We start from the raw sequence: 55,987 nt of genomic DNA, 5'->3' as shown, positions 1-55,987 counted from the left end.
CCACCCGCCGAAGCGTGAGCAGGAGCCGACGATGACCCGACAAGCCGAGTTGATCGAACGCGTCCGCACCCTGCTTGCCGAGGAACCGTCGACGCGTGAGGTGGCGATGTTCGGCGGTCGATCGTTCATGGTGAACGGCAAGATGGTCGCCAGCGCTCTCAGCGGCGGTGACCTGCTGGTCCGCGTCGCCGCCGAACGACACCACGAGCTCACCACGCGGCCCGGCGCCACGCAGGCCGAGATGGGAGCCGGACGGACCATGGGCCCGGGCTGGATCGCAGTATCCGCCCAGTCGATCGAGAGTGACGACGACTTGTCCTTCTGGCTCGACGTCGCACTGGACTACAACCGCGCGAACGCAGGGAGGCGGAAATGAGCGAGTCGGGCGCGTCTCGGTGCGACACTCGCCGTCCTGGCCGCACCGGTCACTGCGCGTCTTCGCGGGCTGTGCGGGCCAGGCGGCGGGCCTCGCGCAGCGGGGTCGGCGTGCGGTGGGTGGCCGCGGCGAGGACCGTCGCCGCTGCCTGGTCGGGGGCGGTGCGCCAGGCGGCGTGCGCGGCCAGCGGACGACGGCCGGAGCGGGTACGAACCCAGTAGCCCACGACCGTGCCGTCGAGGCGCAGCGCACTGCGGGCGCCGCGCTCGGGCGCCGGCCAGTCGCCGGTGGCCACCAGCGGTCGGTGCGTGACGCCGACCGTCGCGACGTCGAGGACGGCACCGAGGTGCACCGCGAGCCCGGCCCGCCGCGGGTGGTCGAGCCCCGTGCCGTCGACGAGCAACACGTCCGGCCACGCCGGCAGCGCACGTACCGCCTCGTCCAGCAGCGCGCCCATCCGCAGCGCGAGTAGCCCGGGCACGTACGGCCCGGCGGCGTGACCGCCTACGACCGCGGCGCCGAGACGCCGTCCCGCACGGACGCACACGGCGGCCGTCCAGGCCGGGTCACCCGCCGCACCGCTGCCGTAGTACCCGCGCGGGAAGCAGACGAAACAGCCGCCCACCACCGGCTCCGCGGGTGCCTGCCAGCGCGGCGGCCCGGCCGCGGCGAGCTGCCGCTGCACCGCGATCAGCTCGTCGGCCGTCGTCGGCCACCCCGTGTCGGCCCGCATCCCTCCATGATGGCCGGCCGTCAGCCGACGGTCACCTGGTCGCCGACGCGGAGCACCCCGCCGTCCAGCGGCACTAGGCGCACGCCGAACCACACCTGGCCGGCCCACCGCCGGTGCCTGGCCAGCGTGCGGGTGGGCTCCTTGCTCCGCCGCAGCGTGACCGGGTCGATGGTCGGCAGCACGCACCGGTCGCACGCCTCCGACACCCGGAACGGCACGTCGCCGATACACACACTGGTCCAGTCGTCCTCGGCGAACGGTGCCGCGCCGTCGACGACGACGTTGGGACGGAACCGCGCCATGGCAAGCGGCGCGACCGAAGGCTCGTCGCGTTCCGCGGCGGTCGCGTCGACCCACTCGTCCAGCCGACGCAGCGACGGCACGGTAGTCAACAGCAACGGCCCGGTGTCGGCGAGGTTCACGCTGTCGCCAGGCAGCCCGCCGTGCCGGTCCGCCACCGGCCGGCGGCGCGGGTCGTCCAGCCACACCAGGCGGACCTTCGCGTCGAGTACCTCGGACAGCCAGCCGTCGGCCGCGGGACCGGCGAGCGTCGCCTGGTCGAGCCCGCTGAAGTCCACCGCGGCCCGTGCACCGGAAACCGGGGCGGCCACGGCCAGCGGCGGCATCCCGTCTGCGGTGAGCACGAGGTCGTCACCGGCGGCCGGGGTAGCCGTCACGTGCAGCAGCCGCTCGTGGGTGCGGGCCGTGACCTTGCCGCCGCGCTCGTCGACGACCGCCCACCGCCGGTCACCCGCGAGCCCCCACGGCTGCACGGTCGCCGACTCCGACCACAGCCCACGCGTCGACTTCACCGGGTAGACCGCGAGCGCGGTGACGTGCACGTGACACCCTCCCGTCAGCGCGGCGCGGACTCGGTGAGCTGGTCGCCGTCCAGCTCGAGCCAGCGGGTCACACCGATGGTACGGAGGAACGGCAGGTCGTGGCTCGCGACCACGAGCGCACCTGCGTACGCGTGCAGGGCCTGGGTCAGCTGCCTGACGCTGGCCAGGTCGAGGTTGTTCGTCGGCTCGTCGAGCAGGAACAGCTGTGGTGCCGGTTCGGCGAGCAGCAGCGCGGCGAGCGTGGCGCGGAACCGCTCGCCGCCGGACAGCGTGCCCGCCGGCTGGTCGGCCCGCGCACCGCGGAACAGGAACCGCGCCAGCCGGGCGCGGATCTCGTTGTTCGACGCCGCCGGCGCAAACCGTGCGACGTTCGCGGCGACGCTCAGCTCGTCGTCGAGTACGTCCAGCCGCTGCGGCAGATAGCGCAGCGGCACCATCCGGCGCACGCGTCCCTCCCGCGGCTCGGCCAGCCCCGCGACGGTACGCAACAGCGTGGTCTTGCCCGCCCCGTTCGCACCGACGAGGGCGATCCGTCCCGGGCCGCGGACGTCGAGTGCCGCACGGGCGCCGGACACCAACCGCACGTCCGTCAGCCGCAGCACCTCGCGGGTGGCGGGCACCGACGTCTGCGGCAGCTCGACGCGGATCTGGTCGTCGTCGCGCACCGCCTGCTCGGCGTCGGTCAACCACTCGCGCGCCTCGTCGACCTTCGCCAGGTGCATGTTCCTGTGCTTGCCCGCGGCCACCTGGGCCTGCCGCTTGCGCTCCCCCATCACCACCTTGGGCTCACGCTTGGTGTCCCACATCTTCTGGCCGTACCGCTGCCGCCGGTCGAGCTTGATCCGGGCCTCGGCCAGCTCCCGCCGTTGCCTGCGCAGGTCCGACTCGGCCGTCTTCACCGTGCGCTCCGCGGCGTCCTGCTCGACGGCGAGGGCTTCCTCGTACGCAGTGAGGTTGCCGCCGTACCAACGCACCTCGCCGTCGCGCAGCTCGGCGATGCGGTCGACCAGCTCGAGCAGCTGCCGGTCGTGCGTCACCACGCCGAGCACTCCGCGCCACGACTCGACGGTCTCGTACACCACCTGCCGGCCGCGCAGGTCAAGGTTGTTCGTCGGCTCGTCGAGGAGCAGCACGTCCGGGTTGCGCAGCAGCTGTGCGGCGAGCCCGAGCAGCACCACCTCGCCGCCGGACAGCGTGCCGACGGTGCGGTCCAGCTCGACGTGCCCGAGCCCGAGCCGGTCGAGCGTCGCGCGGACCCGTTCCTCGGCGTCCCAGTCGTCGCCGACCGCAGCGAACGTCTCGTCGTCCACCTGGCCGTGCTCGATCGCCGCGAGCGCGGCACGCACGCCGCTGACACCGAGCACCTCCTCGGCGCGCAGGTGTCGGGCGAGGGTGAGGTCCTGGCGCAGGTAGCCGACGCGCCCGCCGACGGACACCGACCCCGCGCCCGGGCGCAGCGCGCCCGCGAACAGCCGCAGCAGGGTGGACTTCCCCGACCCGTTCAGGCCGACCAGGCCGGTGCGTCCAGGCCCTACGGCCGAGGTCGAGGTCGGTGCAGACGGGCGTGCCGTCCGGCCAGGCCGGCGGAAAGGTTGATCGAAGCGGACATGACGGCTCCCTGGGTCTGGTGGTGCGTACGGCATCTCAGACCTGCTGGAGCACTGTCCATGTCCTCTCGCCAGCGAATCGGGCACACTCACGCTATGCCGGGGGGCACCCCGCCGCAACCGGATTTCAGCCGAGCTGCTCGCGGTGGTGCGGCGCCGACCAGTCCTGCTCCGGGCCCTTCGGCACGATGCCGCTGGGGTTCAGGGTCGGGTGCGTGCTGTAGTAGTGCCGCTTGATGTGGTCGAAGTCGACGGTGTCGCCGAACCCCGGCGTCTGGAACAGGTCGCGGGCGTACGCCCACAGCACGGGCATCTCGGCGAGCTTGTTCCTGTTGCACTTGAAGTGCCCGTGGTAGACGGCGTCGAAGCGCACCAGCGTGGTGAACAGCCGGACGTCCGCCTCGGTGATGCGGTCACCGCAGAGGTAGCGCTGCCCGGTCAGTCGCTCGGCCAGCCAGTCCAGCCGCCGGAACAGCGTGTCGTACGCCTCGTCGTACGCCTGCTGTGACGCCGCGAACCCGCACCGGTAGACGCCGTTGTTCACCTCGGCGTACACGACGGCGTTGACCTCGTCGATCTCCGCGCGCAGGTGTGCCGGGTACAGGTCAGGCGCGTCCCCGCTCTGCAGGCCGCGCCACTGCTCCTCGAGGTCGAGGGTGATCTGCGGGAAGTCGTTCGTGACCACCCGCCCGGTCACCGTGTCGACGACGGCGGGCACCGTCACCCGGCCGGTGAAGTCCGGGTCGGTCGCGTGGTACGCCTCCGCAAGGAACTCGATGCCGAGCACCGGGTCGCGCCCGTCGGAGTCCAGGGTGAACCGCCAGCCCCGCTCGTCCCTGATCGGGTCGACGACGGCCAGCCCGATCGCGTCCTCCAGGCCGAGCAGCCGCCGGACGATCACCGACCGGTGCGCCCACGGGCACGCCAGCGACACCACCAACCGGTACCTGCCGGTGGTCACCGGCCAGTCGGTGGAGCCGTCGGCGGTGATCCGGTCGGTGAACCTGTTCGCCTGCCTGACCCACTCACCGCGCTTGCTCGTCTCCTGCGCGAACTGTGCCACGTCCGCCTCCTCCACGCGCCCGGTCGGTACCCGTCCACGCTAGCCCGCGGACGGCAGCACGTCCTCCCGCTGTTCGCGGAGCAGGTCGCCGGTCTCGCCGGCCTGCACGGCGCGCCTGCCCAGCGTGAACACGTACACCAGGAACGCCACCTCGACGAAGACGCCGATGGCTATCCGCGCCCAGGTGGGCAGCGGCGACGGGGTCACGAACGCCTCCACGATCCCGGACACCAGCAGCACCCCGACCAGGCCGAGCGTGATGCTGACCGCGGCGCGGCCCTCGCTGGCGAGCGCCTCCAGCCGGCGGCGCGGGCCCGGGTCGATGATCGACCAGCCGAGCTTCAACCCGGCCGCGCCGGCGAGGAACACGGCGGTCAGCTCGAGCAGGCCGTGCGGGGTGATCAGGCCGAAGAACACGTCGGCCTGCCCGTACGTGGTCATGATCGCCGCGGACACCCCGAGGCTGGCCATGTTCTGCACGAGCACGATGACCGTCGGGATCCCGAGCAGCACGCCGAACGCCAGCGCCTGCGCGGCGACCCACACGTTGTTCGTCCACACCCGGCTGGCGAAGCTGCTCGCCGGGTGCTCGCCGTAATACGCGGCGAAGTCCTTCTCCGCGTACTCCTCGAGGACGTCAGGCGGGGCGATCTCGGTGAGCAGCTGCGGGTGGCTCACCAGCCAGCCGGCGACCACCACGGAGACCAGTACTGAACCGAGGCTGGTGAACAGCAGCCACCAGCGGTAGCGGTACGTCACGGCAGGGAACACCACGAGCACGAACCTGGCGATGTCGCGCCATGCCGGCGTGTGCGCACCGGTGATCGCCGACCGGGCCCGGGCGACCAGCGTGGAGAGCCTGGTGATCAGCCCAGGGTCGGGCGCGGTCGACCTGACCACGGAGAGGTGGGTGCTCACGTGCTCGTACAGCTCGACCAGCTCGTCGGCCTCGGCGCCGGTGAGCCTGCGCCGGCGCTTCAGCAGGTCCTCCAGCCGACGCCACTCGTCGTTGTGCACCGCCACGAACACGTCCAAGTCCACGTCAGCACAGTAGCCTTTCCGCGCTGACCGATGTGGCTGCCGCCCGCCCCACCGGCCGGCGGGTTGGCAGTAGCCTCTGTCGAGTAGGCGTGCGAGGAGGTCGAGTGTCCGAGCTGGTGACCGGCGAGGCTGTCGTACTCGACATCCGGGTCGCGAAGGTGGGCAGCCGCGCGGTGGCCAAGACCATCGACATGCTCATCCAGCTGTCGGTGTTGTTCGCGATCGTCTACTGGATGCCCGAGCCGGCACTCGACGAGGCCGCGGGCCAGGCGCTGCTCATCACCCTCATGGTGGCCGTCATCGTCGGCTACCCGACCGCGAGCGAGACGCTGTGGCGCGGCAAGACCGTCGGCAAGGCGGCGCTGGGGCTGCGCACCGTACGCGACGACGGTGGCCCGATCTCGTTCCGGCAGGCGCTGTTCCGCGCGCTGACCGGCTTCCTGGAGTTCTGGGCGACAGCCGGGCTGCTCGCGGTGCTCTCCTCGTTCGTCAGCCACCGCGGCAAGCGCCTCGGCGACGCGTTCACCGGCACCATAGTGATCGCCGAGCGCGCACCCGGACGCCGCCGGCAGCTGATCGACATGCCACCGGGCACGGAGCACTGGGCCGCGACGCTGGAGCTGGCGGCACTGCCGGACGAGCTCGCGCTCGCCGCCAGGCAGTACCTGACCCGGTTCGAGGACTTCACCCCCGACCAGGCGGAGCGCCTCGGCCGGCGGATCGCCGGCCAGGTGTCCGCCCGGGTGACGCCACCACCGCCGCCGCACCTGCCGCCGTACGTCTACCTCGCCGCCGTGCTCGCCGAGCGCCGCCGGCGGGAGGCGATCAGGCTGCAGCCTGGCTGGAGCCCGGTCACGCCTCGCTGAGGTCCACGTGCCGCCGGTCCGCGGTCAACAGCGCGCCGCCGATCAGGAACAGACCGCCGATCGCCAGCAGCACCACGGGCGTGTACTCGTACGGCACGACGGTCCCAAGCCCGAGCATGTACCACGAGTAGAACGCCGGCACGATGCTCGGCAGGCTGTACGCGATGCCGTAGCCAGAAGCCCGCACGCTGGTCGGGAACAGCTCGGTGAGGAACGCGGTGATGACGGCCCAGACCGGTGTAGTGCACAGGAACGCGGCCGCACCCAACAACACCAGCAGGGCGGGCGACCCTGGCCCGTACGCGATGGCGAGCGCGAGCACCGCAGGCCCGGCGACCACGTTGACGCCACCGAGCACGACGAACAACCGGCGCCGCCCGAACCGCTGCCCCAGCATGCCCACACATGGGAACGCCGCGATGGAGCAGACGGCACCAGTGAGGATCGCCCAGTTGACCGCGCCCGCAGAGGCACCGAGCCCGGTGAAGTGCGAGCTGAACACGCCGACGACGGCGTTGAGCGTCAGCCAGGCACCCGTGCCGACGACGGCCGCGCGGGCCAGGTGGCGCAGGTTGCTGCCGGCGAACAACGTACGCAGCGGCCGCGAGGTGCCACCCTGGCTGGCCCACAACCGCGACTCGGGCACGGCACGCACGTAGTAGAGGAACAGCAGCCCGGAGAACACGAACCCGATGACGAACGGGATGCGCCAGCCCCACATGGCGTACGGCGAGTCTGCGGCACCCGCGGGGAACAACCGCAACGTCACCATGGTCACCACGGTGATGACGGCGAGCGCGGTCGGGTAGCCGATGTTCAACAGCGACCCGTACAGGCCGCGACGGGCGGTGGGTGCGTACTCCATGGCGAGCGGGTTCGCCGCCGTGTACTCGCCACCGAGGAAGACGCCGTCGAGCAGCCGGAGCAGCACCAGCAGCGCGGGAGCCAGCGCACCGATCGTCGCGTAACCGGGCAGCACGGCGATCAGGCCCGTACATATGGTGAAGCCCGCCGCGACGATGATGGTCGTACGCCGCCGGCCGATCCGGTCGCCCATCGGACCGAAGATCAACGCCCCCAGTGGCCGCCCGATCAACGAGGCGGCGAAGATGGCGTACGTCAACGTCGCCTGGGCGACCGTCGACATGCTGGTCGACGAGAAGTACGCGATCGCCGGGGCCAGCACGATCACCGGCAGGTAGACGTCGTACATGTCGACGAAGAAACCGGCCACGGCCGCGCGCAGGGCCCGCCTGCCGGCAGTGCGCTGTTCGGCGGTCGGCTCGGTGACACCCGTGGTGTTCGGCGAGGCGCTCATCGCGTGCTCTCGTCCTCGTGCAGGTGCACCGGCTCCAGCCGGGTGGTGTTCACGGAGAGCTGGAACACGTCGAACCTGTTGTACGTGCCGACGATGTCGTGGATCTGCTTCGGCACGATCGACGCGCCCAGGTCGACGTCCGCGTACAGGATGCCGGTGTCGCCGAGCAGCGGCCCGGCGAGTATCTCGCCCCGCGGCCCGACGATCAGCGACGCGGTCGGGTTGGCCCACAGCAGCTTGGCGATCTCCCCGTCGCCGCCCGCGACCTGGTCCACCCCGTCGTCGTCGAGTGCCGTGGCCGCGACCACGGTGAACACCTTGCCCTCGAACGAGTGGGCGACGCTGCGCACCTTGATCGCCTCGGTGAGGTCGTACTCCTGGCCGTGCTCGCGGCGGTCGAACGGCCACGACGGCGGGTAGCTCGCGAGGTGCAGCCGCTCGCCCTGCGCGAGCAGCGTGAACCTGGCCAGCGTGTTGGTGTTCTCGCCGCAGATGAGGGCACCGACGTTGAGCCCGTCGAGCCCGGCCACGCCGAGGTCGTGTGCGTCGCCTGCCGACCAGGTGAGCCGCTCGTACCAGGTCGCCACCAGCTTGCGCCTGTGGTTGACCGGCCGGCCGTTGCGGTCGAAGAGCAGGTTGCTGTTCCACAGCGTGCCCATGCTGTGCGCGGGTTTCTCCGTGATCCCCACCGACAGCACGACACCGTGCCTGGCCGCGATGTCGCCCAGCCGCTGCACGTCCGGGCCTGGCACGAGCACCGCGTTACGGAACAGCCGCTCGTGCAGGTCGTGCTGGTCGACGGGCGGCAACACACCGTTCCAGATGGGGAAGGCGGGCACGAAGCTCTCGCCGAACACCACGAGTTCCGCACCGCCGGCCACCGCCTCCGCGGTGAGCTCATCGACCTTGTCGATCGTCGCTTCTCTGTCCAGGAACACCGGTGCTGCCTGTACGGCGGCCACCCGGAGCTTCGGATACTCGTCACCACGTGTCATGCGCAGATCCCTCTGTCGAGACGTTTCGACAAGCAACGCCCATGTCCTCGTCGACAGCAAGCGTTCTCCTAGAGTGCAGTTGCTGTCAATATGCGCGACCGATACGCTAATGTGTCGTCTGTTTTCGACACAGGAGCCGGGCATGTGGGAGCAGCTCGTACAGCTCGGTATCGAGCCGAAGGACGCCCGCTTCTACCTCGCGGTACTCGAGCGGGGCAAGCCGACCGTCGCCGAGGCCGCCGAGCACGCGGGCGTCAGCCGCACCAACGCGTACGACATCGCGAAGCGACTCGCCCACCGCGGCCTGCTCTCGTTCGCCGAGACCCGCAGCTCCGGCAGGCACGTGTTGCTGGCCACCGACCCGCAGCGGCTGGTCGACGAGTGGCGCGAGCACGGCCGGATGCTCGACGCCGTCGTCCCGCAGCTGCAGGCGATCCACGACAAGGCGGGAGTACGCCCGCGGGTGCGCTACTTCGAGGGTGCCGACGGCATCAGGTCCGTGCTGTTCGAGACGCTGAACTGGCCGTCGCCGCTGCGCGGGATCCTCTCCATGGTCGACCTGCTCAACGTGCCGGGCGAGGCGGCGATGAACGAGTACATCGAGGGCCGCAGGCAGCGCGGGCTGTGGCTGCACGTGATCAGGTCACGGGAGAAGGAGTCGGACTTCGGCTGGCCCACCGACCCGAGCCGCTTCCGGGTCGCGCGGTACGCGCCCGCAGGTCGCGTGTTCACCATGACCACCATCGTCAGCGGCGGCTCGGTCGCGCTGATCTCGTCCAGGCAGGAGAGCTTCGGCCTGATCATCGACAGCGAGGAGTTCGCCGCTCTGCACGGCAACATGTTCGACGTGCTGTGGGAAGCGAGCACACCGTCCGACGCCCCCGTCGACGGCAGCTGACCCTCAGGAGCCGTGCTCCCAGGAGTTCAGGTAGGCACGCTGCCCGTCGGAGAGCGCGTCGATACGTACGCCGAGCGCGTCGAGCGCGAGCGCGGCGACGTCCTTGCCGATCTCGTCCGGCACGTCGTACACGCCGGCGTCGAGGTCGTCGACGTGCTCCGCGAGCCACGCGGTAGCCAGCGCCTGGTCGGCGAACGACAGGTCCATCACCGACGCCGGGTGGCCCTCGGCCGCGCCGAGGTTGGCCAGCCGACCCTCGGTGAGCAGCAGCAGCCGGCGGCCGTCGTCGAGGACGTACTCGTCCACGTTCGGGCGCACCTCCGACACCACGTCGACGGCGTCCTCGCGCAGGCCCTTGACGTCGATCTCCACGTCGAAGTGCCCGCAGTTGGCCAGCACCGCGCCGTCCTTCATGGCGGCGAAGTGGTTCCTCGTGACGACGTCCCTGTTGCCGGTGACCGTGACGAAGACGTCGCCCTTGGCCGCGGCTTCCTGCATCGGCTCCACGGCGAAGCCCTGCATGGCGGCGTCGAGCGCTTGCACCGGGTCGATCTCCGTGACGATGACGTGCGCGCCGAGCCCTCTGGCGCGCTCGGCGACGCCGCGACCGCAGTACCCGAAGCCGGCGACGACGACCGTGCGGCCGGCGAACAGCATGTTGGTCGCACGCATGATCGCGTCGACGGTGGACTGGCCGGTGCCGTACCTGTTGTCGAACATTCGCTTGGTGCGGGTGTCGTTGACGGCGAGCATGGGGATGCGCAACGCGCCGGCCGCCGCCATCCGCCGCAACCGCACCACTCCCGTGGTGGTGCCCTCGCACCCGCCGCGCACCTGGCCGAGCAGCTCGGGCCGATGGGCGTGCAGGGTGCTCGTCAGGTCGCAGCCGTCGTCGAGCACCAGGTCGGGCTTGCCGTCGAGCACCGCGCTGATGTGCTCGTAGTACTGCTCACGGTCCACGCCGGCTTCCGCGTACACGTCGAGCCCGTAGTCGTGCACGAGCGCGGCCGCGGTGTCGTCCTGCGTGGACAGCGGGTTGGCCGCGCACAGCGCGACGTCGGCACCGCCGGCGGCCAGCGACCGCAGCAGGTTGGCCGTCTCCGCCGTCACGTGCAGGCAGGCGGCAATACGAACCCCGTCGAGCGGGCGCTCGGCGGTGAACCGCGCGCGCACCTGGCCGAGCACCGGCATGGCCCGGGCCGCCCACTCGATCCTGCGCACGCCGAACGGCGCCAGATCGAGATCGGCGACCTGGTACGCGGGAGTGCGTCGCTTGGCCATGCCCACCGTCCTTGCCGTCGAGCTGGCGCGGGGCCGCGCCGGAGCTCTCGCTCCGACGCGGCCCCGGCACCGGTCATCTGCTCAGTAGCGGTAGTGGTCCGGCTTGTACGGACCACTGACCGGCACGCCGAGGTAGTCGGCCTGCACCTTGCTCAGCTCGGTGAGCCCGACGCCGAGCGCGTCCAGGTGCAGCCGGGCGACCTGCTCGTCGAGGTGCTTCGGCAGCACGTACACGCCGATCGGGTACTCGTCGGTCTTCGCGAACAGCTCGATCTGGGCGAGCACCTGGTTGGTGAACGAGTTCGACATCACGAAGCTCGGGTGGCCCGTCGCGTTGCCGAGGTTCAGCAGCCGGCCCTCGGACAGCACGATGATCGACTTGCCGTCGGGGAACGTCCACTGGTCGACCTGCGGCTTGACGACCTCGCGCTTGATGCCGGGCACGCGCGCGAGACCGGCCATGTCGATCTCGTTGTCGAAGTGGCCGATGTTGCCGAGGATCGCGAGGTGCTTCATCCGCGACATCTGCTCGGCGGTCACCACGTCGAAGCAGCCGGTCGCGGTGATGATGATGTCGGCGTCGCCGATGACGTCGACGAGGGTCTTGACCTGGTAGCCCTCCATCGCGGCCTGTAGCGCGCAGATCGGGTCGACCTCGGTGACGATGACCCTGGCGCCCTGGCCGCGCAGCGAGTCCGCGCAGCCCTTGCCCACGTCACCGAACCCGCAGACCACGGCGACCTTGCCGCCGATGAGCACGTCGGTGGCGCGGTTGATGCCGTCGATGAGCGAGTGCCGGCAGCCGTACTTGTTGTCGAACTTGCTCTTGGTGACCGAGTCGTTGACGTTGATCGCGGGGAAGAGCAACGTCTCGCTCTTGGCCATCTCGTAAAGACGGTGTACGCCGGTGGTGGTCTCCTCGGTGACACCCTTGACCGACTTGGCGATCTCACCCCACTTGCCCGGGCTGCCCGCAACCGACTTGGTGAGCAGCTCGAGGACGACCTGGAACTCCTCGTTGTCGGCCGACTTCGGGTCCGGCACCTCGCCGGCCTGCTCGTACTCCGCGCCCTTGTGCACGAGCAGGGTCGCGTCGCCACCGTCGTCGAGGATCATGTTCGGCGGACCGTCCGGCCAGGTCAGCGCCAGCTCGGTGCAGTCCCAGTACTCCGGCAGCGTCTCGCCCTTCCACGCGAACACCGGGGTACCGGCCGGCGCCTCCGGCGTGCCGTTCGGCCCCACCACGACGGCCGCCGCGGCCTCGTCCTGGGTGGAGAAGATGTTGCAGCTCGCCCACCGCACCTCCGCACCGAGCGCGGTCAGCGTCTCGATGAGCACAGCGGTCTGCACGGTCATGTGCAGCGAGCCGGTGATTCTAGCGCCCGCCAGCGGCTTGTTCTCCCCGTACTCGGCACGCATGGCCATCAGGCCAGGCATCTCCTGCTCGGCCAGCTCGATCTGTTTGCGACCGGCGGCGGCCAGGGAGAGGTCTTTGACCTTGTGTTCGATGGTCATCGGCTGTGCTCCTCCTCTGTGGCCGTCGAAGCGGCCAGCAGTCTCTCGTGTTTGTCCTGTTCCCAGCGCAGCCAGTCGGCCGCGTCGACGTGCACCGGCCGGCGCGGGCGGGCGGACAACCACTCGTCCACCGCCGCACGCAGCTTGGGCTCACCGCGCAGCCGCCTGGCAAAGCTCATCTCGGACAACCCGATGTCAAACTCGTGCAGCAGCTCGCGCAGGGTGCGCAGGCGCTGCAGCTGTTCGGGCCCGTAGAGCCGGTAGCCCGACGCCGATCGACGCGGCGCAACCAGCCCCGCGTCCTCGATGTACCGCAGCATGCGGGCCGACCACCCGGTGGTCGATGCCGCCTCCGCAATCGTCAGGCCATCCATCGCGGAAACCTTACCACGGAACTGTCAAGGTTTCCGCGGGCTCCGCGCGAGCCCCCTAGCCGGACTGGGTGCGGACGTCGTTGACGGTCTTCTGGATCTCCTTGGCGAACTTGCCCACCGGCGCCTCGCCGACCACGCCGACGTGCTTGGCCTCGTTGCCGTCCTCGTACACGTGGCTGAGGAAGAACTTGAAGTAGCGCTCGCCGTTCATCGGGTTGACGTACCTGGTGACGAAGTACCTGGTGGTCTTGTCCTTGCGCTTCCACTCCACGTGCTCGTTGCCCTCGAGCAGTGCCTCGAACAGCCGCACCTGGGAGCGTTCGCACCTGTTGCCCATACAGTCGCGGTTGGTGAGCGTCAGGTTGCGCATCTTCTTCTCCGACGCGAGCAGCTTCAGGCACCGTACGTGGGTCGCCTCCGAGGTGGTGCCGGCGAGGAAGCAGTCGTAGTCGTTCGCGACGCGGAACGCGTAGTCGAGCCCGGCGAGGTCCACCGTGAGCGTGCTGTCGGTGCGCTTCCAGGTGGGGCCGTACACCGACTTCGGCTCGACCTTCCGCAGCGTCGGCCTGCTCGTCGCCGTCGGCCGGCTCGAGCCGGTAGGGCCGTCGGTGTCGGTGGCGGTCGGCATGCTCGGCGAAGTGTACGAGGGTGCGGGACTCGAGGACTGTCCCGCCGTCGGGCCCGCGGTGGGCTGGTCGCGGGTGACGAACCCGGTGATGCCCAACGCCAGCACGAGCACGGCGACGCCGGCGACCGTGCCGACGAGCAGCGGCAGCCGGCGCTGCAGCCCGGACGGGCCTTCGGTGCGACCCAACGTCGCGAGCACCGGCTCGGGGGCGGTCTCGGCGGCCGGCTGCACGACCGGCTGCGGCAGCGCGGACTGCGGGTCGAGCAGCGCGCCGATCATCTCGGCGCCGCGGTGGTGCGGGTCGTCGTAGGTCGCGGCCCACGGCGAGAGCGTCGCCGTGTCCCACCAGGCGATGCGCGGATCGGTGGGGCCGATGCACCGACTGGCCTCCTCGACCGCGTCGTGGAACCGCCGGTGCATCTCCGGGTCGGTAGCCGCGGACGGCGCCAGCCGGGTGATGGTCACCGGGGCACCGTCGGGCGCCGTGCCCTCGAGTACGAGCAGGTCACCGCGCCGGTCGGCGGTGCGTACGTCGGTGAACGGCCACAGGTCGTCCGCAGACACGCCCCCTCCTCTCCCGCGGCCTGGGCTGACCCGGCCCAGGGCGCGCCAGCCGGCTCTGCCCGACCTGCGCGACGCCCGCGGCGGCCACTAGCGCGTGTCCAGTCTCTCAGCACATACCGGCGATTGCGCACCACAGGTCGGCCAACGCGCGTCGTCGCCACGCACCGTATCGACCCGCCCGCCAGCTCAGCCGGCTTGGGTGCGGATGTCGTTGATCGTCTTCTGGATCTGGGTCGCGAAGTCACCCTTCGGCGAGTCGCCGTAGACGAGGACGTGACGGTTCCTGTTGCCTTCGTCGTCCTTGTAGTAGTACCCCATGTACTCGTAGAACAGCCGCTGCTTGGTCTTCTTGTTCCTGCCGGTGCCGTACGTGTACTTGGTGTGCTTGTCCTTGTTGCGCATCTTGTCGGACAGCTTGGTGCCCCAGATGTCGGTCTCGCACGTCCTCCGCTCGGCGGCGCTGCACGAGCTGCCGGTGCACTTGCGGTCCACGATCAGCAACCTGCGCTCCTCCCGCTTCTTCGCCCCGAGCTTCAGGCAGTTGATCCGCAGCTTGCGCGCCTTGTCCTCGACGACCAGGCAGTCGTAGTCGCCCGGGGCGCGGAACGACCAACCGAGCTGGCCGAACGACATGGTGAACGTCTTGTCGCCCTTCTTCCAGGTCGGTCCGTAGACGGAGACCGGCTGGCGGGACTTCAACGTCGGCTTCGTCGTCGTCGGGCTGGCGCTGGGCGTAGCCGACGAGGTCGACGGTCCGGGCGAGAACTGCACCGTGTGCGTACCGGTGCTGGACGAGGCCGGCGGCTTCGTGCCCGGCTCGCTGAGCGGGTCGCGTTCCCGGGTGAGGCCGAGCGAGATACCGGTGCCGAGCAGCAGCACGAGCACCAGCCCGCCGACGCCGAGTGCGATGAACAACGGCGCCCGGGAGCCCCGCTTCGCGGGGCCGTCCCCCGGCGGGCCAGGCGGCTGGCCGCCCGGCGGCGGTGGCGGCGGGAACGGGGGCGCGCCTGGCCCCTGCGGCATGGCGTGCGCGGTCGGTGGCACCCCTGCACCAGGATACGGCCCGGCCGCCTCCGGCCCGTCGAGCGCGGGGATGCTCTTCTCCCCCGACGGGCCCGCCGGCGGCCCACCGGACGCGACCCCCAGGCTCGGCGCAGCGGCGGCACCCGCACCACCCGCACCGGACGCGCCGGACGCGCCGGACGCGAAGATGCCGCCGATCAGGTCGGCGCCGCGCTGCATCCGGTCGTCGTAGGTGGCCGCCCACGGCACGAGGGTGGCCGTGTCGGCCCAGAGGATCGGTGGATCGTCGGCACCGGCCTGCCTCGTCGCCGCCTCGACGGCGTCCTTGAAGCGACGCCGCAAGCCGGCGTCACTGGCCGCCTCTGGCGCCACCCGGACGATGGTCACCGGCGGCCCGTCCGGCGCGGTACCGACCAGGATCTCGAGCTCGCCGCGTCGACCAACCGAACGCACGTCCTCGAACGGCCACAGATCGAAACTGCTCATCTCCGCATTTCCTCCCCGGCGGTACGGTACCGGCCCGGCCGCGCGTTGTGCCCCTCGTTGCCACCTCGTGACCTACGCACGCCGCCGTGCGCTGCGACGACCACCCGGATACGGTCAGGTCAGCGGCGTGCAGGCGCGGAACAGCCGGCCGCGGCCCTCGACGTCCAGTGCAGGCGTCTCCGCGCCGACGAACGCAGCGCAACCCCGGGTTAACGTCATGTGCCCGTCCGCGGCCCGCAACGACACCTGGCCCGCCGTGCAGAGCAGGATCTGCGGGACGCCGCCGCCGACCGTCGCCTGCGCCCCGTCGAGCTCGACGCGGGACAGCTGGAAGTGCCGGGCGCCGGTCGGGTACACCCACTCGGCGCCGTGCCGCTCGCCGCTGATCGTGCCGGCGTGCCAGCTGCTGGCGTCCAGCACCTGCAGCAGCTCGGGGACGTCGACGTGCTTCGCGGTGAGCCCGCCGCGGATGACGTTGTCGGAGCTGGCCATCAGCTCCACGCTCGCGCCCCGCAGGTACGCGTGCATGTTCCCCGCGGGCAGGTAGAGCGCCTCGCCGGGCGCCAGCCGTACGTAGTTCAGCAGCAGGGCGACGACGACACCGGCGTCCGCCGGGTACTGCGCGGCGAGCCTGGTCGTCCAGCCGAACTCGGGCCGCGGCCGCGCGGCCACGCTCGCCGCGGCCACCTCCGTCACAAGCGCGCCGGCGTCCGCCCGGCTCAGCCGGAGCAGCCGGCCGATCACCGCGCCGACGTCGGTGGCGTCGCGCAACGCCTCGACGTACGGGCGCAGCCCGGCCGCACCTGCGGCCACCAGCTCCTCGAACAGCTCCCGCGCCTGCGCCACGTCGCGGCAGCCGCACAGCGCGTCGAACTCGGTCAGCGCACAGATCAGCTCCGGCTTGGGCCAGTCGTCGGCGTAGTTGCGGTACGGTGCGTCCCTCGGCACGCCGCGCGCCTCCTCGGCCGCGAACCCGGCCCGCGCCTGCTCGGCCGACGGGTGCACCTGGATGGACAGCGGGTGTTCGGCGGCGAGCACCTTCAGCAGGAACGGCAGCCGGCCGCCGAACTCGGCCACCACCTGCCCGCCGAGCGTCGCGCCAGGCTCCGCCGCGATGACGTCCGCGAGGGACCGGTCGCCGACCAGGGACGGCCCCCGCGGATGCGCACCGAGCCACAGCTCCGCCTGCGGATCGGCGGAAGGGCTCGGTTCGCCGAGCAACTCAGGGATGACCGTGTGCGAGCCCCACGCGTACGGCTGGACCTGGTTGGTCAGCGCGAGGATCACCGCACGCCCTCACCCGCAGACCCGGCGACGGACTCCCGGTAGAGGTCGGGCTCGATGTAGATGATCGTGTGCAACGGCACGACTTCGCGGATCCTCCGCTCGGCGCTGTCGATCGCGTGCGCGATGTCGTCGGCGGTGTCGCGAGACGACACGGCGATCTTTATGGCGACCAGCAGCTCGTCCGGGCCGAGGTGCAGCGTGCGCAGGTGGATCACCCGCTCGACCGGCTCCTCGGCCTCGACCGCCTGCCGGATCGCCCGCACCTGGTCGCTGCGCGCCGACTCGCCGAGCAACAGGCTCTTCGTCTCGATCGCCAGCACCACGGCGATCACCACCAACAGCACGCCGATGCACAGGGTGCCGATGCCGTCGTAGATCGGGTTGCCGGTGACCACCGCGAGCCCCACGCCGAGCAGCGCGAGGACCAGACCGACGAGCGCGCCGAGGTCCTCCAACAGCACCACGGGCAGCTCCGGCGCCTTCGCTCGCCTGATGTACTCGACCCAACTCGCACCGCCGCGCTCCTTGTTCGCCTCGACGATGGCGGTGCGGAAGGAGAACCCCTCCAGCACGATACCGATGACGAGGACACCGACCGCCCAGTACCAGTGCGAGAGCCCTTCCTCCGGGTGCTCCAGCGCCTCGTGGATCTTGTGGTACCCCTCGTAGAGCGCGAACAGCCCGCCGACGGAGAACAGCACGATGGACACCACGAACGCGTAGATGTACCGCTCCCGGCCGTAGCCGAACGGGTGCTGCTCGCTCGCATCGCGCTTCGCCCGCTTGCCGCCGAGCAGCAGCAGTGCCTGGTTCCCCGAGTCGGCGCACGAGTGGATTCCCTCGGCCAGCATCGATGCCGAACCGGTGACCCCCGCCGCGATGAACTTCGCGATCGCGATCCCCAGGTTCGCCCCCAGCGCCGCGAGGATCGCCTTAGTGCCGCCGCCAGCTGCCACCTGTCTCTGCTCCTTGCGTCTAACCAGAACTCCGACGACCGCACGACATCACTGCCGTACGCGGTCCTTCAACTCCAGCACTGCACGGGTGGGCGTCGGGTCGACACCCAGACACAGCGCGAGGTACACGGACGCGAAGTCGGTGTGCCCGACGAGGCTGGCGAGCCGTTCCAACGGGTGCAGGCCCTCGGCCGCCACCTCGTGCACCGGTACGCCGCGAGCGTCGGCGAGCACGCCAGCGGCGGCGCGGCGCTGCCGGTCGTCTTCCGGCTCGGCGTCGTCGCGCAGCAACACCAACCTGATCCGCGGCTGCTCGCTGCCGTCCGCGTCGTCGACGCGGTCGCGGAACAGCTCGGTCTCGGGACGTCGCGCGAACGGGCCGTCGAGCAGCGCGATGCCGCCGTGCGCCACCTCACGCAGCCGCGCCTGCACGCCCGGGTACTTGGCGTTCGAGGAGAGCTGCCGTACGAACCGTTCCGCGGCGAACGCACCGACCTCGCCGCTGCCCCACACAACCGGGAGGTCGCCGGCGAGGGCCAGGGCGAGCTCCTTGGCCGGGTTGACGAACGACTCACAGGTGGGCCGGCACGCCTCCGCCACCCGGTCCAGGATGTCCGCGGTGGTCGCGATGATCTCGCCGGGCACGCTGGTGACACCGAGCCGGTCGGCCGCCATCAGCAGCGGCACAGAAAGGTGCCACAGGCTCGCGCGGGTGTGCCGCGGCGTACGGTCGGCCGGCACGAACAGGCCGCGGAACCGCCTGGCCAGCTCCTCCAGCGGCGACTCCGGCCGCGCGACGACGACCAGCCCGCAGCCCCTGCGCCCGGCGTCCTCGACCGCCTCGAGCGTCTCGACCGCGGTGCCGGAACGGGAAACGGCGAAGACCGTGTCGAGCGGGCCGACCCAGCGCGGCAGCCGGCCACCGGGATGGGTGACGAGCGGCAGCGGCGAGTCGACGCCGACGACCGCACGTACCAGTCCCACCGGCGTCGCCGAGCTACCGATCCCGGTGAGCACGCAGCTGCGCGACGGCGCCTCGTTCGCCAGCTTGTCGACGCCGGCCTCGAGCGTCAGCGTGGACGCCTCCCGGATCTGCGCACCGGCCCCGGCCACCACCCGCAGCATCTCGCCGGTGTCGGCTTCGGTGAGCCGGTCCTGGTCGTCGAGCACGTCCTCGTCGATCTGCATCATGCCCACCGAGCGCTCACGGCTTGCGTGCCTCCTCGACCAACAGCACCGGCACGTCGTCCCTGATCGGGTAGACCAGCCCGCAGGCGTCGCTCGTGCAGGCCAGCTCGTCGGCGTCGGACACCGGCCGCAGGGACGCCTTGCACGCCGGGCACGCGAGTACCTCGAGCAGCCACGGGTCGAGCGTCACGATGATGTCCTTTCCGCCTCGTCGCGCACACGTTACCGCCCTCACGGGTCGTGGCGGATCACGGCCAGCACCTCGTCGCGCAGCCGGCTCAGCCGCGCCCCGTCGGCGGCCTCCACGTTGAGCCGCACGAGCGGTTCCGTGTTCGACGGCCGGACGTTGAACCACCAGTCCGCACTGGACACCGTCACGCCGTCGAGGTGGTCGATGGTGACGTCCGGCTGGCCGGCGTACGCCCGCTCCACCCGCTCCAGCGCCGCCGCCGGGTCGGCGACCTCGCTGTTCACCTCACCGGAGCCGGCGTACCTGGCGTACTCGGCGAGCAGCTGCGCGAGCCCGCCGGACGACCGGCCGAGCGCGGCGAGCAGGTGCAGGGCCGCGAGCATCCCGGAGTCGGCGTACCAGAAGTCGCGGAAGTAGTAGTGCGCGGAGTGCTCGCCGCCGAACACCGCCTGCGTCTTCGCCATCTCGGCCTTGATGAACGAGTGCCCGACCCGGGTGCGTACCGGCTCGCCGCCGTGTGCACGTACGAGCTCGGGCACCGCCTTGCTGGTGATCAGGTTGTGGATCACCCTGGCGCCGGGCTCGCGGGCGAGCTCCCGCACGGCGATGAGGGCGGTGAGCGCGGACGGCGACACCGACTCGCCGTGCTCGTCGACGACGAAACACCGGTCGGCGTCACCGTCGAAGGCGAGCCCGCAGTCGGCCCCGGTCTCGCGCACGAACGCCTGCAGGTCGCGCAGGTTCGCCGGTTCCAGCGGGTTCGCCTCGTGGTTGGGGAACGTGCCGTCCAGCTCGAAGTACAGCGGGAGGACCTCGACCGGGGTGCCCGCGAACACCGCGGGTGCGGTGTGGCCGGCCATCCCGTTGGCGGCGTCGACGGCGACCCGCAGCGGCCGCACATCGTGCAGCGGCACCAGGCTGCGCAGGAACTCGGCGTACGCCGTCAGCTGGTCGTCGGTGGCCACGGTGCCCGCGCGGGGTGCCGGCGCAGGGCCGCCGCCCTCGGCGAGCTCCCTGATCTCCGTCAGTCCGGTCGCCTGGCTGATCGGTCTCGCCCCCGACCGGCAGAACTTGATGCCGTTGTAGCGCGCCGGGTTGTGGCTCGCGGTGAACATCGCGCCCGGCAGGTCGAGCCGCCCGCTGGCGAAGTACAGCATGTCCGTGGAGGCCAGCCCGATCGACGTCACGTCCGCACCGGCCGCGGCCGCGCCCTCGGCGAACGCGGCGGCCAGCTCGGGCGACGACGGCCGCATGTCGTGGCCGACGACCACGCCCGCCGCCTCGACGACAGTCGCGAACGCGGCGCCGATCCGCCTGGCGGCGGTGGCGTCCCACTGGTCGGGTACGACGCCGCGGACGTCGTACGCCTTGAAGATCTCGGCAAGCTGGCCACTCGACACCGGCAACCCCTCCTGCCCCGGGAGGCTAGCCGGACCGGGTCGACCGGACCACGCGGAGGTGGCCCTTCCTGCCCACCTCGACGCCCTGGCCGACCGGCTCGGCCACGCCGGGCGTGGGCGGCCTGGCCGCCTCCCTGACCGCCTCGGCGAGCGCGACCAGGTCGTCGTTGCTCGGCTGCAGCGACGACGGGTCGGGCGCGAGCCGCACCAGCTCCCAGCCCTTGGGCGCGGTCAACCGGTCCGCGTGGTCGGCGCAGAGGTCGTAGCAGTGCGGTTCTGCATACGTAGCAAGCGGACCGACCACAGCGGTCTGGTCCGCGTATACGTAGGTCAGTGTGGCAATCGCCGGGTTCTGGCAGGCGTTGCGGGAGCACTGACGGCGTACAGAGCTCACGGCCGAACCGTACCGTGATCGGTCGGCATTCTCCGCGGCGCCACGCTGACACCCGGTAGCCTCACCCGGTGACGACGTTTCGACCCCGCCCGCACCGCAGGCGGCCGCGGCGCAGGGACCGGCACGGCCGCGGGCTGCGCGGCCCGCTCGTGCCGGTCGACGTGCCGTTGCACCGCAGCAGGGCACAGCAGTTCGACGACTACGTACTGGACGCGGTCGAGCGGCTGGAGCGCCGCTGGCCGCAGGAGATCGCGCAGCTCGACTTCGCGGTCGAGGAGGTGCCGCCCCCGCCCGGCGGCGACACCTCGGGCGAGTGGCTGGACGAGCCGATCCCGTTGGCCCGGATGGTCACCGGCGGCCGGCTGCGGCGCACCCGCATCGTCCTCTACCGCCGACCGATCGAGGCGCGATGCGCCCCTGAGGAGCTCGCGACCGTCGTCCACAACATCTGCGTGGAGGAGGTCGCCCAGGTGCTCGGCCTGGCCCCGGAGGAGGTCGACCCCCGCTACGACGAGAGCTGAGCGGCCGGCTACTCGGCCTCGTGCGTGGGCGTACCCGTGGTCCAGCGCTCCTCCACCCGGCCGAGCTTCCAGACGGCCAGGGCGACCAACCAGGTGACGACGAACAACCCGACGATGACGTACCCCACGTGGTCCAGGTTCAGGCCCCCGACCGCGGCGATCGGCCCGGACTCGATGCCGAGCTTCTCCACGAGGATGGAGACGATCTCGATCCCGCCGATGCCGATCGCGACGGCGACGGACAGCCCGGTGACGGTCAGGTTGTAGTAGACCTTCCGCACCGGTTTGGCCAGCGCCCACCCGTATGCGAAGTTCATGAAGCAGCCGTCCGCGGTGTCGAGCAGGCTCATCCCCGCGGCGAACAGCACCGGCAGGGTCAGCAGCGCGTACCACGGCAGGTCGAACGCCGCCGCGCCGCCGGCGAGCACGAGCAGGCTGATCTCCGTCGCGGTGTCGAAGCCGAGGCCGAACAGGAACCCGGTCGGGTACATGTGCCACGGCCTGCGGATCGCCTTCGTCAGGCCACCGAGCAGCCGGTTCACGAAGCCGCGGTTGTTGAGCTGGTGCTCCAGCGCGGCCTCGTCGTACGAGCCGCTGCGCATGTCGCGGAACACGGCCAGGATGTTGCGCAGCACGAACAGGTTGATCACACCGATGACCAGGAGGAAGACCCCGGACACGGCGGTGCCGACCACGCCGGTGACCTGCTGCAGCGTGGACGCGTCGTTCGCCACCTGGCCGACCAGCGCCTTGACGCCGAAGGCCAGCAGCAGGCACAGCCCGAAGACCACCGAGGAGTGGCCGAGCGAGAACCAGAAGCCGACGGAGACCGGCCGCCGACCCTCGGCCATCAGCTTCCTCGTGGTGTTGTCGATCGCCGCGATGTGGTCGGCGTCGAACGCGTGCCGCATCCCGAGCACGTACGCGGTGACGCCGAGGCCGACCCCGAACACCTGCGACGAGCCCACCTGGTACTGCTCCGGCACCACGAGGCCGAGCAGCGTGCCCCAACCGACCACGTGCAGCAGCAGGATGAACGCCGCCATCCCGGCCAGCGACGCCCACCCGCGGCGCCCCAACGCGGCAGCGGAAGGCGCCGGCGGGCGTTCCTGGTCACTGACGGCACTCATGGCGCTCCTGGGGCACTGGGACAATCGAGTCGAGACTACTCTATTGCAAATATCTCGCAACAACTTCAGAGGGGAATTCGTGACCGTCCGCCCGATCAGGATGCTCGGTGACCCAGTGCTACGTGACCACGCCCAGCCGGTCGTCGACTTCGACAAGGCCCTGCGGAAGCTGGTCAAGGACATGATGCAGACCATGCGCAAGGCACCGGGGGTCGGTCTCGCCGCGCCCCAGATCGGCGTGCCGCTGCGGCTGTTCGTCTACGACATGTACGACGGCACCAAGGGCTGCGTGGCGAACCCGGAACTCACCGTGCTCGACGAAACCCCGGTCACCACGGAAGAGGGCTGCCTGTCGCTGCCCGGCCACCAGTACCCGCTCGCCCGCGCGGCCGCCGTCGAGGTCCGTGGCCACGATGTGAACGGCGACCTGATCGCCGTCCGGCCCACCGGCGAGGAGGACGACCCCGCGTACTTCGCCCGTTGCCTGCAGCACGAGGTCGACCACCTCGACGGCACGGTCTACGTCGACCTGCTGCCCCGCCGGCTGCGCGCGAAGGCGCTGCGAGCCGGTCCGATCCTCGACCGGGAGCGGAGGTGAGCCGCGCGGTGGAGGAGACCAACAGGCGGATGCTGCGCGCCCGCGACGCGATGGACCGCGCCTACGCCCAGCCGCTGGACATCCCCGCGCTCGCCGCGATCGCCCACACCTCGCCGGCGCACTTCATCCGCACCTTCCGCGCCACGTTCGGCGAGACGCCGCACCGGTACCTACAGCGCCGCCGGGTGGAGCGGTCGATGGCCATGCTCAGGGAGACCGACACGAGCGTGACGGACATCTGCCTCGCCGTCGGGTTCACCAGCGTCGGCACGTTCAGCCGGACGTTCCGCGAGATCGTCGGCGAGTCACCTTCGGCGTACCGGGCGAAGTACCGCGAGACGGCGGTGCCGCCGGCGAGCGCACCCACCTGCTTCGTCAAGGCGTGGAACCGGCCACGGCAGAAGCGCGCAGTTTCGGATAAGCCCTGAGCTGTGCACCGGCGTAGCGTGGCGAGCATGCTGAAGACCATCAACATCTCCCACATCTTCGTACTCGACCAGGACGAGGCGCTCGACTTCTACGTCAACAAGCTCGGCCTGGAAGTCAGCGCCGACCAGGACCTCGGGGACATGCGCTGGCTCACCGTCAGCGTGCCGGGCGAGCCCGGCCGTCAGATCCTGCTGGAGAAGCCGGGCCCGCCCTCGACCGACGAGAACGCGGCCGAGCAGATCAGGGAGCTGATCACGAAGGGCGCGAGCGGCTTCAACGTCGGGTTCACCACCGACGACTGCAGGAAGACCTACCAGACGCTCAAGGAGCGCGGCGTGGAGTTCACCGACGAGCCCACGGAGCGCCCGTACGGCATCGACTGCGGGGGCCGCGACCCGTTCGGCAACCATTTCAGGATCGTGCAGTTCCCGCGGTGACATGCGAAACGCCGGCGTGAGCATCGCTCACGCCGGCGTTTGCCGTCCCCCGGTGCCCCCGGGTCCTGGACCGGACGAACAGCCCCCTGTGCCGTCCTAGCCCAGTGCGCCAATCAGGTACGCGATCATCGCTGGGAACATGTCCAGCATCGCCTGCGGCAGCACGTACGCGAGTGCCGCAACCACCGCGACGAACAGCCAGACGCCCACCCCGACCTTCGCGAGCCGCATTCTGGTACCCATCGTCACGCCTCCATCACTACCTGACGTTCATGTCGTATGCCGGATGTGACGGACCCCAAGGCGGATCGGTTCGGTGCTAAGGGAATTTTTTTTCTGGCCGGTTTTCTGCGGCGGCGATCAGCGCGGTACGCCGGCTCCGATCTCCGGCACCACCGGTGGCAGCGTCACCTCACGGACGCCGGGCCGCAGCGCCAGCGAGGTCAGCAGCGGCCCCTCGTCGGGCGACGCGGTGAGCAGCCGCGCCCCGTACACCGGACCACTGCCCTCCTGCGGGCTGACGAGCACGCCGTAGTTCTCCGCACCCTTCGGTGCCCGGAGCTTGACCGCCTCGGTCTTGCCGGCGCCTATGCGCACCCGCTTCGGGTCCGACGGGCCGTCGTCGGTGAGCGTGCGCACCTCAACCTCGGCGTCCCTTGTCGGTGCGGTCAGCGCCATGGCGGCGTTGAGGTTCCCTGCCGGCACCATGGCGGCGATGCCGCCCGAGCCGAGCGACGGCGAAGTGGCGGAGTAGGCGAGGTCGCCGTCCTCGCCCGAGCCGCCCTCCGCCGCGACGACCGCACCGACCAGCGGCACCTGTGCATTGACCTGTAGGGCGGTCACCGACTTGGTCATCATCTCGCTGAGGTCGACGGAGATGGCCTGCTGCGCGGGCAGGTCCACCCGGTCCTTGCCGGCCGGCGCGAACGAGCCGTCCGACGTGGACAGCCGCAGGTGCACGGTCGAGTCTTCGCCGCTTGGCGTGAACAGCACCAGCTTCCGGTCGCCGGCGCCCGGGGGGAGCGCCGGCACGATCAGGTTGCCGGACTTCGGCGTGGCGGGCGGCACCCACGAGGCGCCGTACGAGGTGCCGCCGTCCTTCACCTCGCTGCGGACGGAGGCGGCGACGCGGCCGGTCTTGGCGACCACGCGCACTGCGCTGACCGGCAGCTCTGGGGCGAGCTCGGTGACACTAACCACCCGCTGCTCCCCCGGGTCGACGCTGATGCCGCGCCCGACGTTCGGGTCGACCGGGCCGTCGGGGCCGTAGACGAGCACGTCCACGGTCGCGGCCGCGCTGTCGATGTTGCTCAGGTACAGCTCGGAGGACGCGCCGCCGGTCGTCGGCGGGCCGGCGAACCACCAGTTGTTCGACGGCGTGGCGCAGCGGACGTCGGCCATGCCGCGGTCCTTGCCGTCGTCCTTCCTGCGGTACTGCTCCGCCTCGAACCCGGGCGCGGTCGCGCCCTTCGCGCCGACCACCACCCCGCCGTCGTTCTCCGGCTGCAGCACGGCGCGACCGGGCGCCGTGCCCAGCGACTCCACGGGGGTGGACGTGGACGAGTCGATCTCGCCGACCGCCACCTCGCCCTTGCCCCGGTCCGGCGCGACGGCCGCCACGTCGCCGCCGGTCGCGTCGGGGCAGACCACCCGGGCCGCGGAGACCGCCGCGTGCGCGGGCTTCAGGCCGGTGACCTGGGACCGCTCGTCGGGCAGGGTGAGCTCGCCGACGCCGACCACCACGGCGAGCAGGGCCACCGTGACGAGGAGCGGGATGGGCACGAAGAGCCGCAGCCGGCCGCCGCCCTGCTGGCGCTGCCGCCGGTTGGACCGTGCCACGGTACGGCCACCCGCCGAGGGTGCGGCCGGTCGCTCGGGCGGTGGCGGCTGCTCCGCGCCGCCCGGCGGCTGTTGCGGTGGCGGCCCGCCCGGCGGCTGCTGCGGGGGAGGTGTCGCCGGCGCACCGCCGGCGCGACGGCGACCGCTGCGGCGGCGGCCGCGTCCATGCGATTTCACCAGTCGTTCCTCGTTCCGCGATAGTGCTCGGAGCCCGGCGGCTGCGGCCACTGCTGCGGTTGCTGCGGTTGTTGTGCCGGCGGGTACGCCTGCTGCTGCCCGTAGCCTTGCTGCGGTGGCTGCGGTTGCTGCACAGGCGGGTACGCCTGCTGCTGCCCGTAGCCCTGCTGCGGTGGCTGCGGTTGCTGCACAGGCGGGTACGCCTGCTGCTGCCCGTAGCCCTGCTGCGGTGGCTGCGGTTGCTGCACAGGCGGGTACGCCTGCTGCTGCCCGTAGCCCTGCTGCGGTGGCTGCTGCCCGTAGCGCCAGTCGGGCGCCGGGTGGGCCCCCTGGTGCTCGGCGACGGGCTGGTCCTGGCGGACCCCGGCCTGCGGGCCGGTGTCGTGGTCGACGGGGATCTCCAGGGCCGCCCTGGGCAGCCGCGGCCGCAGCTCGGCCGCGTCCTCGCGCCGGGCGGCCGCACGGCGCTCCAGCTCGGCGTCGGCTTCCTCCCGGCGCGCCGCGGGTAGGGCTAGCACGAACACGACGAGCACCGCGAGGCCCTGCACGGCCAGCTGCAGCCGCCGTGCCGTGTCGGAGAACGTCAGCTCCAGCTGGCCACCGGTACTCGGCACGACGAACGCCTGCGCCCAGCCGTCCACCTTGCGGGGCTGCAGCTCCTGCCCGTCGATGCTCGCCCGCCAGCCGGACGACGCCGCGTCGGTCAGCACCAGCAGCCGGCCTTCGGCGCCGGACGGGACGCGGACCTTCGTCGCCACCTGGCTGGACGCCCCGAGCGGCGTGACCGTGCCGTCCCGGTCGAGCAGCCGCAACCTGGCCGGCGTGGTGGTGGCCTGCCACAGCGCGAACTCGTTCGTGGCGGACTGCCGCACCAGGCCCTTCTCGCCGTCGAGGCGCAGGGCCAGCTGGTTGTCCACCGGACCGGCGACGAGCACGTTCCTGATGCCGTACGGCTGCAGCCGGGTCGCGACGTCCGCGGAGCGACCGGACACCAGGTCCTCGACGAGCCGGTTGAGCCGCTGCCTGGTGGCCTTCGGCGGCTGCAGCAGCTCGTCGCCGAGGCGCGGTGCGCGTCCGCGGACCACCGTGTACTCGACCCGGCCGTGGGTCTCCCTGAGGATCAGCGTGCGGGGCCGGCTGGGCACGTCGCTCTGCGCGGCCAGGTACTTCGGCATGACCTCGTTGCGGACGACGTGCAGCGGGCCGTCCACCCCGTTGGCCACCCACCAGGTGGCGGCGAACAACGGCACGACACCGGTGATCACCACGAGCGCGACGAGGCCCAGCTGCCGCCAGCCGAAGCCGAACTTGAACAGCCGCTCGGGCGCGTCCTGCGCGGCCGCGCCGATCGCCACCAGCATGCCGACGCCGATCACGGCGATGGCGATACCCGGCCAGGCGACCACGCCGAACGCGCTCTCCGGCTCGGTGATGGCCACCCGGCTCAGCACGAACCCGAAGGCGAGACCGACGAACGCGACCACCCAGCCGGCGATCACCACAGGCGACGTACGGCGCCGTAGAAGCGCCGCGAGCGCGCCGAGCAGCAGGCCGCCGGAGATCCACACCGGATACTGGCCGGGACCGCCGGGGTGCAGCAGCAGCATGGCCAGCGGCTGCAACCGGGTCGAGGCGAGCGACGCCGGGTGGTAGCCGGTGTCGAGCAGCAGCATGCTCGGACTGCTGACGACCGTGAACGACCACGGGAACAGCAGCACGAACGGCAGCAGGACGGTGAGGATCAGGCCGGAGAGCACCGCGCGCTTGCGCCACATCAGCCCACCGGCGACTGCGGCGAGGACGAGCGCGATCGGCCACAGCAGCGGCGCGAACGCGATACCGACGGACAGCAGCAGCGCGCACGCCCACGCGGGGCGCAGCGCGCCGCGGCTGGGCGGCGAGAGCACCCGGGAGCCGAAGTACGCGATCAGCGGGAGCACGACGAACGCGACGGCCGTACCCAGCCGGCCGGCGGCGATCGACCCGGTCGCTACCGGCAGCAGGGCGTACGCGGCCGCGACCCACACCCGCACCGCGCGGTCGGTGCCGAGCCGGCCGGCGGCGAGGTACGCGGCCCAACCGGCCAGCGGCACGCAGCCGATCAGCAGCACGTTCACGGCGAGCCACGGCTGGCCGAAGAACAGCGTGGACAGCAGGGCGAGCACCGCGAGGTACGGCGGCGCCGTGGTGGTGCCGCCGAGGCCGATCGGGTGCCAGGCCTCGAAGTAGGCGCGCCACAGGTCGACCGCACTGTCCGGCGCCGGCAGCAGCGCGCCGCCGCCGAGGGTGACGCCGAGCACGTCCCTTGCGGCGATCACCGCCACCACCGTCAGCGCCACGACCAGGAGCAGCCCAGGGTGCGAGAGCGCGCGCTTGGTGAGGCTCGGTGCCTCGATGGCGTGGAAGTCCTCGTCGTCGTCCGCCGGGTCGGTGATGGCGCTGCTGTGCCTGCCGGTGTCGGACACCGCGCCTGCGGTGAACGCGGAGATCCGTTCGCCGACGCGGCGGATCGCCGCGCCGCGCGGCGGCATGAGCGTCCTTATCTGCCGCCACGGCCGCTTCAGCTTGCGGCGCTTGGCCCGGCCGCGCAGCACCATGTCGGGGCGCAGGCTGACGAGGATCACCGCGGCGAGCTCGTCCAGCGCGTTCCCGACCTGTTTGGCCAGCAGCCAGCCGACGGCACGCAGCACGGACGTCACCACGTTGCGCAGCAGCGCGACCGCCGCCAGGCCGAGCGGGAGGTTCACCGCAAGCGAGTACATGCCGTGCCTGCGGTCCGCCAGCCGCGCGTGGCTGGCCGTCGCCTGCACCGTGCGGCGGTGCCGCGACGCGGCCTCCGCGTGGTGGACGACCGCGCTCGGCACGACGGACACCGGGATGCCCGCCCTGGTGGCCCGCCAGCAGAAGTCGACGTCGTCGCGGTAGAGCGGGATCAGCGGGTCGAAGCCGCCGAGGTACTCCCAGACGTCGCGCCGCACCAGCATGCCGGCCGAGTCGACGGCCAGCACCTCGTTCTTCTCGTCGTACTGCCCCTGGTCGTACTCACCCCGGTCGATGCCCGTCTCCCTGCGCCCGCCGAGGTCGGTGGTGACCCCGACGTTGAGCAGGACCTTGTGGTCGTACCAGTCGCGTTGCTTGCAGCCGAGCACGCCGGGCATGCCTGCGCGGGGGTTGGCCGGCGAGTCGGCGGTGGCGAGCAGGTTCGCGAGCGCGTCCGGCGCGGGCGCGGAGTCGTCGTGCAGCAACCAGATCCACGAGACCGCGTCGTCGGGGCGGGGCATCGCGCGCCGACCGCGGCGGACGACCTCGGGCCGCGCGAGCGCGGCGGCGACGGCCTCACCGAAGCCGGCCTTGCGCGGCAGCTGGATGACCTGGTCGGCGCCGACGGCCTCGGCCAGGATCTCACCGCTCGCGTCGGTACTGCCGGTGTCGACCACGCGGATGACGTCCGGCACCCGGGTCTGGGCGGCCAGCGCCGCGATGGTCTCCGGCAGCCATCGAGCACCGTCGTGCACGACGAGCACGGCGGTGACGAAGTGAGTTGGCTTCGCCTGTGTGGTCACTGGGCGTAAGAGCTGCTTCCCGGGGCGGCCAGCGGACAAGTTCGGCGCCTTGCGACACCAAACGACGACGGGCGAAAGACTAGTCGACGCCCGGTGGACCTAACCAAGCCAGGGCGCCGCCCCGCGGGAAGTCCGTTCCACAACGACCAGGGAACGTGGGGGTCCGGGGGCTCGGCCCCCGGGTCAATACCGCGGTATTCGGCGAAGGTGAGCAACGCTCACCGAGCAGGGGGCGCCTACACGGCGCGGCGGCGCAGCTTCCTGCGCTCCCGCTCGGACATCCCGCCCCAGATGCCGAACCGCTCATCGTGCTGCAACGCGTATTCCAGGCACTCCTGCCTGACCTCGCAAACGAGGCAGACCTTCTTCGCCTCCCGGGTGGAGCCCCCCTTCTCGGGGAAGAACGCTTCCGGGTCGGTCTGCGCGCACAGCGCGCGCTCCTGCCATTCGAGCTCCTCGCCACTGTCCCCTGATAGCCAGTTCCGCTCGGACACAACAGACCCTCCTCGACCCGGTCGTACGCCCGCCGCACCCCCCGGCACGGGAACGACACTCATGTAATTACACGCGCGTCGGTACCGATACGTCAAGCTGAGGCGTGCTATAGGACCCATCTCGCCACTCGTAATGTGCCCGTGGTAATGCCGCGAATCCGGCATCTGTCAGGCTTCGCACATGCGCATCGTCGTTCTCGCGGGAGGCGTGGGAGGAGCTCGTTTCCTCCGCGGCCTCCGGCACGCCGCCCCCCAGGCGGACATTACGGTCATCGGTAATACCGGCGATGACATTACGCTCTTCGGCCTCCGGGTCTGCCCCGACCTCGACACGGTGATGTACACCCTCGGCGGTGGCATCGACGAGGAGCAGGGCTGGGGACGCACGGCGGAGACGTTCGCGGTGCAGGAGGACCTCGCCGCGTACGGCGCACAGCCGCAGTGGTTCGGCCTCGGCGACCGCGACTTCGCCACCCACATCAGGCGTAGCCAGCTGCTGGCCGAGGGGCAGCCGCTGTCCGCGGTCACCGCGACGCTGTGCGCACGCTGGCAGCTCGACGTCCGGCTGCTGCCGATGACCGACGACCCGGTCGAGACGCACGTCGTGATCGCCGACCCGGAGGCGGAGTCCGGACGGCGCGCGGTGCACTTCCAGGAGTACTGGGTGCGGATGCACGCGGAGCCGGAGGCGCTCGGCCTCGTGCCGGTGGGCGCCGAGCACGCCGCGCCCGCACCAGGCGTGCGTGAGGCGGTCGAGAGCTGCGACGTCGTGCTGCTGCCGCCGAGCAACCCGGTCGTGTCGATCGGCACCATCCTGGCCGTACCCGGCATCCGGCCGGCGATCGCGGAGGCAGGCGTCCCCGTCGTCGGCCTGTCCCCGGTGATCGGCGGCCGGCCGCTGCGCGGCATGGCCGACAAGGTGCTCGCCGCGGTCGGCGCGACGTCCACCGCCGCGGGGGTGGCGGAGTTCTACGGCCCCGGCCTGCTCGACGGCTGGCTGGTGGACGAGACCGACAAGGACGCCGTCGAGCAGGTGGAGGCGGCCGGCATCAGGTGCCACGCCGTGCCGCTGGTCATGCGCGACGTGCCGGCGGCCGGCCGGATGGCCGCGGACGCTCTCGCGCTCGCAGAGGAGATCGGATGAGTCGCGAACGAGCTGAGGAGCTGGCCGGAGGTAGGGGCCGCATTGCGGCCTCGGGCATAGGTCGCGCCGCCGCGGCACCTGCCGGAGGACGGCGCTCGAAGCGGTCGCGGAGGAACGGATGAGCAGTAGGCAGAGCAGGCTCGAGGTGTGGGGCCTTGCCGGGTTCCCCGACATCCAGCCGGGTGACGACCTCGCCGCGCACATCGCTGCGGCCGAGCCCGGCCTGCGCGACGGTGACGTGGTCGTGGTGACCAGCAAGGTGGTGAGCAAGGCAGCCGGCCGGGTGCTGCACGCCGGCCCCGGCTACGACCCCGAGCAGCTGCGCGCCGAGGCGATCGAGGCGGAGACCGTGCGCGTGGTCGCCCGCCGCGGGGAGACGAAGATCGTCCAGACCACCCAGGGCTTCGTGCTCGCCGCGGCCGGCATCGACGAGTCGAACACACCCGAGGGCACCCTGGTGCTGCTCCCCCGCGACCCGGACGCGTCGGCGCGCGAGCTCCGCGCCGAGCTGCGCGCCCGGCTGGGGGTGGTCGTCGCTGTGGTGATCTCGGATACCTTCGGCCGGCCGTGGCGGGTGGGCCAGACCGACGTCGCCGTAGGCGCGGCCGGTCTCACCGTGGTGGACGACCACCGCGGCCGCACGGACATGTACGGGCGCGAGCTGAAGGTCACGGAGATCGCCGTCGCCGACGAGGTCGCGGCCGCCGGCGACCTGGTGAAGGCGAAGGCCGCGGGCGTGCCCGTCGCGGTGGTACGCGGGTTGTCCGCGCACGTCACGCTCGCTGACGGCCCCGGTGTGGCGGCGCTGGTACGGCCCGCGGACATGGACATGTTCTCCCTCGGCGCCCGCGACGTGCTGCCCGCAAGGCGCACCGTCCGCGACCTCACCGGCGATCCCGTGGACCGCGCCACGGTGCTGCGGGCGGTCGCCGCGGCGGTCACCGCACCGGCGCCTCACGGGCAGACGCCGTGGCAGTTCGTGCTGGTCGAGACCGAGGAGGCGCGGAAGCGGCTGATCCGCGCGCTCGAGGACCACTGGGTGGACCCGCAGGGCAGCACGCAGCGCGCGGACAGCATCGAGGTGCTCCGCAACGCACCGACGCTGCTCGTGCCGTGCCTCACCGGCCGCGACGAGCTGCCGCAGGAGGAGCGCGAGCTGCTCACCCTCGCCGGCGGCGCGGCCGTGCAGAACCTGCTGGTCGCACTGACGGTGGAACGGCTCGGCTCGGCGTGGATCGCCAGCACGCTCTACTGCCCGGACGCGACCAGGACGGCGTTGGAGCTGCCGCCGGCCTGGCACCCGGTCGGCGCCGTCGCCGTCGGCCAGCCGTTGGCGACGCTGCCGCCGCGCGACCGCGACCCTGACGACTTCCTCGCCACCCGCTGAGAGGCGCTCACAGCGCCCGGTAGTCCCGCGGCGCGAACCGCGGGGCACGTCGGGGCGGCCCGACGCCGGGTGTCTCCAGCAGCCGCTGTACGCGGTACCTGTGGCCCGCGTACGGCTCGAGCAGGGCGAGCATCCCGTCGTCGTCGACGACCTCGCCGGCGAGCGCCCAGCCGATGATCCCCGGCACGTGCAGGTCGCCGACGGAGACCGCGTCGGCGTCGCCGTGGGCACGCTGCCGTACCTCCGCGACCGTCCACTGCCCCACCCCGGGCAGCGACCGCAACCGGCGAGCCGCGACCTCGCCGCCGAGCGCCACCGTCTCCTCCAGCCGGTTCGCCGCGGACGCCGCGACCCTGATCGTCCTGGCGCGGCGCGGGTCGACGCCGGCGCGGTGCCACTCCCAGCTCGGCAGCTCGACCCAAGCCGACGGCTGCGGCGGCACCCGCATCCACTGCACGGTCTCCGCCGGCCCTGGCGCCGGCGTACCGAACCTGCGCAACAGCTCCCGCCACGACCGGTGCGCCTCCATGCCGGTCACCTTCTGCTCGAGGATCGCAGGCACGAGCGCCTCGAGCACCCGTTCCGTGCGGCCGACCCGGAACCCGGACCGGCGCAGTGCGGCGTCGCGCACCGGCGGGTGCACCGGTGTGAAGCCGGCCAGGTCGTCGTCCGCGCCCAGCATCGCGGGCAGCCGGTCGAGCAGCCACTGCGCACCCGCGCCCCACGCCTGCGCCGTCACCTCCGCCGTGCTCGGCGCCGCGCAGACGCGCAGGGTGCCGGGGCCGGCCGGGGTTCGTACCGCGCGCCACACGGCGCCGTCCGGCGTACGGCGGTACGCCGGGTCGCCGCGCCCCCTGCGGTGCACCGAGAGCGAGAACGCGACGTCCACCGGCGCCGCGGGCCGCCAGCGGCGGCTCTCACAGGTGCGCAGTGTCACCACGGCGGGTCAGCTCCTCCACCAACCGCCGCACCTCCTGCGCCCGGCTCCTCGGCGCCACGAGCACGGCGTCCGGGGTGTCCACGACGACCAGGTCGGTCAGGCCCAACGTGGCCACCAGCCGGCCACCGGCCGCGGCGACCACGGTGCCGCTGTCGTCGACAGAGAGCCGCTCGCCGGTGCCGAGCCCGACGTTGCCGGCCGCGTCGCCTGGCAGCAGGTCGGCCAGCCCGTTCCAGTCGCCGATGTCGTGCCACTCGAAGTCGCCGGGCACCACCGCCACCCGGCCGCGCTGCGCGGCACCGACGAGCACGCCGTCGTCCACGGCCTCCGCGGCGAGGGTGGGCCACACCTCGCCGAGCACTTCGCTGCGCTGTGGTGTGTCCCAGGCCTTCGCGATCCGGCGCAGCCCGTCGTGCAGCTCGGGCAGCTGCGTACACAGCTCGTCGAGGAACGTCGCGACCGACCAGACGAACATGGACGCGTTCCACAGGCTGCGGCCGCTCGCGAGGTACCGCTCGGCGACCTCCGCAGGCGGCTTCTCGGTGAACTCGGCGACGTGCTCGCCGAGTCCGCCGGGCAGCTCCGCACCGCGCTGGATCCAGCCGAAGCCGGTCGCGGCGTAGGTCGGCGCGATGCCGACGGTCACCAGGTAGCCCTGCTCGGCGACGGCGATCGCGTCACGCACGGCCGACACGAACGCCTCCGGCCGCGGCACCACGTGGTCCGCGGCGAACGAACCCATCACGGCAGCCGGGTCGCGCTGTGCGATGACCGCAGCGGCCAGCCCGATCGCGGGAGCGGAGTTCTTCGGCGCAGGCTCCACGAGCACGTTGCCCGGCGGCAGCTCGGGCAGCTGCGCGACCACCTTGGGTTGGTGCGCGGCGCCGGTGACCACGAACATCCGCTCGCCGGCCGTCACCGGTGCGAGCCGGTCCATGGTGGCCTGCAGCAGCGACCTGTCGCCGCCGGCCAACGCGTGCAGGTACTTCGGCTCGTCCTTGCGGCTCAGCGGCCAGAGCCTGGTGCCAGAGCCGCCCGCCGGCACGACCGCGTAGAACGCGCGCTGCTCACCGGACATGGGCTCAGTCGCTCACGGCCCTGCGGTAGCTCTCCAGGTGCGTCTCCGCGGACGTCTGCCAGGTGAACTCCTGCGACCGCTCGTAGCCGGCGTCGGCCAGCGCCTGCCGCCGGTCGCCGTCGTCGAGGAGCTCGGTCAGGCCGGCGGCGATGCTGTCGGCGTCCGGCTCGGTGTACGCCACGGCGCCGCCGCCCACCTCGGGCAGCGACGTGCGGTGGGTGGTGAGCACCGGCGCGGCGCACGCCATCGCCTCGAGCACCGGGAGGCCGAAACCCTCGCCGTGGCTTGGGAACGCGACCACGACCGCGCCGCCGAGGTACGCCGGCAGGTCGACGTACCTGAGGAACCCGGGACGCACCAGCCGCAGGTGCTCGGGCACCTCGGCCACGGCGTCGTCGACCGCGTCATCGTTGCCGCGGCTGCCGGCGAGCACCAGGGCCGGCGGGTCGTCGCGGTCGGCGACCGCACGCACCCAGCCCCGGATCAGGTCGGGCACGTTCTTCCGCGGCTCGAACCCGCCGAGGAACGCGATGTACGGCTGGCCGTGCAGGCCGAGCCGGTTCGACACCCGCTCGCACTCGTGCGGTTCCGGCCGGCGGAACAGGTCGTGGTCGACCCCGTGATACGCGACGTCGATCTGGGTGGGGTCGGCGGACAGGTGCTCGACGAGCTCGTCGCGGGTTGCCTTGGACGGCACGATGATCCGTCTCGCGCGGCGCACGGCGGTGCGGACCGCAGACCGCAGGAACGTCGCCTTCACCGGCGTGATCAGGTCGGGGGACGTGAACACCGTGACGTCGTGCACGGTGACGACGACGGGCCGCCCGGCTCGTACGGGCATCGTGTAGAACGGCGCGTGGATGATCTCGGCGCCGAACGTGTCCGCGAGCACCGGCAGGCCGGTCTGCTCCCACGCCAGCCGCGCTGGCCGGTGCGCGATCGCCGTCGGCCCCATCATGATCGCCGCCGAGGGCGCCATCCGCCCGTACCGGTCCGCGTCGGAGCGCTGACACGCTACTCCGATGTCCGCGCCCGCTCGGTCGAGCGCTCGAACCAAACCGTCTACGTACCGATTGACGCCCCCGCGATCAGTACCGTCGATCAGTACACGAGGTGACACCTGCGCCTCGCCTCCGCCGCTCGCTCGGGCACCAACAGTTCTTCGCCGAAGACTACGCCCCATAGATAGAGAACGTGTCACGGGACACTACCGTCTCCCGGTTACCTCATTCGCACGGCGGCGCGTCGAAGGAATGAAGGGGCGGCGGTCAGGAGCTGGCGCCGAGGCCGAGCAGGCCCATGCCACCGAAGGCGAGGATGAGGACGATGGCTCCGACGACCTGGATGCCGAGGATGATGGCGGCGATCACGATCCCCGCGGTCGCCATCCCGTTGCCACCCTCGCCGGTCTCCTTGATCCGCTTCTTTGCGACGAGACCGAGGATCAGCGCGACGATCTGCGCGATCCATGCGAAGTAGACCAGGATGAGGCCGACGAGCGCGATCACCATGGACGCGACGGCCAGGCCGTTCGTCTTCGGCTTGACCTGCGCCATCATCGGCTGCATCACGACCGGCGGGCCGACCTGCTGGTGCGGGACGACCTGCCCGTAAGGCTGCTGCGGATAGCCGTACGGCACCGGCTGTTGGCCGTACGGAGCCTGCTGCTGGCCGTACGGCACCTGCTCGTAACCCGGCCCGCCGTACTCCGGGTCGCCCATCCCTGGCTGCTGTGTCATCTCCCTGCTCCCACCCGAATGCGCTGCCTACTGTACGCGCTCGCCGGTCCTCGATGTGTGGGAGTGACTTCCCGTGACCGCGCAGGGCTACGACAGGCCTACGCTGGCGAACATCACGATCATCATCACCACGTAGAACAGGATGTACAGCGCGAACAGGCCGGTGACGACCGCGCCGATGATCAGGCCGGCAAGCGCCATCCCGTCGCCTTCCTCGCCGGTCTCGCGGATCTGCTTCCTGGCGATGAAGCCGCAGATGATGCCGCCTGGCGCGATGGTCAGCGCGAGTACCAGCGCGACGATCGCCATGGTGTTCGTGCCCCGCGACGGCGGGTACATGTACATCGGCTGCCCGTAGGCCGGCTGCTGGCCGTACGCCGGCTGGCCGTAGGCGGGCTGCCCGTACTGGGGCTGGCCGTAGCCGTACCCCTGCCCGGCCGGGTCGTAGGGCTGGCCGGGCTGCTGCTGTGCGGGCTGGCCCTGCGGGCTGGCCCACCCGGGCTGTTGGGTCATTGTCGAGCTCCCCCTCGCGGCTGTGCAGTCACTTGGCTGAGACGTCGGTACGGCGGGATTCGTTGGCACCGATCATCCGGTCGTCTGGACGTGCCATGGAATCACCACGTTCCACCCGCGCCACTGGCGCGGGTGGAACGCAGCCTGGGGGTCACACCACGGGTGGTCGGCCGAGCTTAGCCATCCGCCAGGCCGTACGCCAGCGCATCGGCCGGCGCCGGCCGGCCGGGGTGCGCAGCCCCTCGGCGAAGCCCCTGAACCACGGCCGCAGCGCGGTCATCGACCGCTCCCGCACCACGGTCAGCGCCAGCCAGTCGCCGACGTAGGCCACGGCAAGCGGCACCGGCAGGTTCCGCTTCGCCAGCCAGACCCGGTTGCGCGCGTTCATCCGGTAGTAGTTCGCGTGTCGTGCGGGGCTGGTGCGGGGGTGCGCCATCACCGCCCTGGCGTCGTACTCGATGCCGTAGCCGGCGTCCAGGGCACGCCAGGCGAAGTCGGTCTCCTCGTGCGCCCAGAAGAAGTCGCCGGGCAGCCCGCCGATGCGGTCGATGGTCTCGCGCCGGATCGCGCTCGCACCGCCGAGGAACGTGGTGACCGCCCCGGACCGCAGCGGGTCGCCGGCGCGCAGCCGCGGCACGTGCCGCCGAGCGCTGTTGCCGTCCTCGTCGACGATGCGGAACGACAGCACCCCGAGGCGCGGGTCGGTCGCGAACCGCGCGCGCACCCACTCGGCCAGGTCGTCGGTCGGGTACCAGCCGTCGTCGTCGAGGAACAGCACGACGTCGCCGGTCGTCTTGTCCGCGCCGCGGTTGCGGCCCTCGGGGAGGCCGACGTTCTCCGGCAGCCGCAGGTACGTGACGTCGTCGTCCAGGTCCGGCACGTCCGCGCCGTTGCCGACCACCACGATCTCGATCGGCTCCCCGCGCTGTGCCCGTACGCTGTCGAGCGCGCGGCGCAGCTCCTCCGGGCGGTTGCCCATGGTGAGGACGACACAGGACAGCTTCACCGCAGCCTCCGACTCAACAGCACACTCGCCAGGTGCAGCACGACGAACATGCCCGCGACCACGGCACACGCGACCACGAGCACCCGGGAGCCGGTGAGCCCGCCGGTGATGGCGTCGTACGCGGCGGCGAGCACGGCCACGAGCGACAGCTCCGCGCCCTGGATCAGCCGATGCAGAAGGAACGCCGACGCGATCTTCCTGAGCTTGCCGACGGTGCTGCTGCGCATCTCCGCGGCCGCCTCGGTGGTGGCCGGCTGCCCGGCGCGGGCGCGGGCGACGTCGACCAGGTCGGTCTCCGACTTGATGAGGATGGCGCCGAGCGCACCGAGCACGCCGAGCTGCGCCCACCCGCCGGCGAACCCGTCCTGGGCGCGGATGCCGAGCCCGACGAGCAGCGCCGCCTCGGCGAGGTAGTGGCCGACGCGGTCGAGGTAGACGCCCACGATGCTGGTGCGGCCGGTGAGCCTCGCCAGCTCGCCGTCGGCGCAGTCGAGCAGCAGGTAGATCTGGATCAGCACCGCCGCGAGCACCGCCGACCACAGGCCGGGGATCGCGAGCACCGCGCCGCCGCCGACGCCGGTGACGATCATCAGACCGGTCGCCTGGTTCGGGGTGATCGGCGTCCGCACCAGCACCCACGTCAGGTACGGCGAGAGTTTGCGCATGTACAGCCGGCCGACCCAGTGTTCGCCGCTGCGCCGATCGAGCAGCCCAGGTGGCTGGGCGATCTTGCGGATCTCGGCAGGCGACGCCTCGCGCACGCTGATGGCGATCCCTTTCGTCCTCAGTCGGAAGTCCCCGGGTGCGAAGAGGTTAGTCGCCCCCGTCTTCGGCGAGGTCGGCGGACTCCTCGACGCCGGTGTCGTTGCCGTACGCCTCGATCACGTCCTCGATCGGGCCGTCCTTCACCAGCTCGCCGTGCCTGAGGTAGAGGCCGCGGTCGCAGTACTTGCGCAGTTGGTTCTCGTTGTGCGAGACGAAGAACAGGGTCTTGCCGCCGGACAGCATCTCCTGCATCCGGCCGAAGCACTTCCGCCTGAACTGGCGGTCGCCGACGGCGAGCACCTCGTCGACCAGCACGATCGGCTCGTCCACGCTGGTCACGACCGAGAACGCCAGCCGCACCTTCATCCCGCTGGAGAAGTGCCTGAACGGCGTGTCGAGGAACTTGCCCACCTCGGCGAAATCGACGATCTCGTCGAACCTGCGGTCGACGGCCTTCTTGGACAGGCCGTGCAGGCCACCGACCAGGTACACGTTCTCCCTGGCGGTGAGGTCGCCGACGAAGCCGCCGGTAATCTCGATCAGCGGTGCCACGCCCTGCCGGACCGTCACCTTGCCCTCGTCCGGCAGCATCACGCCGGCGATCAGCCGGAGCAGGGTGCTCTTGCCGTGCCCGTTGGCGCCGACCAGGCCGACGGCCTCGCCCTCCTCCACGTCGAAGGTGACGTGCCGCAGCGCCCAGAACTCCTCCCTGGAGATCTGGGTCGACTTCCCCCGGAACAGCAGGTCCCTGATCCTGGCATTCCGCCGCCGGTTGCGGTTGAACCGAATGCCGAGATCACGTGCGGAGATCACGTTGGCCATTCGCGCCCCCGCACTCCTCGCGTCGCTGATCGCACGTCCTAGATCTCCTTCAGCACCGTACCCTCGAGCCTGCGGAAGACCCACATGCCGATGCCGAGAAACACGATCGCGACCCCGGCCGAGATCAGCACCGGCTGCCAGCCTAGGAACGCGTCGGGGAAGATCGGCCTGCGGTAAAGCTCGAAGATGCCGACGAACGGGTTGTACGCGAAGAACTCGTAGAGGCCCTTCATCCGGTCCTGGATGATGCTCGCGCTGTAGATGATCGGCGAGAAGTAGAACAGCAGCCGCGTCACCACCCGCACGATCCGGATCATGTCCCGGTAGAGCACCGAAAGCGGCGCCAGCGCGAGCGCGATACCGAGGATCAGCGTCGCCTGGATGAGGATGGCCAGCGGATAGTCGATGATGACGTGCCAGCTGACGTGGCGGGCGTCCGGCATCACGATGATGAACGCGGCAAGGATCGGCAGCGCGAACATGTACTCGAGGAACTTCGAGCCGACCACCCGCAGCACCCAGATCTGCCGGGGTAAGCCGGCAGACCGCACCAGCTTCGCCTCCCCCGTCAGCGCCTTGGACGCCTCGTGGATCACGCCGTTCGCCCACTGCCAGGGCAGCATGGCGGCCAACAGGAACACGATGTACGGCTCCTCGCCGACGTCGCGCCCGATGATGATCTGGAAGACGACGAAGTAGACTCCGGCCATCATCAGCGGCTCGAGGACCGTCCACAGGTACCCCAGTACCGAGCCGACATACCGGACCTTGAGGTCGCGGATAACCAACAGTCCGAGGACGCGCCCGCGTAGGGCCAACGTCTCGACCCGTCCGGTCATCAACTAACTCCTTCCCAGGTCGCCGCGCGACGGCGCACCTGGAACTACGGGAGGCGGCCCGACACGGGCGTGGACCGTCCCATTATCGACGGCCTAGGCCACACTCCTCGACGCGCCCCCACATCGGCGAGTCGCCTCGCCGATGTGTTGCACACCATTCACTGGCTCGTTACCAGCATCACCGCGAGGATAGCCCTACCACCAGCCACTTCTCAGGGACGCGAGTACGGTGGACCGACCAGCAGCGGACGAGAGGATCTCGACGACGATGCCCGGCAGGTTCACGGCAGCCGACGTCCGTGGCACGTTGAAGACGCGCGACTCGTGGTGGACGGTGTTCTTCGTCGACCCGCTCGCGGCGCCGCTGGTCAAGCTGCTGGCGAACAGGACGAACGTCACACCGAACCAGCTCAGCCTGGTGGCGTTCGTCCTCGGCCTCGGCTCGGCCGCCGCCTTCCTCACCGGGAACAGGTGGCTGCTCGCGCTCGGCGGTGTGCTGTTCCACCTGGCCTTCCTGGTGGACTGCCTGGACGGCAAGATCGCCCGGCTGAAGGGCACCGGCACCACCTGGGGCAAGTGGCTCGACTTCGTCGTCGACCGGGTGCGCATCTTCCTCTGCATGATCACCCTGGTGGTCGGGCAGTACCTGCACACCGGCGAGGCCTTTTACCTGATCTTGGGGTTGGGCGCCATCGCGGTCGAGGGCTTCAGGTACATCAACGCGGCGCAGGCCCAGGACCTTCGCCGCGAGATGCGCGCCAAGACCGTCGAGCTGCAGCAGGCGGCCGGCGACAGCCCGAAGTTCGTCGAGGACATGATGCTCGCCGACCCCCAGCTCGACCCGGACCGGCTGGTCGAGCAGGGCGACGCCATCGACCTGCAGCAGGGGTTCAGGAAGAAGTTCGGTTTCTACGACCGGGTGCGCCGTACGCTGCGCCGACACCGGATCCGCACCCACCTGTGGAGCGGCGTCGAGTACGAGATGTTCGTCTGCATCGTCGGGCCGCTGACCGGGTTCGTGGCCTCGGTGATCATCGGCTCGGCCGTGCTGTTGCTGCTGTTCGAGGGGCTGCTGGTCTACCAGCTGTGGCTGCAGGTGCGCGAGTTCGACCGGATGGTGGCCGCGCAGACTCCCCCGCCGCCCACCGACGACACAGCGGACGACCGCGTCTCGTAGCGGCTCAGGCCTCGGGACGCGCGCCGCGGACCCGGCCCGCGACCGACTTCGCCACGCCCTTGAGGAAGCCGGCTCCCCAGGCGTGGTGCATGGTGGCGTAGACGGCCGGCAGCATCGCCCGCGCCCGCGGCGTCAGGCCGCTCCCGGTCACCGCGGCACCCGCGGTGACGGCGGCGAGGTACCCGCCGGGCAGCACCAGCGCCCACCGCTTGCCGGCGACCGCGAGCCCGAAGGCGAGCGCGGTGCCGGCGACGGCGGCCGGCGGGGCGAGGTAGCGCAGCGACACCGTCTCCGGGTGGCGCACCATCACCCGCCAGCGCCAGGCGCCGGTGTCGAAGTACTGCTTCGCGAGCGCACGGAAGGTGGACCGCGGGCGGTAGCCGACCTGCAGCCGGGAGGTGAACCACACCAGACCGCCGGTCTCCCTGATCCGGTGGTTCATCTCCCAGTCCTGGGCGCGGTGGAAGTACTCGTCGTAGCCGCCCACCCGGTCGAGCGCGGCGCGGCGGAACACGCCGAGGTAGACGGTCTCCGCCGGGCCGTCCTCGCCGCCGGTGTGGAACTGGGTCGCGCCGACGCCGATCCTCGACGTCATAGCGCTGGCCACCGCGCGCTGGAAGTCCGTCGTGCCCTCCGCGGCCATCAGGCCGCCGACGTTGTCCGCGCCGGTCTCGGTCAGCACGTCGACGGCCACGCGTACGTAGTCCGTCGGGAGTACGGAGTGGCCGTCGACCCGCACGATGATGTCGTGCTTCGCCGCCTTGATCGCGGCGTTCAGCCCGTGCGGGGTGAACCCTGGCGGGTTGTCGACGGCGGTGATCCGCGGGTTCTCCGCGGCGAGCTCCTGGGCCACCTCGTCGGTACGGTCCTTCGACGGGCCGAGAGCGAGCACCAGCTCGAGCTCACCGGGGTAGTCCTGGGCGAGGATGCCCGCGACCGCCTCCCGGAGGTGCCGTTCCTCGTTGAGTACGGGCATGACGACGGAAACCTCTGGCCACAGCTGAGCTGTCGTGTGTTCGTCCATGGCGCCGCTCACCATACACGCAGCGGCGGAACGCCGATGACTAGGAGCTGGTGGAGAGGATCTCGGACCGCTCGGCCGGCTGGCTGCCGCCCTCGACGATCAACCGCGGGTCGTCGGCCTGGTAGCTGGCACCACACTTGGGGCACCAGACCCGCGCCGGGCCGCCGCAACACACCTCGCGATGACAGGGGCTTCGCCGCATCGCCATCACAACCGTCATCTCCCTATGCCGATATGCAGAGGATTCACCGTTCACCGGTCGGACGTCAGCGCGACACGCGACGAGTCGTACGTACTGCCAGCAGCCGTTGACTGCCAGTAGATGTCAGCCGCCTGCGTCATGCTCGCCTCCCGACCGGACCGCGCCTGTCGGGACGCGGTTTCCGACACCGACGTGACGAGCAGCAGGCGGGTTCCGTTTACCGGCAGGCAGAATCCACCGAGACCGCACCTGTGGGTGACGCGGTCGGCGCCGCACCCGTGGTGCGTTTGCTCGAGACCTTCGACGCCTGGCCGCGGGGTTTCTTCCTGTTCTTCATCGAGGCCTTGATGGTGGCTTCGGTCTTGCGCTCGATCAGGTCCCAGTCGGGGTCGCCGGTGTCGATCAGCGGCGGCGTGAAGGTGACGCTCTTCAGCCGGTGCCTCTTCGTCTTCTCCGCCACCCCGCTCAGCTCGCTGAGCACGTTCTGCGGGATGTCGGTCTCGAACAGCTGTTTGCTCGCCGCGGCGAGCTGTTGATATCGCGCGAGCACCGTCGCCGGGTCGGCCTGCTCGGTGAGCGCACCCAACAGGCAGCGCTGTCTGGTCATCCGGTCGTAGTCGCTGGACGCCGCCCGCGAGCGCGCGTACCACAGCGCCTTCTCGCCGGTCAGCTTCTGCCTGCCAGGCTCGATGTAGCCGGTGATGGGATGCGTGCCGCCACCGATCGGCAGCCGGTCCCGCACGGTGACCGTGACGCCGCCGAGCGCGTCGATGATCTTCGTGAATCCTTTGAGATTCACCATGAGGTAGTAATGGATGGGCAAATCGAGGACGTCGCCGATGGTCTTCTTGAGCAGTTCCGGCCCCGGCCGGTCGTTGCCCGGCACGGCGTCCGGGTGCGCTTCCCCGTATCCGTATACCGCGTTCAGTAGGTCGTTGAAGCCGTTCGGGAAGCGCTTCTGCAGCTTCCCCGGCATCGGCACCTGCTCCAGGTTGCGCGGCAGGCTGATGAGCGCCGTCCGTCCGGTGGCGAGGTCGATGCTGGCGACGATCATCGTGTCTGTGCGGGTGCCGACCCGGTCGGCGCCCGCGTCGCCGCCGGCGAGCAGGACGTTGATCCGGCCCTTCGGGCCGTGTTTCTCCGAGTCGGGGAACATGCTCGTCACCAGGTCGCGCTGCACGGCCGCGTAGCGCGATGCGACACCGAACGGCGCGAAGATGCCGAGGCACAGCACGAGCGCCAGCACCATGGCGATGCTGCGCCGCGGCGAGGTGATCTGGCGCGGCCGGGTCAGCCAGAAGGCGTGCATCACCACGCCCGCCCACAACGCGCCGACGATCACGGCGAGCCCCTGCACGAACGCCAGCAACCACGGCTTGAACGCCATCGCGAGCCAGGCCGACCGCGGCACGAAGAGGGCCGCGAGCACGGCGAGCACGACGAGCACGAGGTAGGTGCGCAACGCCACGCGCCCGACGCGATGGTGCCGTAGGGCGAGATGTCCACTGCCCGGAGCGACAACGGAAAGAAGCGTCACCACGAGCGCACGCCGGAACGCGACGTCTCCGCGCTTCGGTGCGGCCGAGCGTGGCCTGCCGTACGTACGGCCAGGCGCTGCGCCCGTTCTGCTCGTCCGCCGCTTCTCGAATTGCCCCCCGGATCCCCCAGTCCGATCCGACATGATCACCCGAGTATCCCGGTCGCGGGCGGGATACACCGAATGCCAGGCGCGGCCGGCGTGTCGGCCCGGGCGACGCGGAAAACCGGGTGCGCCGAAGCGCGCTCGGCGCCTACCGTGGCTGCCGTCCACCCGAGGAGGAGCACACATGGGCAGCGTCATGATCCGGGTCTTCCGTGTCCGGGGAACGCCGTGCATGCAACCCCGACGGGCTGCATCTCCTCGTGCCGGAGATCGCCGCTGAGATTGTTCGCACGTCCGGGACCGGGCCCGGCGACCTGGTGCTCGACCTCGGTGCCGGCACCGGCGCGCTGACCGCACCGCTGGCGCGTACCGGCGCCCGGGTACTGGCGATCGAACGGTCGCCGCGGCTGGCGCGGCGGCTGGAACGCCGGTACGCCGACGCCGCGCACGTGCGGGTCGTCGAAGGCGACATCCGCACGGTGCCACTGCCGCGCCGCCCGTACCGGGTGGTGGCGAACCTGCCGTTCAGCATCGCGATGACCATGCTCGGCCGGCTGCTCGACGACCGCGACAGCCCGTTGCGCCGCGCGGACCTGGTCGTGCCGTGGCACCTGGCAGTGCGGCTCGGCGAGGCGACCGACGGCCGCCCGCGCGTACGGCGCTGGCGGCGGCGCTACCGGTTCCACGTCGAGCGGCGGCTGCCGCGCCGCGCGTTCCGGCCGCCGCCTTCCGTCGCTACCGGCGTGCTCGCGGTCGTCCGGCGGTAGCGGCGGTCACCTGCCGAGTACCTGCTCGACGTCGCCGAGGTGGTGCTCGCCCTCGTGCACCGCGTGCCGGCCGAGCCAGGCCACGTCGTGCTCGGCCGGCTCCGGGTAGTTGTAGACCAACAGCCGCGCGAACTGCTCCGCCGTCAACCCGCGGAACACCCGGGCGATCAGCTGCCCGGCCATGGCGAGCTGGCCCAGCACGTCACCCGGTGTCTCGTCGGCGTACCCCGCGAGCAGTACCCGCTCGTCGCGGTGCATGCGCGGGAAGTCCGGCCGGTCCTCGACGAGCGCGCACAGCGCGCGGTCGCGCTGCACGAGCAGCACGTCGCGGACGTGGCAGGCGTACTCGAGCGCCGACCACACCTGCGGCGCGGGACGCCGGCGCAGGTGTGACTCGTCGACGCCGGACAGCCGTTCCGCGTAGCGCGCACCGAACGACCCCATGACGTCGGCGATCCGCGCGACCGGCAGGTCGGCGTAACGGAACCCGCACTCCGCACACTCATCCATCGGCCCATGGTCTCAGCTAGGGTCGGGGCTGTGGCTGGCGAAATTCATACCGCGTACGAAGGCCTACTCAGGCACGTCCTCGAGCACGGCGCCCCGAAGGCGGACCGCACCGGCACCGGCACCCGTAGCGTGTTCGGCCACCAGATGCGGTTTCCGCTCGACCGCGGGTTCCCGCTGATCACCACCAAGCGGGTGCACTTCAAGTCGGTGGCCTACGAGCTGCTGTGGTTCCTGCGCGGCGACGACAACGCCCGCTGGCTGCAGGAGCACGGCGTCACCATCTGGGACGAGTGGGCGGGCCAGAACGGCGAGCTCGGCCCGATCTACGGCGTGCAGTGGCGCTCCTGGCCGACCCCGTCAGGTGACCACGTCGACCAGATCACCGAGCTGCTGCACACGCTGCGCACCAACCCGGACTCGCGCCGGATGGTCGTGTCGGCGTGGAACGTCGCCGAGCTGTCGAAGATGGCGCTGCCCCCGTGCCACCTGCTGTTCCAGTTCTACGTCGCCGACGGCCGGCTGTCGTGCCAGCTGTACCAGCGCAGCGCGGACATCTTCCTCGGCGTGCCGTTCAACATCGCCAGCTACTCGCTGCTCACCCACATGGTCGCCGCCCAGGTGGGCCTGGACGTAGGCGACTTCGTCTGGACCGGCGGCGACTGCCACCTCTACGACAACCACGTCGCCCAGGCGAAGGAGCAGCTGTCGCGCGAGCCGTACCCGTTCCCACAGCTGCGCCTGCGCCCGGCGGCATCCCTGTTCGACTACACGTACGAGGACATGGAGATCGTCGACTACCAACACCACCCGAAGATCACCGCGCCGGTCGCCGTCTGACTCAGCCGACGGTGCGCCCGCGGGGCGTGCAGCCGTCGGATTCGAGACCCCAGGAGATGATCCTGGTCGGCGCGATCCTGATCAGCTCCTCACCGCCGGCCACCACCGCCGTCGCGTGGCCGCGGATCTCCACGCCGCGCGGCGTGAACTCGGCGCCGGCACCGACGTCGTCCACCACGAGCGCCACCCGGCCGTCGGCCTCGACGTTGCGCCATTTCCTCGTACTGGACAGCCGGATACCACCGACGTCCACCGTGCCCAGCTCGTCGTTGACCCGGTAGCCGACGGGCCGCACCTGCGGCCCGGACGGCGCGACGGTCGCGAGCCGGCCGAGGTGTTCACCGGCCAGGTACGCGCGTTCGGCACTGGTCCACATCGCTTCACTCCTGTCCTGTTCTACGGCCACGCCCACGGCGGTCAGCTCGGCGACCGCGGCCGCGTCCCCATCCGGGTGCGCGTGTGCGAACCTGCTCAGCGGCAGCGGCATGCTGACCTGGTAGCCGAGCCGCCGGGCGTCGAGCGCCGTCTGCTTGACGCACACGTCCGCGGCGAGACCGGTGACGACGAGGCTGCGCACTCCCGCATCGCGCAGCACGCGGTCGAGCCGGCTGCTGCCGGTCTCCGGGTCCTGGTCGAGGACGAAGTCGGAGAAGCCGCCGGTCGCGCCCGGACCCTTCACGACCACCTCGCCGGCCTGCCGCAGCCCCGGGTAGAGCTGCACCTGCCACTCGGCGCGGGCGGCGCCGTCGATCGGCCGGTAGTCCTGGGTGTAGACGACCGGCGCGCCCGCCGACGTGGCGGCCGCGATCTCGGCGTTGAGCGCCGACACCAGCTCGGCGGCGCCGGCCACGTACAGCGCGCCTTGCGGGTGCACGAAGGCGTTCTGCATGTCCACGACGACCAACGCAACGGACGGGTCGTAGGTATGCATGGCGGGACTCCTATGCGACCAGCGCGCGCGAGCCGGCCGTCGCGGCGTCGGTCAGCTCGGCCAGCACCGCGGTCAGGCCGCTGGCCAGCCACCCGGCAACCGGCGCGCCGAGCACGTCGTAGGCGTGCGGCACCCGCAGGCCTTCGCCCACCGGTCGGGCACCGCTCCTGGTCAACACGACCCGCGCGTGCTCCTGCGCGCTCGCCGTGCCGCCCGGGCTCGGGCTGGCGCCGATGACGGTGACCGGCTTGCCGTCGAGCGCCGCTGCACCGCGCGGCCGGGACGCCCAGTCGAGCGCGTTCTTCAGCTGCCCGGGCAGCGACCCGTTGTACTCCGGCGTGGCGATGAGCACGGCGTCGGCGGCGGCGATGACGTCCCGCAACTCGAACACGGCGTGGCCGGGGTCGGCCTCGTCGTCCTCGCTGAACGGCGGCAGGTCTCGCAGCCCCGCCCAGCGCGTGAACCTGGTGCCGTCCGGCGCGTAGCCGGCGGCGAGGTCGAGCAGCCGGCCGTTCACGGACTGGCGGCGCAGGCTGCCGAGCAGCGTCAGGATCGTCGTCTCTGCGGCCATGGCTCCTCCAAGTAGTTGTTGCGAGGAATTTCCTTGTGCCAAGAACTAGTCTTACATGAGGATGTTCCGCGCGTCAACTATCGGCTAGACTGCCCGCATGCACAGCGGCTTCGACGACCCCCGCCTCACCGCCGTCGGCCTGCTCGTCGAGACGCACGGCGGGCTGACGGCGCGGCTGAACGAGGTGCACTTCCGGCACGGGCTGACGGGCATCGACTTCGACGCCCTGATCCGGATCGCCAGGTCGCCCGACCAGCAGCTGCGGCTGGGCGACCTCGCCGCCCAGACCGGACTGTCGACAAGCGGCATCACCCGCATCGTCGACCGGCTCGAGCGCGGGGAGCTGGTCCGCCGCACCCGCAGCCCCGGCGACCGGCGTGGCTGGGCGGCCGTCCTCACCGACACCGGCCTCGCCCGCCTCGAGCAGCTCCTGCCCGACCTACTCGCCGCGATCGAGCGCTACCTCACCGGCCAACTGACCCCCGACCAACTCGACGCACTCCTCGACGCCCTGCACCGCATCCGCCGCGCCGTCCGCCCCGACGCCACCGCAGGCGCCACCCCCGCAGCGGAATGACTGCCGACACATCGAGCTCGGTGCGCATGAAAGGCGCAACCACCGAACCGGACCACAGCACCAGCGACCGACATGGGCGACGAAGACGTAGCTGCCGGCGCGGACGACCGTAGCCCGGGGATGTGCGCGCGGCCGCGCACCGCGACGACTCCGCTCCTTGGACAGGCATGACTAGGGACTTTGGTCATGACTTCCATCCAGAGCTATTGACGGGCTACATAGGTATAGCTAATTCCTCATATGAACCATCCGATTCCCCAGTGGACGTTCGGGGACCGCGTCCGCAAAGCTCGCCGTGAGCTGCACATGTCGCAGGCTGAGCTCGCGCACCAGCTGAGCGACCATCTCGGCGTCTCGATGTCCCCGCAGACCATCGGGTCGTGGGAGTCGGCGTACAGCAACCCGTCCGACGTCGTCGAGACGGCGCGCGCGCTACAACACGTCACCGGCATCCCTGCCGAGTGGTTCCTCGGCCTGCACACGCAGGAGTGATCCGAGGTCAAAAAACGGGGCGCACCCGACCGAATGCCGTCCAAAGCCTAGGTCGGACACGCCCCCTACTGCAGAAGAAAGCGTAGCAATGACCGCAACACCACCTCAGCAGGTTCCGCCCACCATGCCGCCGGTTCCGTCGCATCCGCAGCCGAAGAACGGCCTGGGCACCACCAGCCTCGTGATGGGCATCCTGTCCCTGGTCGGCGCCTGGATCCCGTTCGTGGGCTTCGGCGCGTACATCACGTCGGTCCTCGGCATCGTGACCGGCGTCCTGGGTCGCGGCCGCGCCAAGCGAGGTGTCGCTACCAACGGTGGTGCCGCCATGGGCGGCCTCGTGACATCGATCCTCGGCCTCGCGTCCGTCATCCTCGCCACCGTCGTCTACAGCTCCGTCATGTACGCGGTTGCCACCACCGACCCCAGCGACCTGCCGACGTCGGTGCCGAGCAAGAGCGCGGCCAAGGACGACGCCAAGCCCGCGGCCGGCATCGGCGACACCGTCAAGGACGGCGACTTCGCCTTCACCGTCACGGACGTGACGACCGCCGCCAGCATCGGCGGCGCGTACGGCGAGGACGCGCAGGGCAGGTTCGTCATCGTCCACGTCACGGCGAAGAACAACGGCAACAAGGCCGAGATGTTCGACGCGTCCAACCAGACCCTGTTCGACGGCAAGGGGCGCGAGTTCAGCACCGCCGAGGCCCAGATGTACCTGGAGTCCGACGCGTTCCTGCAGGACATCAACCCCGGCAACTCAGTGAAGGGCAAGCTCGTCTTCGACATGCCGAAGAACGCCAAGGCCGACCGCATCGAGCTGCATGCGGGAGTGTTCGGGCTCTCCGAGGGCACCACCGTCAGCCTCCGCTGACCGGAACGGCTGACGCTCTCACGACAGCAGTACGTCAGGTGTGAGCGGCGGTCACCGCCGCCCACACCTTGTGCGACGCCCTACTTGAGTAGTTGTCTGGCGATCACCAGGCGTTGGACCTGGTTGGTGCCCTCGTAGATCTGGTGATCTTTTACGTACACATTCGCCTACGCCCTCTGACGGAACCGAGACGGAACACGACGGCACCTAACCGCGGCTGGAACCGTCCGGCCAGATGACCTGCACGTTGACGCCGAGGTCGCGGGCGAGTGCGACGACGTCGGCGGTGCCGCCATAGCCACGGGCGGGCTTGCCGTCCCACACCGCGTAGAGCTTATCGGCGCCTTCGAGCATGGTCCGGCTGGCGTCCATGTGCGACTGCTCGGTCGATTCGACGTGGTCAAGCTCGCGGACGCGCGCCGCCTGGGCGAGCAGCTCGTCGTAGGTCGCCCAGCACTCGGCGGGGAGGCCGTCGCGGTACTGCTCGGCGGGGCACGATCACCTCCAGGGTGCCGCGGACGTCGAGCACGGCGCGCGCGAAGAGCTGGTCGGCGCCATCGGCGAGGCACGACAGGCCGACCAGTTCGTGCACCGGTTCACTGGCAAGCCGGTCACGGATCTCGGCGTCGACGAGCCGCTCGGTATCAGCGGGAAGCCCCGATGTCCACTGATGGCGGCTCTCACGCCTGCCCCCGATAGGTCGCGTGCAACCGCTCGTCGAGCGCGGTCGTGACGCGGTTGGATGGTAGCTCGGCGCGGAGGTCGCGGACGGCCTGCCGCACACGTTCAGAGCCGTACCGCTGACCCGTGTCGTACGCGGTCTCGGCGAGCCGGCATGCCTCGGCGACGGCTCCGCCAGCGGCGAGCGCCCGGGGCATGCTCGACGGTCACTACCGCAGCTTGTTTCGGACTGCGCACGGGTGCCGCCTCGGCGAACGACGACGCTGCCAGCGTCGGGATGCCGAGCCTGGCAGCGGCAACAGCGCGAGACGCGGGAGCCGCTACCGGCTCCCGCGACTCCGTGCTCCTTGGCTGCGGACTCGCACAGTTCCGGCCTGACCTGCGAAAACACCTACTTCAGCAGCTGCCGGGCGATCACCAGGCGTTGGACCTGGTTGGTGCCCTCGTAGATCTGGGTGATCTTTGCGTCGCGCATCATGCGTTCCACTGGGTAGTCCTTGACGTAGCCGTAGCCGCCCAGGAGTTGGACGGCGTCGGTGGTGACGTCCATTGCTATGTCGGCGGCGTAGCACTTCGCGGTTGCGCCGGCGAGGGTGAGGTCGGCGTCGCCGCGTTCGCTCTTTGCGGCTGCGCTGTAGGTCAGCTCCCGCGCTGCGGACACCTTCATCGCCATGTCGGCCACCATGAACTGCACGCCCTGGAACTCCGCGACGGCCTGGCCGAACTGCTTGCGTTCCTTGATGTAGCCGATCGCGTAGTCGAGTGCGCCCTGCGCAATGCCGAGTGCCTGCGCGGCGATGGTGATCCGCGTGTGGTCGAGCGTACGCAGCGCGATCTTGAAGCCCTCGCCCTCCGCGCCCACCATCCGCGACGACGGGAGGCGGACGTTGTCGAAGTACACCTCGCGCGTCGGTGAGCCCCTGATGCCGAGCTTCTTCTCCGGTGCGCCGAAACTCACCCCCTCGTCGCCCTTCTCCGCGACGAACGCGGTGATGCCGCGCGCGCCCTTGTCGGGGTCGGTGACGGCAAGCACCGTGTAGTACTCGGAGACGCCGGCGTTGGTGATCCACCGCTTGGTGCCGTTCAGCACCCAGTCGTCGCCGTCGCGTACTGCGCGGGTGCGCATGTTCGCCGCGTCGCTGCCGGCCTCCGACTCGGACAGGCAGTACGAGAACATCGCGTCGCCGGCGGCGACCGGCGGCAGGTACCGCTGCTTCACCTCGTCCGACGCGGCGAGCAGCAGCGGCAACGTGCCCAGCTTGTTCACAGCAGGGATCAGCGACGACGTCGCGCACGCACGCGCGACCTCCTCGATCACCAGGCACGTCGCGAGGGCGTCCGCGCCGGTGCCGCCGTACTCCTCGGGGATGTGCGGTGCGTGGAAACCGGACTGCACGAGCGCCCCGTACACGTCCTGCGGGAACTCCGCCGACTCGTCGACCTCGGCGGCGCGCGGCGCGATCTTGTCGTCGGCCAGTTGGCGCAGCGCCGACCGGAGCATCTGGTGCTCCTCCGGCAGCTGGAACAGATCGAACTCAGTGCTCACGAGGTACCCTCTCATAACGGCTTGTTACTCGATGGTAGGCAATGGCGCCTGGCGTGTGACGCGGGCCACGGGGAGTACCCCGGGGATATCGGTAGGATGACCGCTCCCTCGATGAGGAAGGACTTTCGGGGTGTCCACACGACTTACCGTGCTCGGTTGCGGCTATCTCGGCGCTACCCACGCGGCATGTATGGCGGAACTCGGCTTCGAAGTACTCGGTTTCGACGTCGACGAGGAACGGGTCGCCCAGCTGTCCGCGGGGCACCTGCCGTTCTACGAAGATCAGCTTCCCGAGCTGCTCGAGAAGCATGTTGCCAGCGGCAGACTGCGGTTCACCACCTCCTACGAGGAGGTCGCCGAGTTCGGCGACGTGCATTTCCTGTGTACCGGGACGCCCCAGCGTCCCGGTAGGTACGACGCCGACCTGAGCCAGGTCTGGAGCGCCATCACCGGCCTCGCCCCCCTGCTACGACGACACTGCGTGATCGTGGGGAAGTCCACCGTCCCGGTGGGGACGGCGGCGCAGCTGGCCGAGGCCATCCGCGAGACCGCGCCCGCCGGCGACGAGGTCGACCTGGTGTGGAACCCGGAGTTCCTCAGGGAGAGCTTCGCGGTGCACGACACGCTGCACCCGGACCGGATCGTGGTGGGGGTCGCCGACGAGCGCCCGATCGGGATCGTCCGCGAGGTCTACGCGCAGCTGCTCACCGAGGACACCCCGTTCCTCGTCATGGACTACCCCACGGCCGAGCTGGTGAAGGGTGCCGCGAACTCGTTCCTCGCGACGAAGATCTCGTTCATCAACGCGATGGCTGAGATCTGCGAGATCACCGGCGCCGACGTCACCCGGCTCTCCGAGGCGCTGACGCACGACGACCGGATCGGGCGCAAGTTCCTGCGCTCCGGCCTCGGTTTCGGCGGCGGCTGTCTGCCCAAGGACATCCGCGCGTTCACCGCGCGCGCCGAGGAGCTCGGCGCCGGGGAGTCGGTGAGCTTCCTCAAGGAGGTCGACGCGGTCAACCTGCGGCGCCGCACCCGCGCCGTCAAGCTCGCCAAGGAGCTGCTCGGCGGCGTAGCGCGCGGCAAGCACATCGCGGTGCTCGGCGCAGCGTTCAAGCCGGACTCCGACGACGTACGCGACTCGCCCGCGCTCGACGTGGCGTCCAGCCTGTCGCGGGAGAACGCGCACGTGTCCGTGTACGACCCTGAGGCGATGGCCAACGCCAAGCGCATCCACCCGGAGCTGCACTACTGCGACACGTTCGACGACGCGCTGGCCGGCGCGGACGTCGTGCTGCTGCTCACCGAGTGGCACGAGTTCCGCGACGTCGACCCGGCGAAGCTCTCCGCGCTCGTCCGGCACCGCCGCATCCTCGACGGTCGCAACGTGCTCGACCCGACGGCCTGGCGGGCGGCCGGCTGGGAGTACCGCGCACTCGGCCGCCCGTGATGCACACGAGACACGACACGGACACCACGATCCGGCGGCTGCTCGCGGACACCCACACCTGGGCGGTCGTCGGGCTGTCCACGTCGCCGAACCGGGCCGCGTACGGGGTCGCGCGGTTCCTGCAGCAGCAGGGCAAGCGCATCGTGCCTGTGCATCCCAAGGCGGAGACCGTGCACGGCGAGCCCGGGTACCGCAGCGTCGACGAGATCCCGTTCGCCGTCGACGTGGTGGACGTCTTCGTCAACTCCGGGCAGGCCGGCGTGGTCGCCGACGCTGCCGTCGCGGTCGGCGCGTGTGCGGTGTGGTTCCAGCTCGGCGTCGTCGACCACGACGCCTACGAGCGCGTACGGGCGGCCGGGCTGGACATGGTGATGGACCGCTGCCCGGCGGTCGAGTGGCCCCGGCTCGGCCCCCGGCCTGCGGAAGGGTAGCCAGTGCCAAGCGCCGTGACCCTCATCCGGTCTCCCCGACTGGCCGACACCGAGTACGCCTACGCGGCGACGGTGCCCGCCGGCTACCGGCTCATCTTCCTGGCCGGCTCGTGTCCGCTGAACGAGGACGGGTCGACCGCGGCCGTCGGCGACTACGCCGGCCAGGCCGCGAAGGCCATGGAGAACCTGGAGGTCGCGCTCGCCGACGCGGGCGCGTCACTCGGCGACGTCGTCAAGACCACCGTCCTCGTCGCCACCACGCGCCAGGACGACCTGGTCACGGCGTGGCAGGTCGTCAGGGACGCCTTCGGCGAGCACGACGTCCCGAGCACGCTGACCGGCGTGACGGTACTCGGTTACCGGGACCAGCTCGTGGAGGTCGAAGCCGTCGCCGCCGTCCTCGACGCCCCCGAACAGCCCACGGAACGCGACCACGGCTCAGCCCCGTCGACATAGGCCGCCTTGTCAGGCGGTTGTCAGGGGAGCGTACCGGCGCTGTCGGTGGTCCGCCGCCTTCGCGTGGACGAGGCTGGAGGCAGTCGCCGCTACCAGGATGGTGATCCAGTGAGGCGCGCTGAGCTGCACGATCGCCACGCTACGCCGATGCCGGCTTGGACCGTGGCCACCATCGCCGCACCGTCGCTCGTTCGAGGGCGTGCCGCGCTGGCCGCGGGGCGCTGGGAAGAAGCGGTGCACGATCTGACGGAAGCGTTGGGCCGTGCGAGCTCGGCGCCGGATCAGGCTGACGCTGCCGTGGGACTGAGCGACGCGCTGTGGTGGCTCGGCCAGGTGGACGAGGCGTTGGCCGCTCGCGAACACGCCTATGCGGCTTGGCGAAGGCTCGGCGACGATATCGCCGCAGCCCACGCCGCCGTCTGGTTGGCCAGAGAGTACGCCGAGGCGATCGGCAATCAGGTGGCGTCGGCGGGCTGGCTCGCCCGCACCGAGACACTGGTGGCCGGACCGTCGGGTTCGAATGCGGTGGGTTGGGTCGCGCTGACCCGGGCCGCCCTCGCCCCCGATCCCGCCGTGCAGGAGCCGGCTGCGCGGGAAGCGGTCGCGTATGCGCGTGCCGGCCGGGACGGTGACCTCGAGGTGTTGGCACTGGCCAGGCTCGGGCTCGCGACGGTCAGCGTCGGCCGGATCGACGACGGTCTGCAGTGTTTCGACGAGGCCATGGCGGCAGCGACAGGTGGCGGCGGACCGGCGCACGCTCGGGCAGCTGTGCTGCGACCTCGTCCTGGCCACTGAGCTGTCCGGCGAGGTCGAACGGTTCGCACGCTGGAACGACGTGGTGCAGCGGTCCGCGGCCGAGAGCGACCATCCGCAACTGACCGCCTTCTGCGCGGTCTGCTGCGCCGAGGTCTTCTGCGCCCGGGGCGACTGGTCGCTGGCCGAGCGCGAGTTGCGCTCAGCGATATCCGTGCTGCGGCGCACCGGCCATCGGGCCCGGTGCGTGCCGCCTGCCGCGAAGCTGGCCGAGCTCTACCTCTTGCAGGGCCGTATCGAGGAAGCCGCGCAGCTGATCGGCAGGGACGACAGCGACGCGAGCCTGCTCGTCCGCGCGCGGCTGGCCCTAGAGCGCTGCGACCCCGCCCTGGCCGTGACCCTGCTGAACCGCCACTGTCGACGTTCCGGCGGCGACTCGCTGCTGACGGCTCCCGCCATCGCGCTGCTCATCGACGCTCAGGTCGCTAGATGAGTGATTCCTTGAAGGGTGTGGTCGGCGCGGCTGCGGAGACGTGGGGCGGAGGGTGTTCAAGATCGATGTGTGACCAAAGAACTGAACACCCTCCTGACAGCACTGTATGTGGTGGTCGACGATCACGTGG

Annotated in this window: 59 protein-coding genes and 1 pseudogene (1 of these 60 cut by a window edge); 21 read left to right on the top strand and 39 right to left on the bottom strand. The window is 71.0% G+C overall.

All coding sequences use genetic code 11. From position 1 onward, the window contains the following. Together GEV07_13510 and GEV07_13505 are read left to right on the top strand one after the other, a co-directional pair. Window positions 1-18: the end of a nuclear transport factor 2 family protein gene (locus GEV07_13510; GenBank protein ID MQA03686.1), read on the top strand. 354 nt of this gene lie to the left of the window's left edge; 18 of the gene's 372 nt are visible here — the last part of the coding sequence; its start codon lies beyond the left edge, outside the window; the stop codon is at window positions 16-18. A 13-nt stretch (window positions 19-31) separates the two neighbouring features. After that, window positions 32-376 carry a hypothetical protein gene (locus GEV07_13505; protein ID MQA03685.1) on the top strand — a complete coding sequence of 115 codons (345 nt, stop codon included), beginning with the start codon at window positions 32-34 and terminating at the stop codon, window positions 374-376. A 49-nt stretch (window positions 377-425) separates the two neighbouring features. Here the strand turns inward: GEV07_13505 and GEV07_13500 are convergent, their stop codons facing one another. The 5 genes from GEV07_13500 to GEV07_13480 form a co-directional block, all read right to left on the bottom strand. Next, entirely contained in the window at window positions 426-1,109 is a 684-nt protein-coding gene (locus tag GEV07_13500; protein ID MQA03684.1) for an endonuclease V, read from the bottom strand. 20 nt (window positions 1,110-1,129) lie between these two features. Then, entirely contained in the window at window positions 1,130-1,951 is an 822-nt protein-coding gene (locus GEV07_13495; GenBank protein ID MQA03683.1) for an MOSC domain-containing protein, read from the bottom strand. Window positions 1,952-1,965: 14 nt separating this feature from the next. Continuing rightward, complete coding sequence (locus GEV07_13490; protein ID MQA03682.1) at window positions 1,966-3,465, bottom strand: ATP-binding cassette domain-containing protein; 1,500 nt, start codon at window positions 3,463-3,465, stop codon at window positions 1,966-1,968. Window positions 3,466-3,685: 220 nt separating this feature from the next. Continuing rightward, complete coding sequence (locus tag GEV07_13485; GenBank protein MQA03681.1) at window positions 3,686-4,621, bottom strand: glutathione S-transferase family protein; 936 nt, start codon at window positions 4,619-4,621, stop codon at window positions 3,686-3,688. Between the two features lie 39 nt (window positions 4,622-4,660). Continuing rightward, window positions 4,661-5,662, bottom strand: coding sequence for a stage II sporulation protein M (locus tag GEV07_13480; GenBank protein MQA03680.1), 1,002 nt, complete (start codon window positions 5,660-5,662; stop codon window positions 4,661-4,663). 104 nt (window positions 5,663-5,766) lie between these two features. On the opposite strand from GEV07_13480, the gene GEV07_13475 reads away from it, so the two are divergent. After that, window positions 5,767-6,528 (top strand): RDD family protein, encoded by a 762-nt coding sequence (locus GEV07_13475; protein ID MQA03679.1) that lies wholly within the window; start codon window positions 5,767-5,769, stop codon window positions 6,526-6,528. Here the strand turns inward: GEV07_13475 and GEV07_13470 are convergent. Both GEV07_13470 and GEV07_13465 read right to left on the bottom strand, forming a co-directional pair. Further along, complete coding sequence (locus GEV07_13470; GenBank protein MQA03678.1) at window positions 6,515-7,846, bottom strand: MFS transporter; 1,332 nt, start codon at window positions 7,844-7,846, stop codon at window positions 6,515-6,517. The two genes, GEV07_13475 and GEV07_13470, sit on opposite strands and share 14 nt — an antisense overlap. Continuing rightward, window positions 7,843-8,841: a carbon-nitrogen hydrolase family protein gene (locus GEV07_13465; protein ID MQA03677.1), complete on the bottom strand. Its 999-nt coding sequence runs from the start codon at window positions 8,839-8,841 to the stop codon at window positions 7,843-7,845. Before GEV07_13465 ends, GEV07_13470 begins: the two co-directional genes overlap by 4 nt. A 142-nt stretch (window positions 8,842-8,983) precedes the next feature. Here GEV07_13465 and GEV07_13460 point away from each other — a divergent pair, with 142 nt between their 5' ends. Beyond that, on the top strand, window positions 8,984-9,739 hold the full coding sequence (locus GEV07_13460) for a transcriptional regulator (GenBank protein ID MQA03676.1): 756 nt from the start codon (window positions 8,984-8,986) through the stop codon (window positions 9,737-9,739). Window positions 9,740-9,742: 3 nt separating this feature from the next. Here GEV07_13460 and GEV07_13455 read toward each other — a convergent pair whose 3' ends face one another. The 11 genes from GEV07_13455 to GEV07_13405 form a co-directional block, all read right to left on the bottom strand. Beyond that, window positions 9,743-11,020, bottom strand: coding sequence for an adenosylhomocysteinase (locus GEV07_13455; protein MQA03675.1), 1,278 nt, complete (start codon window positions 11,018-11,020; stop codon window positions 9,743-9,745). A gap of 81 nt (window positions 11,021-11,101) precedes the next feature. Next, complete coding sequence (locus tag GEV07_13450; protein MQA03674.1) at window positions 11,102-12,535, bottom strand: adenosylhomocysteinase; 1,434 nt, start codon at window positions 12,533-12,535, stop codon at window positions 11,102-11,104. After that, window positions 12,532-12,909 (bottom strand): MerR family transcriptional regulator, encoded by a 378-nt coding sequence (locus tag GEV07_13445; GenBank protein ID MQA03673.1) that lies wholly within the window; start codon window positions 12,907-12,909, stop codon window positions 12,532-12,534. The genes GEV07_13450 and GEV07_13445 overlap by 4 nt, the downstream gene beginning before the upstream one ends. Before the next feature lie 55 nt (window positions 12,910-12,964). Next, window positions 12,965-14,101, bottom strand: a complete 1,137-nt coding sequence (locus tag GEV07_13440; protein MQA03672.1) for a hypothetical protein — start codon at window positions 14,099-14,101, stop codon at window positions 12,965-12,967. 186 nt (window positions 14,102-14,287) lie between these two features. Beyond that, the gene (locus GEV07_13435; protein MQA03671.1) at window positions 14,288-15,610 is read right to left on the bottom strand and encodes a hypothetical protein; all 1,323 of its coding nucleotides are present in this window, start codon (window positions 15,608-15,610) and stop codon (window positions 14,288-14,290) included. Between the two features lie 114 nt (window positions 15,611-15,724). Next, window positions 15,725-16,894 (bottom strand): mannose-6-phosphate isomerase, class I, encoded by a 1,170-nt coding sequence (gene manA, locus GEV07_13430; protein MQA03670.1) that lies wholly within the window; start codon window positions 16,892-16,894, stop codon window positions 15,725-15,727. Then, entirely contained in the window at window positions 16,894-17,853 is a 960-nt protein-coding gene (locus GEV07_13425) for a cation diffusion facilitator family transporter (GenBank protein MQA03669.1), read from the bottom strand. Before GEV07_13425 ends, manA begins: the two co-directional genes overlap by 1 nt. 48 nt (window positions 17,854-17,901) lie before the next feature. Then, window positions 17,902-19,044 carry a mannose-6-phosphate isomerase gene (locus GEV07_13420; protein MQA03668.1) on the bottom strand — a complete coding sequence of 381 codons (1,143 nt, stop codon included), beginning with the start codon at window positions 19,042-19,044 and terminating at the stop codon, window positions 17,902-17,904. A 13-nt stretch (window positions 19,045-19,057) separates the two neighbouring features. Next, window positions 19,058-19,231 carry a Trm112 family protein gene (locus tag GEV07_13415; protein ID MQA03667.1) on the bottom strand — a complete coding sequence of 58 codons (174 nt, stop codon included), beginning with the start codon at window positions 19,229-19,231 and terminating at the stop codon, window positions 19,058-19,060. 41 nt (window positions 19,232-19,272) lie between these two features. Further along, window positions 19,273-20,631, bottom strand: coding sequence for a phosphomannomutase/phosphoglucomutase (locus GEV07_13410; GenBank protein MQA03666.1), 1,359 nt, complete (start codon window positions 20,629-20,631; stop codon window positions 19,273-19,275). A 25-nt stretch (window positions 20,632-20,656) separates the two neighbouring features. Then, complete coding sequence (locus GEV07_13405; GenBank protein ID MQA03665.1) at window positions 20,657-21,025, bottom strand: DUF3499 family protein; 369 nt, start codon at window positions 21,023-21,025, stop codon at window positions 20,657-20,659. A gap of 68 nt (window positions 21,026-21,093) precedes the next feature. Between GEV07_13405 and GEV07_13400 the strand changes: the two genes are divergently transcribed. Then, entirely contained in the window at window positions 21,094-21,546 is a 453-nt protein-coding gene (locus GEV07_13400) for a hypothetical protein (GenBank protein MQA03664.1), read from the top strand. Window positions 21,547-21,554: 8 nt separating this feature from the next. On the opposite strand, the gene GEV07_13395 is transcribed toward GEV07_13400, so the two are convergent. After that, a complete protein-coding gene (locus GEV07_13395) occupies window positions 21,555-22,676 on the bottom strand; it encodes a HoxN/HupN/NixA family nickel/cobalt transporter (GenBank protein MQA03663.1) in 1,122 nt (373 codons plus the stop codon). On the opposite strand from GEV07_13395, the gene def reads away from it, so the two are divergent. From def to GEV07_13380, 3 genes are read left to right on the top strand one after another with little or no spacing between them, the layout of a single operon-like run. Beyond that, complete coding sequence (def, locus tag GEV07_13390) at window positions 22,579-23,274, top strand: peptide deformylase (protein MQA03662.1); 696 nt, start codon at window positions 22,579-22,581, stop codon at window positions 23,272-23,274. The genes GEV07_13395 and def overlap by 98 nt on opposite strands. Window positions 23,275-23,303: 29 nt before the next feature. Then, window positions 23,304-23,702: a helix-turn-helix domain-containing protein gene (locus GEV07_13385; protein MQA03661.1), complete on the top strand. Its 399-nt coding sequence runs from the start codon at window positions 23,304-23,306 to the stop codon at window positions 23,700-23,702. A 27-nt stretch (window positions 23,703-23,729) separates the two neighbouring features. After that, entirely contained in the window at window positions 23,730-24,140 is a 411-nt protein-coding gene (locus GEV07_13380) for a VOC family protein (GenBank protein MQA03660.1), read from the top strand. Window positions 24,141-24,500: 360 nt separating this feature from the next. Here GEV07_13380 and GEV07_13375 read toward each other — a convergent pair whose 3' ends face one another. From GEV07_13375 to GEV07_13365, 3 genes are all read right to left on the bottom strand, one after another. After that, entirely contained in the window at window positions 24,501-25,979 is a 1,479-nt protein-coding gene (locus GEV07_13375; protein ID MQA03659.1) for a hypothetical protein, read from the bottom strand. A gap of 173 nt (window positions 25,980-26,152) precedes the next feature. After that, a complete protein-coding gene (locus tag GEV07_13370; GenBank protein ID MQA03658.1) occupies window positions 26,153-29,758 on the bottom strand; it encodes a glycosyltransferase in 3,606 nt (1,201 codons plus the stop codon). Between the two features lie 197 nt (window positions 29,759-29,955). Next, entirely contained in the window at window positions 29,956-30,213 is a 258-nt protein-coding gene (locus GEV07_13365) for a WhiB family transcriptional regulator (protein ID MQA03657.1), read from the bottom strand. Between the two features lie 181 nt (window positions 30,214-30,394). On the opposite strand from GEV07_13365, the gene GEV07_13360 reads away from it, so the two are divergent. Then, the gene (locus GEV07_13360) at window positions 30,395-31,357 is read left to right on the top strand and encodes a 2-phospho-L-lactate transferase (protein MQA03656.1); all 963 of its coding nucleotides are present in this window, start codon (window positions 30,395-30,397) and stop codon (window positions 31,355-31,357) included. A 118-nt stretch (window positions 31,358-31,475) separates the two neighbouring features. Beyond that, window positions 31,476-32,744: a coenzyme F420-0:L-glutamate ligase gene (locus GEV07_13355; protein MQA03655.1), complete on the top strand. Its 1,269-nt coding sequence runs from the start codon at window positions 31,476-31,478 to the stop codon at window positions 32,742-32,744. A gap of 7 nt (window positions 32,745-32,751) precedes the next feature. Here the strand turns inward: GEV07_13355 and GEV07_13350 are convergent, their stop codons facing one another. From GEV07_13350 to GEV07_13310, 9 genes are all read right to left on the bottom strand, one after another. Then, window positions 32,752-33,675 carry a DNA-3-methyladenine glycosylase 2 family protein gene (locus GEV07_13350; GenBank protein MQA03654.1) on the bottom strand — a complete coding sequence of 308 codons (924 nt, stop codon included), beginning with the start codon at window positions 33,673-33,675 and terminating at the stop codon, window positions 32,752-32,754. Beyond that, window positions 33,662-34,762, bottom strand: a complete 1,101-nt coding sequence (locus tag GEV07_13345) for a mannose-1-phosphate guanylyltransferase (protein ID MQA03653.1) — start codon at window positions 34,760-34,762, stop codon at window positions 33,662-33,664. The genes GEV07_13350 and GEV07_13345 overlap by 14 nt, the downstream gene beginning before the upstream one ends. 4 nt (window positions 34,763-34,766) lie before the next feature. Next, window positions 34,767-35,945 (bottom strand): glycosyltransferase, encoded by a 1,179-nt coding sequence (locus GEV07_13340; GenBank protein ID MQA03652.1) that lies wholly within the window; start codon window positions 35,943-35,945, stop codon window positions 34,767-34,769. Window positions 35,946-36,030: 85 nt separating this feature from the next. Further along, entirely contained in the window at window positions 36,031-36,501 is a 471-nt protein-coding gene (locus GEV07_13335; GenBank protein MQA03651.1) for a DUF4190 domain-containing protein, read from the bottom strand. 87 nt (window positions 36,502-36,588) lie between these two features. Beyond that, on the bottom strand, window positions 36,589-37,014 hold the full coding sequence (locus GEV07_13330) for a DUF4190 domain-containing protein (GenBank protein MQA03650.1): 426 nt from the start codon (window positions 37,012-37,014) through the stop codon (window positions 36,589-36,591). Window positions 37,015-37,165: 151 nt separating this feature from the next. Next, the gene (locus tag GEV07_13325) at window positions 37,166-37,993 is read right to left on the bottom strand and encodes a glycosyltransferase (protein MQA03649.1); all 828 of its coding nucleotides are present in this window, start codon (window positions 37,991-37,993) and stop codon (window positions 37,166-37,168) included. Window positions 37,994-38,016: 23 nt separating this feature from the next. Next, window positions 38,017-38,781 carry a CDP-alcohol phosphatidyltransferase family protein gene (locus GEV07_13320; protein MQA03648.1) on the bottom strand — a complete coding sequence of 255 codons (765 nt, stop codon included), beginning with the start codon at window positions 38,779-38,781 and terminating at the stop codon, window positions 38,017-38,019. 52 nt (window positions 38,782-38,833) lie between these two features. Further along, entirely contained in the window at window positions 38,834-39,607 is a 774-nt protein-coding gene (locus GEV07_13315) for an ATP-binding cassette domain-containing protein (protein MQA03647.1), read from the bottom strand. Between the two features lie 38 nt (window positions 39,608-39,645). Further along, window positions 39,646-40,446, bottom strand: coding sequence for an ABC transporter permease (locus GEV07_13310; protein ID MQA03646.1), 801 nt, complete (start codon window positions 40,444-40,446; stop codon window positions 39,646-39,648). A 268-nt stretch (window positions 40,447-40,714) separates the two neighbouring features. On the opposite strand from GEV07_13310, the gene GEV07_13305 reads away from it, so the two are divergent. After that, complete coding sequence (locus GEV07_13305) at window positions 40,715-41,623, top strand: CDP-alcohol phosphatidyltransferase family protein (GenBank protein ID MQA03645.1); 909 nt, start codon at window positions 40,715-40,717, stop codon at window positions 41,621-41,623. Between the two features lie 4 nt (window positions 41,624-41,627). Here GEV07_13305 and GEV07_13300 read toward each other — a convergent pair whose 3' ends face one another. The 3 genes from GEV07_13300 to GEV07_13290 all read right to left on the bottom strand — a co-directional run bounded on the left by GEV07_13300 (window position 41,628) and on the right by GEV07_13290 (window position 44,725). Continuing rightward, complete coding sequence (locus GEV07_13300; protein MQA03644.1) at window positions 41,628-42,662, bottom strand: glycosyltransferase; 1,035 nt, start codon at window positions 42,660-42,662, stop codon at window positions 41,628-41,630. Between the two features lie 25 nt (window positions 42,663-42,687). After that, window positions 42,688-42,867, bottom strand: coding sequence for a hypothetical protein (locus GEV07_13295; GenBank protein ID MQA03643.1), 180 nt, complete (start codon window positions 42,865-42,867; stop codon window positions 42,688-42,690). Window positions 42,868-43,066: 199 nt separating this feature from the next. After that, window positions 43,067-44,725, bottom strand: a complete 1,659-nt coding sequence (locus tag GEV07_13290) for a LytR family transcriptional regulator (GenBank protein ID MQA03642.1) — start codon at window positions 44,723-44,725, stop codon at window positions 43,067-43,069. Between GEV07_13290 and GEV07_13285 the strand changes: the two genes are divergently transcribed. Continuing rightward, entirely contained in the window at window positions 44,704-45,258 is a 555-nt protein-coding gene (locus GEV07_13285; protein MQA03641.1) for a methyltransferase domain-containing protein, read from the top strand. The genes GEV07_13290 and GEV07_13285 overlap by 22 nt on opposite strands. 6 nt (window positions 45,259-45,264) lie before the next feature. Here the strand turns inward: GEV07_13285 and GEV07_13280 are convergent, their stop codons facing one another. After that, window positions 45,265-45,768: a DinB family protein gene (locus GEV07_13280; protein MQA03640.1), complete on the bottom strand. Its 504-nt coding sequence runs from the start codon at window positions 45,766-45,768 to the stop codon at window positions 45,265-45,267. A gap of 6 nt (window positions 45,769-45,774) precedes the next feature. Here GEV07_13280 and GEV07_13275 point away from each other — a divergent pair, with 6 nt between their 5' ends. Beyond that, window positions 45,775-46,605: a thymidylate synthase gene (locus GEV07_13275; protein MQA03639.1), complete on the top strand. Its 831-nt coding sequence runs from the start codon at window positions 45,775-45,777 to the stop codon at window positions 46,603-46,605. Window position 46,606: 1 nt separating this feature from the next. Here the strand turns inward: GEV07_13275 and GEV07_13270 are convergent, their stop codons facing one another. After that, a complete protein-coding gene (locus tag GEV07_13270; protein MQA03638.1) occupies window positions 46,607-47,536 on the bottom strand; it encodes a PPOX class F420-dependent oxidoreductase in 930 nt (309 codons plus the stop codon). A 10-nt stretch (window positions 47,537-47,546) separates the two neighbouring features. Beyond that, the gene (locus GEV07_13265) at window positions 47,547-48,107 is read right to left on the bottom strand and encodes an NAD(P)H-dependent oxidoreductase (GenBank protein ID MQA03637.1); all 561 of its coding nucleotides are present in this window, start codon (window positions 48,105-48,107) and stop codon (window positions 47,547-47,549) included. Window positions 48,108-48,204: 97 nt separating this feature from the next. On the opposite strand from GEV07_13265, the gene GEV07_13260 reads away from it, so the two are divergent. From GEV07_13260 to GEV07_13250, 3 genes are all read left to right on the top strand, one after another. Beyond that, window positions 48,205-48,684: a MarR family transcriptional regulator gene (locus GEV07_13260; protein MQA03636.1), complete on the top strand. Its 480-nt coding sequence runs from the start codon at window positions 48,205-48,207 to the stop codon at window positions 48,682-48,684. A 240-nt stretch (window positions 48,685-48,924) separates the two neighbouring features. Beyond that, a complete protein-coding gene (locus GEV07_13255) occupies window positions 48,925-49,176 on the top strand; it encodes a helix-turn-helix domain-containing protein (GenBank protein MQA03635.1) in 252 nt (83 codons plus the stop codon). Window positions 49,177-49,264: 88 nt separating this feature from the next. After that, entirely contained in the window at window positions 49,265-50,047 is a 783-nt protein-coding gene (locus tag GEV07_13250; GenBank protein MQA03634.1) for a DUF4352 domain-containing protein, read from the top strand. 207 nt (window positions 50,048-50,254) lie between these two features. Here GEV07_13250 and GEV07_13245 read toward each other — a convergent pair. Further along, a pseudogene (locus GEV07_13245) lies at window positions 50,255-50,744 on the bottom strand (hypothetical protein). Window positions 50,745-51,119: 375 nt separating this feature from the next. Beyond that, on the bottom strand, window positions 51,120-52,289 hold the full coding sequence (locus GEV07_13240) for an acyl-CoA dehydrogenase (GenBank protein ID MQA03633.1): 1,170 nt from the start codon (window positions 52,287-52,289) through the stop codon (window positions 51,120-51,122). A gap of 115 nt (window positions 52,290-52,404) precedes the next feature. Here GEV07_13240 and GEV07_13235 point away from each other — a divergent pair, with 115 nt between their 5' ends. From GEV07_13235 to GEV07_13215, 5 genes are all read left to right on the top strand, one after another. After that, on the top strand, window positions 52,405-53,724 hold the full coding sequence (locus tag GEV07_13235; protein ID MQA03632.1) for a nucleotide sugar dehydrogenase: 1,320 nt from the start codon (window positions 52,405-52,407) through the stop codon (window positions 53,722-53,724). Then, the gene (locus GEV07_13230) at window positions 53,724-54,155 is read left to right on the top strand and encodes a CoA-binding protein (GenBank protein ID MQA03631.1); all 432 of its coding nucleotides are present in this window, start codon (window positions 53,724-53,726) and stop codon (window positions 54,153-54,155) included. The genes GEV07_13235 and GEV07_13230 overlap by 1 nt, the downstream gene beginning before the upstream one ends. Window positions 54,156-54,158: 3 nt before the next feature. Further along, window positions 54,159-54,611: a RidA family protein gene (locus GEV07_13225; GenBank protein MQA03630.1), complete on the top strand. Its 453-nt coding sequence runs from the start codon at window positions 54,159-54,161 to the stop codon at window positions 54,609-54,611. Window positions 54,612-54,758: 147 nt separating this feature from the next. Continuing rightward, complete coding sequence (locus tag GEV07_13220) at window positions 54,759-55,406, top strand: tetratricopeptide repeat protein (GenBank protein MQA03629.1); 648 nt, start codon at window positions 54,759-54,761, stop codon at window positions 55,404-55,406. Beyond that, on the top strand, window positions 55,348-55,857 hold the full coding sequence (locus GEV07_13215; protein MQA03628.1) for a hypothetical protein: 510 nt from the start codon (window positions 55,348-55,350) through the stop codon (window positions 55,855-55,857). Before GEV07_13220 ends, GEV07_13215 begins: the two co-directional genes overlap by 59 nt. The last annotated feature ends 130 nt before the right edge of the window (window positions 55,858-55,987 follow it).

Source organism: Streptosporangiales bacterium (assembly GCA_009379825.1).
Lineage (GTDB): Bacteria > Actinomycetota > Actinomycetes > Streptosporangiales > WHST01 > WHST01.
Note: the sequence above shows the minus strand (reverse complement) of the source record. Positions and strands in the feature narration are given on the sequence as shown.

What these genes read in the sequence shown, in the direction of transcription:
- GEV07_13505 (MQA03685.1), top strand. Translation starts at nt 32, where the DNA reads ATGACCCGACAAGCCGAGTTGATCGAACGCGTCCGCACCCTGCTTGCC.
- GEV07_13500 (MQA03684.1), bottom strand. Translation starts at nt 1,109, where the DNA reads ATGCGGGCCGACACGGGGTGGCCGACGACGGCCGACGAGCTGATCGCG.
- GEV07_13470 (MQA03678.1), bottom strand. Translation starts at nt 7,846, where the DNA reads ATGAGCGCCTCGCCGAACACCACGGGTGTCACCGAGCCGACCGCCGAA.
- GEV07_13465 (MQA03677.1), bottom strand. Translation starts at nt 8,841, where the DNA reads ATGACACGTGGTGACGAGTATCCGAAGCTCCGGGTGGCCGCCGTACAG.
- GEV07_13460 (MQA03676.1), top strand. Translation starts at nt 8,984, where the DNA reads ATGTGGGAGCAGCTCGTACAGCTCGGTATCGAGCCGAAGGACGCCCGC.
- GEV07_13455 (MQA03675.1), bottom strand. Translation starts at nt 11,020, where the DNA reads ATGGCCAAGCGACGCACTCCCGCGTACCAGGTCGCCGATCTCGATCTG.
- GEV07_13450 (MQA03674.1), bottom strand. Translation starts at nt 12,535, where the DNA reads ATGACCATCGAACACAAGGTCAAAGACCTCTCCCTGGCCGCCGCCGGT.
- GEV07_13445 (MQA03673.1), bottom strand. Translation starts at nt 12,909, where the DNA reads ATGGATGGCCTGACGATTGCGGAGGCGGCATCGACCACCGGGTGGTCG.
- GEV07_13435 (MQA03671.1), bottom strand. Translation starts at nt 15,610, where the DNA reads ATGAGCAGTTTCGATCTGTGGCCGTTCGAGGACGTGCGTTCGGTTGGT.
- GEV07_13420 (MQA03668.1), bottom strand. Translation starts at nt 19,044, where the DNA reads ATGATGCAGATCGACGAGGACGTGCTCGACGACCAGGACCGGCTCACC.
- def (MQA03662.1), top strand. Translation starts at nt 22,579, where the DNA reads ATGAACGCCGCCATCCCGGCCAGCGACGCCCACCCGCGGCGCCCCAAC.
- GEV07_13395 (MQA03663.1), bottom strand. Translation starts at nt 22,676, where the DNA reads ATGAGTGCCGTCAGTGACCAGGAACGCCCGCCGGCGCCTTCCGCTGCC.
- GEV07_13385 (MQA03661.1), top strand. Translation starts at nt 23,304, where the DNA reads ATGCTGCGCGCCCGCGACGCGATGGACCGCGCCTACGCCCAGCCGCTG.
- GEV07_13380 (MQA03660.1), top strand. Translation starts at nt 23,730, where the DNA reads ATGCTGAAGACCATCAACATCTCCCACATCTTCGTACTCGACCAGGAC.
- GEV07_13360 (MQA03656.1), top strand. Translation starts at nt 30,395, where the DNA reads ATGCGCATCGTCGTTCTCGCGGGAGGCGTGGGAGGAGCTCGTTTCCTC.
- GEV07_13355 (MQA03655.1), top strand. Translation starts at nt 31,476, where the DNA reads ATGAGCAGTAGGCAGAGCAGGCTCGAGGTGTGGGGCCTTGCCGGGTTC.
- GEV07_13345 (MQA03653.1), bottom strand. Translation starts at nt 34,762, where the DNA reads ATGTCCGGTGAGCAGCGCGCGTTCTACGCGGTCGTGCCGGCGGGCGGC.
- GEV07_13340 (MQA03652.1), bottom strand. Translation starts at nt 35,945, where the DNA reads ATGGGGCGTAGTCTTCGGCGAAGAACTGTTGGTGCCCGAGCGAGCGGC.
- GEV07_13335 (MQA03651.1), bottom strand. Translation starts at nt 36,501, where the DNA reads ATGACACAGCAGCCAGGGATGGGCGACCCGGAGTACGGCGGGCCGGGT.
- GEV07_13330 (MQA03650.1), bottom strand. Translation starts at nt 37,014, where the DNA reads ATGACCCAACAGCCCGGGTGGGCCAGCCCGCAGGGCCAGCCCGCACAG.
- GEV07_13325 (MQA03649.1), bottom strand. Translation starts at nt 37,993, where the DNA reads ATGGGCAACCGCCCGGAGGAGCTGCGCCGCGCGCTCGACAGCGTACGG.
- GEV07_13315 (MQA03647.1), bottom strand. Translation starts at nt 39,607, where the DNA reads ATGGCCAACGTGATCTCCGCACGTGATCTCGGCATTCGGTTCAACCGC.
- GEV07_13310 (MQA03646.1), bottom strand. Translation starts at nt 40,446, where the DNA reads ATGACCGGACGGGTCGAGACGTTGGCCCTACGCGGGCGCGTCCTCGGA.
- GEV07_13305 (MQA03645.1), top strand. Translation starts at nt 40,715, where the DNA reads ATGCCCGGCAGGTTCACGGCAGCCGACGTCCGTGGCACGTTGAAGACG.
- GEV07_13300 (MQA03644.1), bottom strand. Translation starts at nt 42,662, where the DNA reads ATGGTGAGCGGCGCCATGGACGAACACACGACAGCTCAGCTGTGGCCA.
- GEV07_13295 (MQA03643.1), bottom strand. Translation starts at nt 42,867, where the DNA reads ATGACGGTTGTGATGGCGATGCGGCGAAGCCCCTGTCATCGCGAGGTG.
- GEV07_13290 (MQA03642.1), bottom strand. Translation starts at nt 44,725, where the DNA reads ATGCACGGCGTTCCCCGGACACGGAAGACCCGGATCATGACGCTGCCC.
- GEV07_13280 (MQA03640.1), bottom strand. Translation starts at nt 45,768, where the DNA reads ATGGATGAGTGTGCGGAGTGCGGGTTCCGTTACGCCGACCTGCCGGTC.
- GEV07_13275 (MQA03639.1), top strand. Translation starts at nt 45,775, where the DNA reads ATGGTCTCAGCTAGGGTCGGGGCTGTGGCTGGCGAAATTCATACCGCG.
- GEV07_13270 (MQA03638.1), bottom strand. Translation starts at nt 47,536, where the DNA reads ATGCATACCTACGACCCGTCCGTTGCGTTGGTCGTCGTGGACATGCAG.
- GEV07_13265 (MQA03637.1), bottom strand. Translation starts at nt 48,107, where the DNA reads ATGGCCGCAGAGACGACGATCCTGACGCTGCTCGGCAGCCTGCGCCGC.
- GEV07_13260 (MQA03636.1), top strand. Translation starts at nt 48,205, where the DNA reads ATGCACAGCGGCTTCGACGACCCCCGCCTCACCGCCGTCGGCCTGCTC.
- GEV07_13255 (MQA03635.1), top strand. Translation starts at nt 48,925, where the DNA reads ATGAACCATCCGATTCCCCAGTGGACGTTCGGGGACCGCGTCCGCAAA.
- GEV07_13250 (MQA03634.1), top strand. Translation starts at nt 49,265, where the DNA reads ATGACCGCAACACCACCTCAGCAGGTTCCGCCCACCATGCCGCCGGTT.
- GEV07_13240 (MQA03633.1), bottom strand. Translation starts at nt 52,289, where the DNA reads ATGAGAGGGTACCTCGTGAGCACTGAGTTCGATCTGTTCCAGCTGCCG.
- GEV07_13230 (MQA03631.1), top strand. Translation starts at nt 53,724, where the DNA reads ATGCACACGAGACACGACACGGACACCACGATCCGGCGGCTGCTCGCG.
- GEV07_13220 (MQA03629.1), top strand. Translation starts at nt 54,759, where the DNA reads ATGCCGGCTTGGACCGTGGCCACCATCGCCGCACCGTCGCTCGTTCGA.